General features: G+C 33.2%; 41 protein-coding genes and 1 tRNA gene. 26 read left to right on the plus strand and 16 right to left on the minus strand.

Going from position 1 to position 52,501, the window contains the following annotated elements:
• Positions 1-139 precede the first annotated feature (139 nt).
• Both ACGK9U_RS14355 and ACGK9U_RS14360 read left to right on the plus strand, forming a co-directional pair.
• Entirely contained in the window at positions 140-322 is a 183-nt protein-coding gene (locus ACGK9U_RS14355; protein WP_394467142.1) for a CPXCG motif-containing cysteine-rich protein, read from the plus strand.
• A gap of 119 nt (positions 323-441) precedes the next feature.
• Positions 442-514, plus strand: a tRNA-Met gene (locus tag ACGK9U_RS14360).
• Between the two features lie 158 nt (positions 515-672).
• Here the strand turns inward: ACGK9U_RS14360 and ACGK9U_RS14365 are convergent.
• Positions 673-1,125 carry a transposase gene (locus ACGK9U_RS14365; protein ID WP_394467143.1) on the minus strand — a complete coding sequence of 151 codons (453 nt, stop codon included), beginning with the start codon at positions 1,123-1,125 and terminating at the stop codon, positions 673-675.
• Between the two features lie 400 nt (positions 1,126-1,525).
• Here ACGK9U_RS14365 and ACGK9U_RS14370 point away from each other — a divergent pair, with 400 nt between their 5' ends.
• Together ACGK9U_RS14370 and ACGK9U_RS14375 are read left to right on the plus strand one after the other, a co-directional pair.
• Positions 1,526-1,633 carry a hypothetical protein gene (locus ACGK9U_RS14370; protein ID WP_394467144.1) on the plus strand — a complete coding sequence of 36 codons (108 nt, stop codon included), beginning with the start codon at positions 1,526-1,528 and terminating at the stop codon, positions 1,631-1,633.
• A 142-nt stretch (positions 1,634-1,775) separates the two neighbouring features.
• Positions 1,776-3,353, plus strand: a complete 1,578-nt coding sequence (locus tag ACGK9U_RS14375) for a glycerol-3-phosphate dehydrogenase/oxidase (RefSeq protein ID WP_394467146.1) — start codon at positions 1,776-1,778, stop codon at positions 3,351-3,353.
• 490 nt (positions 3,354-3,843) lie between these two features.
• Here the strand turns inward: ACGK9U_RS14375 and ACGK9U_RS14380 are convergent, their stop codons facing one another.
• Positions 3,844-4,638, minus strand: coding sequence for an adenylate/guanylate cyclase domain-containing protein (locus ACGK9U_RS14380; RefSeq protein WP_394467148.1), 795 nt, complete (start codon positions 4,636-4,638; stop codon positions 3,844-3,846).
• The gene (locus ACGK9U_RS14385) at positions 4,638-5,711 is read right to left on the minus strand and encodes a carboxymuconolactone decarboxylase family protein (RefSeq protein ID WP_394467149.1); all 1,074 of its coding nucleotides are present in this window, start codon (positions 5,709-5,711) and stop codon (positions 4,638-4,640) included. The genes ACGK9U_RS14380 and ACGK9U_RS14385 overlap by 1 nt, the downstream gene beginning before the upstream one ends.
• 220 nt (positions 5,712-5,931) lie before the next feature.
• Here ACGK9U_RS14385 and ACGK9U_RS14390 point away from each other — a divergent pair, with 220 nt between their 5' ends.
• Positions 5,932-8,307, plus strand: coding sequence for a GAF domain-containing protein (locus tag ACGK9U_RS14390; protein WP_394467151.1), 2,376 nt, complete (start codon positions 5,932-5,934; stop codon positions 8,305-8,307).
• Here ACGK9U_RS14390 and ACGK9U_RS14395 read toward each other — a convergent pair.
• Complete coding sequence (locus ACGK9U_RS14395) at positions 8,304-9,485, minus strand: Pycsar system effector family protein (RefSeq protein WP_394467152.1); 1,182 nt, start codon at positions 9,483-9,485, stop codon at positions 8,304-8,306. The genes ACGK9U_RS14390 and ACGK9U_RS14395 overlap by 4 nt on opposite strands.
• A 151-nt stretch (positions 9,486-9,636) precedes the next feature.
• On the opposite strand from ACGK9U_RS14395, the gene ACGK9U_RS14400 reads away from it, so the two are divergent.
• From ACGK9U_RS14400 to ACGK9U_RS14425, 6 genes are all read left to right on the plus strand, one after another.
• A complete protein-coding gene (locus tag ACGK9U_RS14400) occupies positions 9,637-13,194 on the plus strand; it encodes a metallophosphoesterase (RefSeq protein WP_394467153.1) in 3,558 nt (1,185 codons plus the stop codon).
• 242 nt (positions 13,195-13,436) lie between these two features.
• A complete protein-coding gene (locus ACGK9U_RS14405) occupies positions 13,437-15,290 on the plus strand; it encodes a sigma 54-interacting transcriptional regulator (protein WP_394467155.1) in 1,854 nt (617 codons plus the stop codon).
• An 11-nt stretch (positions 15,291-15,301) separates the two neighbouring features.
• The gene (locus tag ACGK9U_RS14410) at positions 15,302-16,171 is read left to right on the plus strand and encodes a helix-turn-helix domain-containing protein (RefSeq protein ID WP_394467156.1); all 870 of its coding nucleotides are present in this window, start codon (positions 15,302-15,304) and stop codon (positions 16,169-16,171) included.
• A gap of 116 nt (positions 16,172-16,287) precedes the next feature.
• Positions 16,288-16,833: a hypothetical protein gene (locus tag ACGK9U_RS14415; protein ID WP_394467157.1), complete on the plus strand. Its 546-nt coding sequence runs from the start codon at positions 16,288-16,290 to the stop codon at positions 16,831-16,833.
• Positions 16,834-17,033: 200 nt separating this feature from the next.
• A complete protein-coding gene (locus ACGK9U_RS14420; RefSeq protein ID WP_394467158.1) occupies positions 17,034-17,588 on the plus strand; it encodes an OsmC family protein in 555 nt (184 codons plus the stop codon).
• 90 nt (positions 17,589-17,678) lie between these two features.
• Positions 17,679-21,116, plus strand: a complete 3,438-nt coding sequence (locus ACGK9U_RS14425; protein WP_394467160.1) for a 4Fe-4S binding protein — start codon at positions 17,679-17,681, stop codon at positions 21,114-21,116.
• A gap of 51 nt (positions 21,117-21,167) precedes the next feature.
• On the opposite strand, the gene ACGK9U_RS14430 is transcribed toward ACGK9U_RS14425, so the two are convergent.
• Positions 21,168-24,539 (minus strand): tetratricopeptide repeat protein, encoded by a 3,372-nt coding sequence (locus tag ACGK9U_RS14430; protein ID WP_394467162.1) that lies wholly within the window; start codon positions 24,537-24,539, stop codon positions 21,168-21,170.
• A gap of 364 nt (positions 24,540-24,903) precedes the next feature.
• Between ACGK9U_RS14430 and ACGK9U_RS14435 the strand changes: the two genes are divergently transcribed.
• From ACGK9U_RS14435 to der, 4 genes are all read left to right on the plus strand, one after another.
• Positions 24,904-25,788 carry a carbohydrate kinase gene (locus ACGK9U_RS14435; protein WP_394467164.1) on the plus strand — a complete coding sequence of 295 codons (885 nt, stop codon included), beginning with the start codon at positions 24,904-24,906 and terminating at the stop codon, positions 25,786-25,788.
• Positions 25,789-25,901: 113 nt separating this feature from the next.
• Positions 25,902-26,603, plus strand: coding sequence for an FKBP-type peptidyl-prolyl cis-trans isomerase (locus tag ACGK9U_RS14440; protein ID WP_394467165.1), 702 nt, complete (start codon positions 25,902-25,904; stop codon positions 26,601-26,603).
• 154 nt (positions 26,604-26,757) lie between these two features.
• Positions 26,758-27,639: a GTPase Era gene (gene era / locus ACGK9U_RS14445; RefSeq protein WP_394467167.1), complete on the plus strand. Its 882-nt coding sequence runs from the start codon at positions 26,758-26,760 to the stop codon at positions 27,637-27,639.
• A 122-nt stretch (positions 27,640-27,761) separates the two neighbouring features.
• On the plus strand, positions 27,762-29,066 hold the full coding sequence (gene der, locus ACGK9U_RS14450) for a ribosome biogenesis GTPase Der (protein WP_394467168.1): 1,305 nt from the start codon (positions 27,762-27,764) through the stop codon (positions 29,064-29,066).
• 3 nt (positions 29,067-29,069) lie between these two features.
• Here der and ACGK9U_RS14455 read toward each other — a convergent pair whose 3' ends face one another.
• The 6 genes from ACGK9U_RS14455 to ACGK9U_RS14480 all read right to left on the minus strand — a co-directional run bounded on the left by ACGK9U_RS14455 (position 29,070) and on the right by ACGK9U_RS14480 (position 32,824).
• The gene (locus tag ACGK9U_RS14455; RefSeq protein ID WP_394467170.1) at positions 29,070-29,552 is read right to left on the minus strand and encodes a TPM domain-containing protein; all 483 of its coding nucleotides are present in this window, start codon (positions 29,550-29,552) and stop codon (positions 29,070-29,072) included.
• Positions 29,553-29,554: 2 nt separating this feature from the next.
• Positions 29,555-30,400 carry a TPM domain-containing protein gene (locus ACGK9U_RS14460; protein WP_394467171.1) on the minus strand — a complete coding sequence of 282 codons (846 nt, stop codon included), beginning with the start codon at positions 30,398-30,400 and terminating at the stop codon, positions 29,555-29,557.
• Positions 30,397-30,837 carry a TPM domain-containing protein gene (locus ACGK9U_RS14465; protein ID WP_394467173.1) on the minus strand — a complete coding sequence of 147 codons (441 nt, stop codon included), beginning with the start codon at positions 30,835-30,837 and terminating at the stop codon, positions 30,397-30,399. Before ACGK9U_RS14465 ends, ACGK9U_RS14460 begins: the two co-directional genes overlap by 4 nt.
• Positions 30,838-30,862: 25 nt before the next feature.
• Positions 30,863-31,459, minus strand: a complete 597-nt coding sequence (locus tag ACGK9U_RS14470; RefSeq protein WP_394467174.1) for a LemA family protein — start codon at positions 31,457-31,459, stop codon at positions 30,863-30,865.
• A gap of 64 nt (positions 31,460-31,523) precedes the next feature.
• Positions 31,524-31,853: a MerR family transcriptional regulator gene (locus ACGK9U_RS14475; RefSeq protein WP_394467176.1), complete on the minus strand. Its 330-nt coding sequence runs from the start codon at positions 31,851-31,853 to the stop codon at positions 31,524-31,526.
• Entirely contained in the window at positions 31,853-32,824 is a 972-nt protein-coding gene (locus ACGK9U_RS14480) for a M23 family metallopeptidase (RefSeq protein ID WP_394467178.1), read from the minus strand. The genes ACGK9U_RS14475 and ACGK9U_RS14480 overlap by 1 nt, the downstream gene beginning before the upstream one ends.
• A 214-nt stretch (positions 32,825-33,038) precedes the next feature.
• On the opposite strand from ACGK9U_RS14480, the gene alaS reads away from it, so the two are divergent.
• Together alaS and ACGK9U_RS14490 are read left to right on the plus strand one after the other, a co-directional pair.
• Positions 33,039-35,651: an alanine--tRNA ligase gene (alaS, locus tag ACGK9U_RS14485; RefSeq protein WP_394467179.1), complete on the plus strand. Its 2,613-nt coding sequence runs from the start codon at positions 33,039-33,041 to the stop codon at positions 35,649-35,651.
• A 95-nt stretch (positions 35,652-35,746) separates the two neighbouring features.
• Complete coding sequence (locus ACGK9U_RS14490) at positions 35,747-36,712, plus strand: GSCFA domain-containing protein (RefSeq protein WP_394467181.1); 966 nt, start codon at positions 35,747-35,749, stop codon at positions 36,710-36,712.
• A gap of 2 nt (positions 36,713-36,714) precedes the next feature.
• Here the strand turns inward: ACGK9U_RS14490 and ACGK9U_RS14495 are convergent, their stop codons facing one another.
• Positions 36,715-37,542, minus strand: coding sequence for a helix-turn-helix domain-containing protein (locus tag ACGK9U_RS14495; protein WP_394467183.1), 828 nt, complete (start codon positions 37,540-37,542; stop codon positions 36,715-36,717).
• A gap of 894 nt (positions 37,543-38,436) precedes the next feature.
• Here ACGK9U_RS14495 and ACGK9U_RS14500 point away from each other — a divergent pair.
• The 5 genes from ACGK9U_RS14500 (at position 38,437) to ACGK9U_RS14520 (ending at position 45,197) form a co-directional block, all read left to right on the plus strand.
• The gene (locus tag ACGK9U_RS14500) at positions 38,437-38,979 is read left to right on the plus strand and encodes a DUF6252 family protein (protein ID WP_394467185.1); all 543 of its coding nucleotides are present in this window, start codon (positions 38,437-38,439) and stop codon (positions 38,977-38,979) included.
• A gap of 77 nt (positions 38,980-39,056) precedes the next feature.
• Positions 39,057-40,967, plus strand: coding sequence for a PQQ-binding-like beta-propeller repeat protein (locus ACGK9U_RS14505; RefSeq protein ID WP_394467187.1), 1,911 nt, complete (start codon positions 39,057-39,059; stop codon positions 40,965-40,967).
• Positions 40,968-41,510: 543 nt separating this feature from the next.
• On the plus strand, positions 41,511-43,601 hold the full coding sequence (locus ACGK9U_RS14510) for a tetratricopeptide repeat protein (RefSeq protein WP_394467189.1): 2,091 nt from the start codon (positions 41,511-41,513) through the stop codon (positions 43,599-43,601).
• Between the two features lie 16 nt (positions 43,602-43,617).
• Entirely contained in the window at positions 43,618-44,268 is a 651-nt protein-coding gene (locus tag ACGK9U_RS14515) for a response regulator (RefSeq protein WP_394467191.1), read from the plus strand.
• A 176-nt stretch (positions 44,269-44,444) separates the two neighbouring features.
• On the plus strand, positions 44,445-45,197 hold the full coding sequence (locus tag ACGK9U_RS14520) for an enoyl-CoA hydratase/isomerase family protein (protein WP_394467193.1): 753 nt from the start codon (positions 44,445-44,447) through the stop codon (positions 45,195-45,197).
• A 1-nt stretch (position 45,198) separates the two neighbouring features.
• Here ACGK9U_RS14520 and ACGK9U_RS14525 read toward each other — a convergent pair whose 3' ends face one another.
• The 3 genes from ACGK9U_RS14525 to ACGK9U_RS14535 form a co-directional block, all read right to left on the minus strand.
• Positions 45,199-46,968, minus strand: a complete 1,770-nt coding sequence (locus tag ACGK9U_RS14525) for an aromatic amino acid hydroxylase (RefSeq protein ID WP_394467195.1) — start codon at positions 46,966-46,968, stop codon at positions 45,199-45,201.
• A gap of 170 nt (positions 46,969-47,138) precedes the next feature.
• Entirely contained in the window at positions 47,139-47,708 is a 570-nt protein-coding gene (locus ACGK9U_RS14530) for a DUF4136 domain-containing protein (RefSeq protein ID WP_394467196.1), read from the minus strand.
• A gap of 94 nt (positions 47,709-47,802) precedes the next feature.
• Positions 47,803-47,964, minus strand: coding sequence for a DUF5522 domain-containing protein (locus ACGK9U_RS14535; protein WP_394467198.1), 162 nt, complete (start codon positions 47,962-47,964; stop codon positions 47,803-47,805).
• A gap of 49 nt (positions 47,965-48,013) precedes the next feature.
• Between ACGK9U_RS14535 and ACGK9U_RS14540 the strand changes: the two genes are divergently transcribed.
• From ACGK9U_RS14540 to hemL, 4 genes are read left to right on the plus strand one after another with little or no spacing between them, the layout of a single operon-like run.
• Positions 48,014-48,352 (plus strand): hypothetical protein, encoded by a 339-nt coding sequence (locus ACGK9U_RS14540; RefSeq protein ID WP_394467200.1) that lies wholly within the window; start codon positions 48,014-48,016, stop codon positions 48,350-48,352.
• Positions 48,342-49,253 carry a 1-aminocyclopropane-1-carboxylate deaminase/D-cysteine desulfhydrase gene (locus tag ACGK9U_RS14545; RefSeq protein ID WP_394467201.1) on the plus strand — a complete coding sequence of 304 codons (912 nt, stop codon included), beginning with the start codon at positions 48,342-48,344 and terminating at the stop codon, positions 49,251-49,253. The genes ACGK9U_RS14540 and ACGK9U_RS14545 overlap by 11 nt, the downstream gene beginning before the upstream one ends.
• Positions 49,254-49,257: 4 nt before the next feature.
• Entirely contained in the window at positions 49,258-50,283 is a 1,026-nt protein-coding gene (locus ACGK9U_RS14550) for a glucosaminidase domain-containing protein (protein ID WP_394467203.1), read from the plus strand.
• Between the two features lie 7 nt (positions 50,284-50,290).
• A complete protein-coding gene (gene hemL, locus ACGK9U_RS14555; RefSeq protein ID WP_394467205.1) occupies positions 50,291-51,577 on the plus strand; it encodes a glutamate-1-semialdehyde 2,1-aminomutase in 1,287 nt (428 codons plus the stop codon).
• Between the two features lie 75 nt (positions 51,578-51,652).
• On the opposite strand, the gene ACGK9U_RS14560 is transcribed toward hemL, so the two are convergent.
• The gene (locus tag ACGK9U_RS14560) at positions 51,653-52,132 is read right to left on the minus strand and encodes a hypothetical protein (protein ID WP_394467207.1); all 480 of its coding nucleotides are present in this window, start codon (positions 52,130-52,132) and stop codon (positions 51,653-51,655) included.
• Positions 52,133-52,501: the final 369 nt, after the last annotated feature.

The raw sequence follows: 52,501 nt of genomic DNA on the forward strand, positions 1-52,501 counted from the left end.
ACGCTTTACATACCCACTGTTTTCTGGTGTTTTCATTACACTAAGGTTTTAGTGTATCGCTATTTCAGGACGGGACACTTTAAAACAAAAAAACAGCCAACTAAAATAGTTGGCTGTTTTTTTGTTATAATTTTATAGTATGATAGAGCATTATTTTACATGTCCGCATTGTTGGGAACCGATATCTATGATGTTAGATACTTCAGTTTCTAAGCAAGTATATATAGAAGATTGTGAGGTTTGTTGTAACCCAATACAGCTTAAGATTCAATTTATTAATTCGGAATTATTAGATTTTCAAGCAGATAGCATAGAACAATAATATTTTCTAATTTTATGCTTGCAGAAATTAAAAAGGGTTGTATATTTGCATTCCGAAACAATATGGTCGGCATTATGAACCGAAAGTTAAAAGCTAAGAAAATTGTTTTGATATTAAATCGCGGGATAGAGCAGTAGGTAGCTCGTCGGGCTCATAACCCGAAGGTCACTGGTTCGAGTCCAGTTCCCGCTACAAAGCTTTACGCTAATGAAATCAACGGATTGTGTTCTCACAATCCGTTTTTTTTTATGTCTTCAATTTTCTTGCTTTTACAAAAAGTACACAAAAAAGGATCAAGAGCAATTGTTGTGTTTAAGCAAAAATTGTTGTTAATCTAAAAAGGAAGAATTCTATGTTGCCCCCCTAAACTGAGCTCTAAAAGCTTTAATTTTTGTGTTAAAAGATTCTGCAGCTGCGTTTGTGCTTCTGTTAATGAAATAGTTTAGTATGGATCTATAATTGATTGCTATAGTATTTGCGATGGTAATAAAGGCTCTGAAGCCTGTATTTTCGACATCTTTGTACCAATGTGCTAATTTTGTATAGGTTACTTGTATTGTGTTAGCTGTATTAAATATGTTTCTGTGCCCTTGAGCTAAATCAAAAGCGGTTTTAATATCAGGGTATTGATTGAATAGTATCTTGCTTCTAATATGTTGGTTTTCTGTCCAATTTGAGGGTGCTTTGTATAATAAATACCTGCTTCTGGCTAGTAATTGTTTTCTAGTGTCCCCATTGCTAAATTCTTTTGGTGTGAAAGTTTTGTTCTCTAGTCTTGCTTTTTTTATCCGCTCATTTTCCAAATCTATAGCGTCCCATCTGTGTTTTATTCTAATGTCCTGAAGCGCTTCTAGAGCTAATTTCAGCTCAAATAATCTATTTACTTTTTTGGTTAGATATCTTTTTTATCAATGTCAATTTCAGTTTTGAATTTACTTCTTTTAATTGCTTGTTTCGCTTCGTAATGTTCTTAACGCATATTCTTGGATGAAAGCTTTAATTGTGCTTTAAATAGTTCTAGTGGTTGATTGTCTAATTTGTAAGAGGAAAGAAGTTCAATCTTTAAAGCTTTGAATAAAGCTTTGGCTACGTAATTATTTTTTATCAACAAAACTTGAAATTGAATAAAATCAAGTCGTAAAGAACGGAGAAATCGAATTATCTGTTGAAGTTTCAAATACATGAGCTAGGTATGGTGAAGAAGTGATTCAGTTATATATCAGGGATTTATTTGGAAGTTTAACACGTCTAATAAAAGAATTGAAAGACTTCAAAAAAAATGATTTAAGCTGGAGAAACAAAAAACGTTAACTTTATAATAAATGTTGAAAAGTTTCAGTTTTATACCACCAACAAAAAGTGGGAGTTTGAACCAGTCGATTCAAACACTAAATTAAAAGAAATATTTTCGGTTACCGAATAAAGAAAATAAAGTCACATCAAATTATAGCCATTGGATAAGAACAATATTTTTAAAAGAGAAACACTGATAAAGCAGTTGGAAGCAAATGCCAATTGGGATGTGATAATTATTGGAGGTGGCGCCACAGGTTTGGGCGTTGTATTAGATAGTGCCACCCGAGGGTTTAAAACACTGTTATTGGAACAGGTAGATTTTGCAAAAGGCACATCGAGTAGGAGTACTAAATTACTTCACGGTGGGGTGCGTTATTTGGCGCAGGGTAACATCGATTTGGTAAAAGAAGCTTTATATGAAAGAGGTTTGTTGTTAAAAAATGCTTCTCATCTGGCAAATAATCAATCTTTCATCATTCCAAATTACAATTGGTTTGATACGATTAAATATACGGTCGGACTTAAAATTTACGATGCTTTGGCAGGTAAATTGAGTTTTGGAACCTCCATTCGAATTAATAAAAAAGAAACGCTTTCAAGATTAAGTACCATTAAAAACGGAAAACTTAAAGGTGGTGTGGTATATCATGATGGTCAATTTGATGATGCCAGATTAGCCGTAAATATAGCGCAAACGGCTATAGAGCACGGAGCGACTGTTTTAAATCATTTTAAAGTAAATCAGCTAACAAAGAATATAAAAGGCCTAGTAAATGGCGTGGTGGCAGAAGATACTGAGACAAAAGTTTCTTACACTTTAAACGCTAAAGTGGTTATAAATGCCACAGGTGTTTTTACTGATGAAATTCTGAAAATGGATAATTCTGAAGCAAAAAACATGGTGCGCCCAAGTCAAGGTATTCATTTGGTTTTAGATAAATCATTTTTACCCGGAAACGATGCGATTATGATTCCAAAAACCAACGATGGCAGGGTATTGTTTTTAGTGCCGTGGCATAATAAAGTAGTGGTTGGAACTACCGATACCTTGCTTGATAGCCACAGTTTAGAACCCAAAGCTTTAGATGAAGAAATAGATTTCATCATCGATACAGTAAACAATTATCTAACAAAAAAGGTAAGTAGGGCAGATGTGTTGAGTATTTTTGCAGGTTTACGTCCATTAGCAGCACCAAAAGACAAATCTGAAAAAACCAAGGAAATTTCAAGAAGCCATAAAATTATTGTTTCTAATTCTGAATTGATTACCATAACGGGCGGTAAATGGACTACTTACAGACGCATGGCTCAAGACACCGTGAATAAAGCTATTTCCATTGGGAAATTAGAAAGTAAACCCTGTAAAACAAAAGATATAAAAATTCATGGGGCAATGGATGCTATTGATAAAACACAGCATCAATATATTTATGGAAGCGATAAGACTGCTATTCAAGCATTGATTAGGGAAACTCCAGAATTTGGAGAGACATTACATCCACGGCTTCCATATACCAAAGCAGAAATTATTTGGGCCATTCGATACGAAATGGCAAGAACTGTAGAGGATATTTTGGCAAGACGTGTCCGTACTTTGTTTTTAGATGCTAAAGCTACTTTAGAAATAATTCCTATGGTAGCAAAAATATTAGCAAATGAATTGGGTAAAGATGATATATGGGAATTACAGCAAATTAATGAATGTAACAAAATAGCAAATCAATATGTATTGTAAAGAAAGTTAAGACGTTTGTCGAGGAGGTGTTAATTTGATGTTTTCCATCAACTTAACAACAAACGATTAAACAACCAACAACTAAAAGAAAACTAATTACAATGGAAAAATATATACTTGCCCTAGACCAAAGAACAAACGGTTCCCGAGCTATTGTTTTCGACAAAAAATAAGGCATTGTATCTGTAGCTCAAAAAAGAACTTACCCTATATTTTACAAATGCAACTATTAATGATACACAAACCATAATTGGCTTAGGCGCTTTATGAGCATTGCCAGTTGCTTTTTTAGTTGGGCTATAGGATTATCGTTAGGTGGTACAACTTTTTGTTGCAAGTCATAGTCTTATTCCTAAAAAAAAAATGGAGATCATGATGAAAAAATGATAAGCCGGGATAGAAGCCATTCTGGAGTCGTTATTTGGAACCTGTCGAACGAATAATGATGGTAAATAGTCAACCAAAAGGTATGAGATTTACTCAGTAATCTTTAAAAAGAATTTATTTTTTTTGTTAAACCTTTTACAAAATAAGTCTCAATAGGCTCAGATTTTCCTTTTACCATAGTAGGAGGCATTTTTTCTAATATAAATCGGTTGTCTAATTCAGCCATAATTTTATCCGTAATTAATATATCTACATTGTGGTCGCGTGTAAGAGCTTCAACTCGTGCCGCTACATTAATTGGATCGCCTACAACCCCAAATTTACTCAGTTCATAGTTTCCTATAACACCTGCAAGTACGGGACCTTTATGTATTCCAATTCCGAAAGATAATTCAGGAAAAGATTTGGCTTTGAGCTTTTTATTGTATTCATCTAAGACCTTTCTCATTTCTAATGCAGCCATCACCGCATCCTGAACCTGCCAAGGATTGTTACTTAATGCTCCGAAAAGTGATAGAATACCATCTCCAATTAATTCTGTTACTTGTCCATGGTGTTTGGTTAAAACCTTGTTCATGCATCGAAAATAACCGTTTAGAATACCAAGTACCACAGAAGGCTCCATTTCGCCACACATTTTTGTAAACCCCTTAATATCTGCAAACAAAACAGTGACCGAACGCATTGATGGTTTAAAGGCACTATCCGAATCAGTTAGATGTTCAATAACTTCTTCAGGTGTAAATCTACCGAAACTAATTTGAAGCCTCTCTAATTTCTCATTAGTATGAACTAGTAATTTCTCTAACTCTCTATTTCGTTTTTTTTGTTTAATAATGACATACAAAAAAATAAATAAAATTAAAATTAAAATTAAAATGTAGTATAGTAATTCCATTATCCTAGTAGTACAGCAAGTCTAACGGTTGAATTAGCTAAAGAAGCTACTCCAATGGCATCCAGCATCATAGGTTCTCCAACTTCTTGAGCAAGCTTTCTCACCCGCGATTGTATGGGGACATTCCGATAGTGTATGGTTTCTCGTGTCCAAGCAAGTAATTTTTCCTCTTTCTCACTTAAATGTGTGGAAGACAAGGTGGCCAATGCTGTATTAAATTCTTCTTCAGTAAAACCACATTCTAAAGCCATGGCATGCGATTCTGCTTGACAAAATTCACATTCTAAGCTGTTGGCAACGACAGCAAACATTAAAACTTTTAATTTCCTTGATAAAACATCAGATTCAAAAGCCCCCTTTAATACATCGTTCATGGCAGTAGCAGCAGGCAATCCAATTAGTTTTTGGACGACTCTTGGAAATGAATTTGGATTACCTTCAATAGGTCTAGTTTCGGTCCATCCAATTTTTCTAAGCTTCCACCCAATAAATGGCCGCATGAGTTTCCCAAACGTGCTGTTAGGTAATCGCTCAAGTTCATCCATTGGGGGAGCAGCTATAAATGTCATCACTCTGTTTACAAAACAGTGGTTTGTAATTACAAAAGCCATTTCAGCAACAGCCAAAGGCGAAAAACCTAAGAGTAGTAACTCATCACGATCATTTTTTGGAGGTGTCGGATTTGATCTGGAAAGGTTTCTGCTAAAGCGTATAAATGCTCTTTCCTTCTCATCCATTTCAGCCATTTGTACATTTCGTTCAATGTTACTTATCATTCTTTCAGAATACCCCCAAAGCCGCATCGAAGATCTTGCCACCCCAAAGCAGTATCTGCAGGCATTTTCTTGTGCAGCAACTAGACAACAAATATCAGCTAACTTTCTTGGGAATTCCTTCGCTTCATAACGTGGCCATTTGAGAACCGTTCTGCGTAACCATGGACTTCTGGAAGTGCGGGTGTGTATATCAGGAACCATACCAATATCAGCTTTAACTTCTGCCTCCCAATTAGTATCATGAACTACAGATAAAGTAGGTTCACTCCATTCAATCTCGTTTAATAATTGTGCCATCTGTGTTACTAAATTTGTTTGATTTTGGTTTTCCTTCAAATGCTTTTAATCATATTGGCAAGATTTTAATGAAGAAATAGAAGTAAATTTAAGAAAATTAAGTAAAAATCATATAATTTAGATTTTGTATTTGAAATTTTATTAGATGGTGTAATAAAATATGTTATAACTCGTCTAAATAAAATTATTAATATTTTTGAATTAATTAACAGGTTTTTAAATGGATGATTATCAACACAATGAGCTCCCCATATATTTTAAAATAAGTTTTGATAAGTTATTGAATCATTATGATAACCTAGTTGACCATAGCGATCAATTAATTGCGGATAAAGCTAAAAGTATTTTAAATATAGCATCTGATAACCCAATTTTTAGACAGGGGTTTTCTGATATATCGTTGCTAGAAACTCACAAAGAAGAAATAGAGATTCTTTTGCAAGATACGTTTAATCGTGTTTTAACTAACAACGAAATAAAAGTAGCCTCAGTTCCATTTGAGAATGTTATTTTCAATTTATCGGAACGTTTTAAAAAGATTATTAAAGATGCTGGTGAAGGGTTTGAGTTAAAAATCAAGAATATGCCTAAGGATGATCTATACATTATTGCTTGCAATATCATTCTTAACAATTGCTATGGCTATAATATAAACTTTAAAAGACCTTTTTATTACGAAATCCCAGATGAAAAGGGTATTATGCGTTATTATAAGATTCTTTATAATGCTGATTTCGCTGAAATAATTCCTACAGAAAAAGCTATACCAATAACACAGGAAGACTTTGACGAACTTCTTGATAATTTTCATAATATAGATCTTTGGAAAGCAAAATTTCCTCCTGAAAGCTATATTTTTAAGGGTTTTGTGATATCAAATATTTTTGATGTTACCGATGACCGATCCATTTCAAACATTAAATCAGCTTTAATTTCAGAAGTTAACGGGAAATCTGATGAATGTTTTATGGAGGATTTTCATGAAATTTTCCAATCCCTTTTAGGTATTAAAGATTTAAAAGTTGGTTTTTCGGTTTATAATAAAGAAGAAGATTCATTTGGAAGAGTTTATGGAGATGGTATTACTAGTTTCCTTTTGAATGATATGGATAGTAATAATTGCTGTAATCTGTTTTGTGAGGGTTCTTATAAACGATTATTGGGGGATAAAAATTTTTATACGGTTTCTGATGTAGACAAGTTTTTTGAATTATCAAACGGACAAGCTCCTCAATTAAAAACGTTTAAAGAACAAGGAGTAAAAAGCGTTATCTTGGCTCCGATTACTGATAATGATGAACTTCTGGGTATTTTAGAGTTGGTTTCTGATAAACCAAAAGTATTAAATAGTATAAATGCTATTAAATTGATAGATGTTATGCCCTTTATTGTAGCTTCTGTTTTAAGAACTAAAAGAGAAGAAGAAAATTTAATTGAAGCTGTTATTCAGCAAGAATGTACATCCATACATCCAAGTGTATATTGGAAATTTGCATTAGAAGCTAAAAATTTTATTCAAGAACAATTTAAAGGAAATAAAGCATCTTTTAAAAAAATTGTCTTTAATGATATTTACCCATTATATGGTCAAATTGATATAAAGGGTTCTTCAGAGGCCAGAAATTGGGCAACAAAACAAGACTTGTCTATTCAATTAAATACAATTAAATCAATATTAGAAACAGCCAGTGAAGAAGTGAATTTGCCAATATATGGGCAATACAATTATCAAATTAATGACCATTTAAAAAATCTAGAACATCATTTTCAGGTTGATAGCGAACAGAAAATCAATGATTTTCTTCAAAAAGATATAAAGCTATTATTAGATCATTTAGGGACATTTGATAGCTTGAAGCCTTTAATTCTTGCATACTATAATTCTATTCATGAGGATTTGAATGTTGTTTATGATAACAGACAAAAGTGTGATGATACTATTTCGATGATTAATAAAGAAATGGCTTCACTTTTAGATAAAAAACAGGAAGAAGCCCAAATAATGTACCCACATTATTTTGAACGTTTTAAAACAGATGGTGTTGAGCATAATATGTATATTGGAGAGTCTATTACCAAAGAAACCAGTTTTACCCCAATTTATTTGTACAATCTGAGATTGTGGCAATTACAGGTAATGTGTGAAATGGAAAATGCCTACTATCAGATGCAATCAGATTTTCCAATTCACTTAGATGTTGCATCTATGATTCTAGTTTTTAGTCAACCATTGTCCATAAGTTTTAGAATGGATGAAAAACAATTTGATGTTGATGGTGCCTATAACGCGCGTTATGAAATTGTTAAAAAAAGGGTAGATAAAGCTTTTATAAAAGGAACTAATCAACGTGTAACTGATAAAGGAAAAATAACCATTGTTTATTCTCAAAAGCAAGATGAAATAGAGTATTTAAGATATATTAATTTCTTGCAATCTAAAAAATATTTAGATGCTGATGTTGAAATTGTTGAGTTACAGGATTTGCAAGCTGCTTCAGGTTTAAAGGCTATTCGCGTTAGTATTTTGTATAATAAAAACGATAACAACAAGGAATTTTATACTTATGAAGACTTAATGAAAGAATTGGATTCTTAATTCATATTTCCAGCATGTTGAAATGCTACGCCAAAAGCAACAACGCTTACAATAATACCAATCATAAAAACAGTATATGTAATGCGAAGTATTTTGTACTTTTTATTTAATACTAAGCCAAGGAAATATAAATCTTTTTTCATAGACGAATACAGATAATCTCTATCCTGCATCATTTCACCCATAGCCCATTCAAAATCATCAAGACCCATTTTGTGGAAGTTACCAAAAAAAAGTAAGTTTACTTTTTTGTTTTTGACATCTTCTTTGGTAAATTTTCCACCAGTTACATTAGGTCTTGTAGCCAGCACAGATAGAATCATGGCAGTAACCGTAAAAAGTGTAAAAATAATTGTTGGATAAATTAAATAATGATTTGAAGGATTATCAAGTTTAGGAATGAGATTTGACAAAACTAACGACACTATAATAGCATTTACCGATAGCAATATATTTGCTTTACTATCTGCAATCTCACTTAGAGCGATATGATTTCTAAGAGTTACTCTAAATAAAGTATCAATACCTCGTTCAGGGATTTTTGCCCTGTATTTTTTAGCACTATTGTTTTTCTCTTGTTGCTTTTGCTTTTTAATTGTTTTGAAAAGGATAGCTATGTTTTTATCTTTTTCTTCTTGCCAATTTTCTATGGCAAAATGAGTATAGAATTGGTGGTTTTTTGTTAAAAAAGAAATATTTTCTTGGGTCCATTCGCTATCACTATATGTTTTGTTATATAGTTGCTCCCATTCATAACGTAAAAGCTCGCTTATTTCAATAAAGTTTTTGTGTCCAAAATGAGCGCAATCTGCGTCTCGGATTATTTGTTCAAGTTTGTTTTTTGGATCATAACCCATTTTGGTTGCTAAAATGATATTAGAAATCACTTCTATTCTATCAACTAATACATTTTCTTTTTTTAAAAATTCTACAGCAATCTTAATGCTTTCCTCTTCGTGATTATCAGTGCCTTTTATGTATCCTGTGTCATGAAACCAAGACGATATAATTAAGTTTTCCGCATCACTTTCTGTAATATTTTCTCCATCAATAATTTCTTTAGTGTAATTAACAACACGTTGCGTATGACTTAAATTATGATAAATATAAACATGTGGTAATTCTCTTCTTAGTAAAGAAGAAACATAATTCTCAACTTTGGTAAGCAATTCATTCATTTAAAATAATTATTTTTACTAAAATAGTAATTAATCCATTAAAATGCGTTTTCGGAAAATTATCATTATCATTTTTTTAGCTTTTTTCGTTAGCTCATGTGCTACTTTTAAGCAACAATATTCAAACGAAAATAAAGTCGAAAATTTTCCATTGGATAAAACGATAGCACATTCATTTTATTTAATTGGTGATGGAGGGAACTCTCCTTTAGGAAGTAAATCCAAGGTTTTACAATATTTTAAATCTGAAATTAATAAAGCTTCAAAGTATAGTACCATTGTTTTTTTAGGAGACAATATATACCCGAATGGGTTACCAAAAAAGGATGATGATGGAAGGACATTGGCTGAATATCAATTAAATGTTCAAATGGATGTCGTAAAGGATTTTGAAGGAAAAGCAATTTTTATTCCAGGAAATCATGATTGGTACTCAAATGGTTTAAAAGGGTTAAAAAGGCAAGAAGATTTTATAGAAAGTAGGTTAGGGAAAAACACATTTTTACCTGAGAATGGTTGCCCAATCGAAAAAGTCGATATTTCGGATGACATCGTTTTAATTGTAGTGGATTCAGAATGGTATCTAACTAATTGGGATAAACATCCTACTATGAATGATGATTGTGAGATAAAAACTCGAACTAAGTTTTTTGATGAGCTTGAAAGCGAAATTAAAAAAGCAAGAGGCAAAACAACTTTAATTGCGATCCATCATCCTATTTTTACAAATGGATCACATGGTGGGCAATATTCATTTAAAAGCCATATGTTCCCTTTACCTGTTTTAGGAACAATCAAAAATATTTTAAGAAAAACGATAGGATTAACTACGGTAGATATTCAAAATAAGCGCTATAATGAATTTAGAAAACGAATCATAACTCTTTCTCAGGAGAACGATAAAACCATTTTTGTGTCTGGGCATGATCATAATTTACAGTATATAGTTCAAGATAATTTACCACAAATTCTTAGTGGTTCTGGTTCAAAATTATCAGCCACCAGAAATGTTGGAGGCGGTAAGTTTTCATATGCTACTCCAGGTTTTGCACGATTAGATGTGTTTGAAGATGGTTCCTCGTTTGTTCGGTTTTATTCAGCTGATGAGCAAAAAATTGTATTTCAAACTCAGGTACTTTCAGAGGACAGAAAATGGAATATTGATAATAAATACGATTCTGTTTTCCCTAAAGAAAAAATAGCTTCCGTTTATACGAGTGTTGAAACAACAAAGGGGAATGTCTATAAATGGCTTTGGGGTGAGCGCTACCGGAAGTATTATAGCACTGAAGTAAAAGTACCAACAGTTAGCCTTGATACTTTGTTTGGAGGTTTAGTACCAGTTAGAAAAGGGGGAGGGCATCAATCAAAATCTTTGCGCTTAATTGACGAAAAAGGGCGAGAATATGTGATGCGTGCTATTAAAAAAAGTGCTTTACAATATTTGCAAGCCGTTGCATTTAAAGATCAATATGTAGAAGGCCAGTTTAACAATACTTACACAGAAGGTTTGTTGTTAGATGTGTTTACAGGTTCACACCCTTATGCGCCTTTCGCCGTTGGAACTCTGTCTGATGCTGTTGGAATTTATCACACGAATCCTACCTTGTATTATGTTCCAAAGCAAAGAATTTTGGGTCAGTATAATGATGAATTTGGAGATGAATTGTATATGGTTGAAGAGAGAGCCGATTCAGGACATGGCGACAAAGCAAGCTTTGGTTTTTCAAACACATTAATTAGTACAGATGATTTATTAAGTAAGCTAAATAAAGATGAAGATTTTGTTTTAGATGAATCAGCTTATATTCGAGCTCGATTATTTGATATGCTTATTGGTGATTGGGATAGGCATGAAGACCAATGGCGTTGGGCAGAATTTAAAGAAAATGGAAAAACTATTTATCGTCCAGTTCCAAGAGATAGAGATCAAGCGTTTTCTATTATGGCAGATGGAAAGTTATTAAGTCTTGCCACTGCTTTAGTGCCTGACTTGCGTTTAATGAAAAGTTATGATGCCGAACTTAAAAGTCCGAAATGGTTTAATTTAGAGCCTTACCCACTAGACATGGCTTTAATTAATAAATCAGGAAGAGATGTTTGGAGCCAACAAGTTGACAAAATTGTAGCGAATCTTTCAGATGAGGTTATTGATAGGGCATTTTTAAATTTTCCTAAAGAAGTTTCTGATGAAACTATTGCAACGATAAGGCAAAAACTTATTGGAAGGAAAGGAAACCTTCAAAAAATTTCAGATGCTTATTATAATCATATTAATAAATACGCAGTGATTAAGGGAACTAATAAAGATGATTGGTTTGATGTTGAGCGTAAACAAAACGGGGAAACCAAAGTAACTGCATTCAGAATTAAAAAAGGGGAAAAGGCAGATGTAATCCATCAAAGAGTATACAGTTCAAAGGAGACCAAAGAAATTTGGATTTTTGGATTAGATGATGAGGATGTTTTTAAAATTTCGGGTTATAGTGATAATCCAATAAAAATTCGTTTAATAGGCGGACAGAATAAAGATATCTATGATGTTGATAACGGAAAACGCATTAAAATTTATGATTATAAATCTAAAAAAAGTGATTTTGTATCGCGTAAAGGAAACATAAAATTGACAGATGATTATGAAACCAATGTATATGACTATAAAAAATTAAAAAATAGTTCCAACCAATTCGTTCCAACTTTTGGTTCAAATCCAGATGACGGATTTAAAATTGGAATTTCAAACACTTACAAAAACTATGGGTTTGAAAGGAATCCATTTACCTCACAGCACGTTCTTAAAGCAGCGTATTATTTTGCTACAAATGGTTTTGAGTTGGGTTACAATGCCGAATTTGCAAAGATTATGGGGAATTTTAACCTGGGTTTTGATGCTATTTATACCAGTCCAAATTTTGCCATAAACTTTTTTGGATATGGAAATGAAACCATAAATCTAGATGATGATTTTGGTATGGATTATAATCGAGTGAAAATTCGCACGGTTAAATTATCTCCATCTTTAATTTGGAGAGGACAAATGGGTTCTGGTTTTAAATTAGCAATATCTTACGAAGCTATTGAGGTGGAAGAAACCCAAGGGCGCTTTATAAACCAGTTTATTGGTAATAATATAGAGGTAAGCAATGATTTTTTAGGTGCAGAAGTTAGTTACAGTTTTGAAAATCAAGATAATTTAGCTTTTCCAACATTAGGAATGAAAACTAATTTAGTTTTTGGGTATAAGTCTAATATTGATACTTCCAATAAAATTACATATTTAATACCTGAATTAGGATTTGATTATAAATTAATTCCAAATGGACAACTTGTGCTGTCAACCCATTTAAGAGGCCATTTTAATTTTAGCGATGGTTTTGAATTTTATCAAGCGGCAAATATTGGTGCAGATACAGGGTTGAGAGGTTATAGAAATCAGCGGTTTACAGGAAAGAATGCATTTGTACAAAGTACAGACTTGCGTTTAAATTTACATGAAATGAAAACAAGTTTGCTTCCACTTAATATTGGGCTTTATGGAGGATTTGATTATGGTCGTATTTGGTTGGATAGCGAGCGTTCTAGGAATTGGAATACATCTATTGGAGGAGGGGTTTTTGCTAATGCCGCAGATATTATGGTACTTAATGCTTCTGTATTTCATAGTGATGACGGTGTACGCTTAGCTTTTAAATTGGGCTTTGGGTTTTAATCTATTTAAATCAGTGTTTAAAATCTCTTCAATTTTAATATTAAAAGTTTCGGCATTTTTTATGTTCGCTGTAGTTTTGGAACCATCAGCTTTTCTTTAATAGCTAAGTCAAAAAACAAATATCGCTATGAAAATATTTTTTAATAATGTGGTTATAATTAGAACAACAAGTTATTTACAGACTTCAAGCCTCAAAACTGAAATAAATAATTAATATATTTAACACTATATTGAGTCATCCTATGTCTAAAACAGCATCTAAAAACCTAATTGATTTTTTGTCAGAAATCCCATTTTTTTCTGAATTATCAAAAGAATCCCTTAAGCTTTTATACGCCAATTCTAGTGAAGAAACTTTTATTAAAAGTGAAACCATTATTGAAAAAGGTGATATTGGAGACTCTATGTATGCCATATTGGATGGAGCTGTTATGGTACATGAAAAAGGGCATATTTATGATACTTTAAAAACTGGTGACTGTTTTGGGGAATATGCTTTAATAGATAAAGAAACTCGTTCTGCGTCCATAACAGCACTGGAAAAAACAACCGTTTTAAAATTAGACAGACCACATTTTTTAGAATTAATGACGACAGATAGCGGTTTTGCTCAAGGTGTTTTAGCGGTTCTGATCAAGCGGCACAGAGAGTTAGATTTAATTCAGGCAAATCTGGCTGCTTCCAAAAAAGAAATTGAAATAGCAAATAGTAAAATGAGCGGACTTATTAATGGTGCAATGGATGCCATTATTATGTTCAATAGTGATTTCAGAATTATTCTCACAAATCCTTCCGCCAATAAACTATTTGAAAATGATGATGTTTCGCAACGCAACGTTTTGTTCTTTTTTGATGAGGACAGTGCCGATTTAATTGAGTCCTTGGTGAAATCAGGATTAAAAGACGAAAAAAAATCAATCAACAAATATTTACCAAATGTTGTGAAAGTTATCGGATCAAATAATGGCGAAACTTTAAATGAAGGAACCTTAAGTAAATATGGAAGCGACGAGGAAACCTTTTACACTCTTATATTAAGAAATATTGAAGAACGCTTAATTGCAGAAGATAAAATTAAATTATTAACCAAGCAAACCAAGTATCTAGAGGAAGAAATTAAAGAACTTACCAGTAGTTATGGTATTATTGCAGAACATAAAACCATGAAAAAGGTTTTAAATTTAATTCAGCAAGTTGCAAAAACAGATGCAACAGTTTTAATACATGGTGAAACCGGTACAGGAAAAGAATTGGTAGCTAGGGCAATTCATCAAGAAAGCAATAGAAACGATAAACCATTAATTAGAATTAACTGCGGTGCCATTCCTGCTAACCTTATTGAAAGTGAGTTGTTTGGCCATGAAAAAGGAGCCTTTACAGGTGCTACCGCTAGCAGAAAAGGACGGTTTTTATTGGCAGATAAGGGCACTATTTTTCTAGATGAAATTGGAGAAATGCCTTTAGAACTTCAACCAAAATTATTACGCATAATACAAGAAGGCGAATTTGATCCCGTTGGTAGTTCTGAAACCATAAAGGTTGATGTACGCATTATTGCTGCCACTCACAGAAATCTTCTGGAATTTTCAAAAGAAGGAAAGTTTAGAGAAGATTTGTATTACCGCTTAAATGTGTTCCCCATTGGGGTTCCTGCTCTTAGAGATAGGGGTAATGACATTTGTTTAATTGCTCAAGAAATGGTTAAACACTTTTCAAAAAAGTTGAATAAACCGATTGTAGAATTATCAGGTGATGATAAAAATTTACTTTCTTCTTATAAATGGCCCGGAAATGTGCGTGAACTCCAAAACTTGATTGAGCGCGCTGTTATTGTATCCCAAAATGGAAAAATAAATTGGCAAGCTATCATTCCTAATGATTCTAATATTGAAATTGTTCCTGATAAAAATACTTCCGAAACAAAAATTTTAACTTCTAAAGAATTAATTGAATTAGAAAAAGAAAATATTCTAAAAGCTTTAAAACAAACCAAATGGAGAATATCCGGGAAATATGGAGCTGCAGAATTATTACAATTACCTTCCACGACACTAGCCTCTAGAATCAAGGCTCTAGGTATAGAACGTCCTATCTAAAATTTATTAAAATGGCTATTGACGTTTACAAACACTTTCTAAAACATCCACGCTATAACAAGCTAGTTGGTAGTGATTATTTGTTAGTTGAATATAAATGCCCGATAGAAGTTGAAAAATTTAAACTATGGACACAAACACCATTCATTACTTATGTTATTAGTGGACAAAAGGATTGGACTTCTTTAAACAAAACCTATACTATAAAGAAAGGTGAAGCGCTTTTTATTAATAAAGGTGTTTATAATACAAAGCAATATTTTGAGGTAGATTATTGTGTTATGTTGTTTTTTATCACTCAAGATTTCATTAAGCGCTTTGTTGAAAAACATAAAGATATTTTTCGTTCTAAAGGTTTGGGAATTTCAAATTGTCAAATTTTTAAGATAGATGTTGGTGATACTTTAAATTCATTATTTTTATCTGTATTTAACTATTTGAATCAAGGTAATAACATTCCTAAGGAATTGGTTGAAATGAAGTTTAACGAACTTTTGTTCAATATTACTTTGAACCCTGCCAATAAAGACTTGGTACAGTTTTTCAATTCATTACATAGCACTCAGCGAACATCCCTTAATGACATAATGATGAAAAACTTCCATTCAGATTTAAAATTAAAAGAATATGCGCGTTTATACGGAAAGAGCCTGTCTTCCTTTAAAAGAGATTTTCAAGAGTTCTACAACAACACTCCAAGAAAATGGTTAAATAATAAAAGGTTGGAATACGCCAAAACCCTATTGGAAAACCCCGAATTAAACATTAATGACATTTGTTTTGAAAGCGGTTTTAAAAATCCTTCCCATTTTAATAGCAGTTTTAAAAATATGTATAATCTTCCACCAAATCAGTATAGAAAATTGTATTATAACCTATAAGCTTTTTATCCGTATTTATTTTTTGAACTTTATAGAAAAAAAATTGGACTTTATAGAAAATTTCACCTTCTAAATGTGATATACCTTTGACTCATAATAATTAAAAAACAAGAATTATGAGAACTTTAATTTTATTAATGACAGGTGTTTTTTCTTTAATAGGAACTGCCCAACAAAATGAGCTTGCCTTTTTGAGTATTAGCACATTAGAAGCTGAAAATACTATTAGTGAAAGCATAGCTTCTGTTCCGCCAAACTTGCTTTATTTAAAAGAGTTGCTATCCAATCAATCTTCAGATATAATAAAAAAGTGTAGAGAACGATTGGCAAATTATAATCTGAAAAGCAATTCAGTATATGACGATTCTGAAAAAGCTATGTATTCCGTGGTTTTCAGAAACAAACAAGTAAACATTATTGCTAACTATGAAAGTGATGGGAGCATATTATACACACAAGAAACTTATAAAGGCATTAGAATCCCTAAGGAATTGATGGTGAAAATATCCAAAGTGTATCCTGGTTGGGCATTTTCAAAAACCACTTACCATCTAAGCTATAATCGTAAAGAAGGTATCGATAATCAATTTTATAAAATCCAAATCAGTAATGGAAAGAAGAAAAAGATTTTAAGGTTTAACGAAAATTTTAAAGCGATATAAAGTATCATTTACTGATAGGAAGATTTAACGATATCTCATAAATAACCAACGATATTTCGTAAATAATTGAAATTTCGTTAAAAATATTTATTGTTAAAATCATTTTAAATAACTGAAATTCAAATAGTTATATAGTTTGGCACGGCATTGGCTTTAATCCAACCAAACAATAATGTTTAACGATTTAAAAATTAGAAAAAATGATTACAACAGCAAATGTAAAAAACGGAGTAAACGTAGACCAATTAGTAGAAACTATCGGTCACATTCAACAACAACCTGAATTAGCAAAATTCGAATTCAGAGCAAAAAACAACTGGATTGATGGCGGGCATTGTGTGTCTAGCATCAAAAGCTTTTATGGCGCAGGTCAAGAAGATACAACACGTCAAGAAACTTTCACAATGGAATGTAGCCACCCACAAGTATTACTTGGACAAGATGAGGCAGCAACACCACCAGAAGTTGTATTGCACGCATTAAGTTCTTGTTTAACAGGGGCCATGGTTTATCATGCTGCAGCTAATGGCATCGATATCGAAGGTGCTGAATCTACCATCAAAGGTACTGCAGATTTACACGGTTTCTTAGGATTAGATCCAGAAGTAAGAACAGGTTTTGATGGTATAACCATTCAACTGAAAGTTAAATCGGATGCTTCTGCAGAGCAATTAGCAAACTTAGCTAAATTCTCTCCTGTATTCGATATGATAACTAATCCAACACCAGTTAAGTTAGAAATCATCAAACAGTAAAATCAAATGAGCAAAAAAATGGCTGCTTTCAAGGGTTTCAAGTAGCCATTTTTTTTCTTATTAATCAATTTTCATTCAACATTTATACTAATGAAAACTACAGGGTTCAAAATTGTCAATGCCAATCAAGCAGTAGCTCAAATAGCATATAAAACCAATGAGATTATGCCTATTTATCCTATTACGCCTGCTTCAGAAATGAGTGAATTGGTTGAACAATGGCGTGCTGAAAAGAATGAAAATTGCTTTGGAAATGTGCCAACGGTTTTTCAAATGCAAAGTGAAGCTGGTGTAGCAGGCGCTATGCATGGCGCATTACAAACAGGATCATTATCAACAACTTTCACAGCATCTCAAGGTTTATTATTGATGCTGCCTAATATGTATAAAATCGCTGGAGAACTTACTCCAAATGTGATTCATGTAGCTACAAGAAGTATAGCTACACATGCCTTATCTATTTATGGTGATCACAGTGATATTATGGCTGTAAGACAATCTGGATATGCCATGCTGAGCAGTGCTTCTGTTCAGGAAGCGCAAGATTTTGCATTGATTGCCCAAACAGCCACTTTAGAATCTAAAATACCTTTTGTTCATTTTTTTGATGGCTTTAGGACGTCTCATGAAATTTCAAAAATTGAAACCATCGAAGATAACATCATCAAATTTATGGTGAATAATAAGGACATAAAAATGCATAAAGAACGAGCTTTAAATCCTAACAACCCTATTTTAAGAGGAACCTCTCAAGGTTCTGATGTATTTTTTCAAAGTAGAGAAAAAATAAATCCATTTTATAATAATTGTCCAGATACCGTTCAACAAACTATGGATAGGTTTGAATCTTTAACAGGTAGACAATACCATTTGTTTGACTATTTAGGACATCCAAAAGCAGAACATATTATTATTTCAATGGCTTCATCAACTGAAACTATTGAAGAAACCATAAACTATTTAAACAAAAAAGGTGAAAAATATGGACTTATTAAAGTTCGATTATTCAGGCCTTTCAGTGCAAAGCACTTACTAAAATCCCTACCAGAAACATGTAAAAGCATGGCGGTTTTAGACCGCACAAAAGAACCTGGATCTTCGGGCGAACCTCTTTATTTAGATGTATTACAATCATTTACTGAGGCGTTTCAAAATAGAAGCATTCATTATCTTCCAAGAATTGTAGGAGGCCGTTATGGATTATCTTCAAAAGAATTTACGCCTAGTATGGTACAAGCCATTTTTGAAAACTTGAAGCAAGAAAAACCAAAAAACAATTTCACTATTGGAATAAAAGACGATGTTACAAATTTAAGCTTAGATGTAGAAAAATCAATTTCGATTTGTAATATGCAGCAAGCTGTTTTCTATGAAAACAAACATAAAAACAGTACCCAAAATTTGAATAACACCCTTCAATTAATTGGAAATCAAAATAACACCTTCGTTCAAGGTTACACAGAATGTGATTATAAAAAATCAAATTCCAGAAGTGTATCTCATATTCGTATAGATTCAAAACCAATTAAAGCACCGTATCTTATTGAAAACACTGATTTTATTGCGTGTGAAAATGTAAGCTTTTTAGAAAATGATAATGTATTAAGTACCATAAAAAAAGGCGGAACTATTTTAGTGAATACTGATGATTCATCTAAAAAATTCTGGAATAATTTATCAGCAAAAAGACAAAAAGAAATAGTAGAAAAGAATGTAGAATTATTAATTGTAAATGCTAATGAAATAAAGACTTTTGAATTATCAAACGATTACCATATTTCAATTCTACAAGCATGCTTTCTAGCAATACAAAATCAACAAATTCCATTAGATTTTTCAACAACAATAAAAGACTATATATATAAAGTTGATACTTCGGCTAAACAAAACAACGGCAATCTAATTAATGAAGATGAATACTTTTCAAATACACTTTTGGGAAGTTTATTAAAAAACAATGGTAACGATATTCCAATAAGCTTATTACCTGCCGATGGCACCTACCCAACAAATACATCACAATTTAATACGGTTGAGCCTACAGATTACTCGCCTAATTGGAATACAACTGCCTGCACGCAATGTGGTGCTTGTAGTATGGCGTGTCCGCAAGGTGCATTAAGAATTAAAGTTTATGATGACAATTACCTCATTGATGCTCCAAAACAATTTAAATCGGTAAAATCAAATGAGCTAGATTGGGAAGTTGATTTACTTAATTATACCATTCAAATAAACCCAGAAAAATGTAATGGTTGCAACAACTGTATCGATGCTTGTCCGGTTAAAGCTTTGAAAATGATTGATAAAGAAGCTGCTGAATTAGAAGAAAAAGAAAACTGGACTTATTTTGAAATGATTCCAGAGTTTGACAGAAACAAAATTAATGTGAATAAAGTCAGTCAGCAACAATTGCAAGAACCTTTATTTAAATATCCGATGGGTGTTAAAGGTTGTGGGGAAGCACCTTATTTAAAGCTTTTATCTCAGTTATTTGGTGATAGATTATTAATAGCTAATGCTACTGGGGCGAGCTCTATTTTTGGTGGAGCCTTACCGACAACGCCTTGGAGCCAAAATAAAATGGGGCAAGGTCCAGCATGGTCAAATTCTTTGTTTGAAGATAATGCCGAATTTGGTTTAGGCTTCAAATTATCATTGGAGCAACAAGAAAATCAAGCTAAAAATTTATTGCAAAAACTATTGCCAAAATTGAATTTTGATTTGGTTTACGATATTCTTAACGCAAACCAATCAACCGAAAAAGAAATTAACCAACAGCGAGTTAGAATTGAAGCATTGAAACAAGAATTAAAAATACTTAATTCTTTTGAAGCAAATCAGTTATTGACAGTTTGTGACGCATTGGTTAAAAAAAGTGTTTGGATTGTTGGGGGCGACGGTTGGGCGTATGATATTGGTTACGGCGGTATCGATCATGTTTTAGCTTCAGGAAAAAATGTAAATATTCTGGTTTTAGATAATGAAGTTTATGACAATACGGGAGCACAAGCATCCAAAGCAACTCCTTTTGGGGCTCAAGCTAAATTTGAATTTGCTGGCAAGCAAAAACAAAAGAAAGATTTAGGCTTATTGGCTATGACTTATGATAATGTTTATGTGGCTTCGGTTGCTATTGGTGCTAATCAAGAGCAAACCTTAAAAGCCTTTAATGAAGCTGAAAGTTTTGATGGCTCTTCTATTATTGTTGCTTATTGTCATAGTGAATCTCACGGCATTGATATGGAAAAGCCAAAGCAATATCATCAAGCAGCAGTTAGTTCAGGCCAATGGTTATTGTATAGAAATGACCCTAGAAAAGAAAAACATATTTTTCAATTAGATTCAGATATTCCGACGATAAAGATTGAAGCGTATTTGAAGTTAGAAAATCGGTTTTCGAAGGTATTGGAGAATGATGGAGAAATTTACCAAAATATCATAGAACAAATGCAAAATCAAGTTAACAAACGATTTGATAAATACTTGAATATGTCAAGAACAACTCAATTACATAAGAATGGATAGATTAAACAATAATTTAAATTAATAACTCAATAAAATAAATGAATGTCCTAATTATTTTTCATCAATGGTGTTTACCATATCCCAATATTGTGGCGTTCCAGAAATCGTATATTCTGCTGATTTAGAAATGAAATATCTAGCAACGTTATCTTTTTGGTTTTCTGTTAAAACACCATCAAAAGCAGCAGAAGCTTTAGGGAATTCTTTATTGAAAAAATACTTTAGACCCTTTTCAAATTTCTTTAATGTTTTTTGTTTTAATAAAATGATCTCATCTTCGTCTCCATCAAAACATTCATAAATATCTACGGCATTATTTTTCCCTTTCACTTTAACTTTACCGAGATACCTAAAATTAAAGTTTGCCTTATTGTTAATGGTACTTAAACTATCTTCACTTATAATGATGTTCGCTCCATAATACTTGGTAACTCCTTCCATACGAGAAGCCGTATTTACTGTATCGGCAATAATAGCTGTATCATTTCTAAATAAATCACCTATAATGCCCATTACCAAATTTCCAGTATGTAATCCCATTCCAACTGTTATTTTTTGATACCCTTCGTTAACTCGTATTGAATTATAAGCAATTAATTCTTTTTGCATATCTATGGCTGCTCGTAAAGCGTGATAAGAATTCTCTGGAAATAATGCCATAATACCGTCACCCAAATATTGATTAACAAACCCCTGGTTTTTTTGAATTATTGGCCCCATTCTGCCCACATAAGCATTAACAAATTTAAAATTTTGTTGAGGCGTCATACTTTCTGAGAGATTGGTATAATCTCTAATGTCAGTAAATAAAACGGTTACTTTTTTTTCTATATGATCGCCTAAAACAACATCAGTAATGGCTTCCCTACCAACAGATTTTAAAAACTCGGAAGGCACAAATCGGCTCGTTGCTTTATGAATACCGTTTAAATTCAAGTGGGTTTTAATTCTACTTAATAATTCGTTTTTAGAAAAAGGTTTAGTTAAATAATCATTAGCCCCAACATTAAACCCAGCAACTAAATCACTTACCCTATTTTTAGCGGTTAATAATACAATGGGAAGTTCACTTGGAGAATATGTTTTTCTAATGATTTCACAAACTTCATATCCAGACATATTAGGCATCATAATATCTAGAAGAATTAAATCGAAGTTGCTTTTTTGTAGAAGTTCAAGAGCTTCTTTGCCATTATTAGCCTCAACTACTTTATAGCCAGCTACGTTTAAATGATTTTGTAATACCCGCCTATTGATAGGTTCATCATCTACAACTAAAACCGTTATGTTGGAATTTTGAGATTCTGAATTTACACTTGCTTCATTATTTAATTCATTTTTAATGTTTTGAATGAATTCATCTGAATTGTTACCATTCAAACTTGCAATATCATGTCTTTTTGTTTTACTTAGTAGTAATGTAAAAGTAAATGTTGAGCCTTTACCAACTTCAGAATTAACATTAATAGTTCCTCCATGAAGTTCGACCAATTGTTTGGTGACGGATAAGCCAAGGCCTGTTCCACCATATTCTCTTTCAGTAGAACCATCTACTTGTTCAAAGGATTTAAATATGTCTGCAAATTTTTCCTCAGGAATACCAATACCAGTGTCTGATACCGAAATTGAAAGCATCTCCTTTGATTCTTCAGCATGTATTGTTACTTCTCCTTTTTCGGTAAACTTAATAGCATTTCCTATAAGATTATAAAGTATCTGTTGAAGTCTATTTTCATCGGCAGTAACCAATGGAATATCTTTAGGAATAGCGTTTATTAATTTAAGTGATTTATCTTTTGCTAAAGCACTTGAAACTTTTAAAACTAGATTGGTAATTGAATACATATCAATAGGTTGGAAAGACAACACCAAATCTTTATTCTTTAATTTAGAAAAATCAAGTATATCATTAACCAAATTAGACAAACGTTTGCCACTATTTACGATCATATCCAAATTATCAATGGCTTTTGGCGATAATTTTCCAGCAGCACCATCTTTAAGTGATTCAGATAAACCTATAATACCGTTAAGGGGTGTACGTAACTCGTGAGATGTATTGGCAAGAAATTGGTCTTTTAATTGGTCAACTTGTTTTAGTTTATTAATAACTTCACGTTCCTGTTTTAACTTGACACTTTTTTGTCTAGACCGCCAATAAACTCCACCAATAATCAATAAGCCAATGGTTCCAAAAATAACAAGATTAACTTTATTGCGCTGTTTACTTAAATTTTCTGCATATAACAATTCTTGTTGTGCTTTTTCCTTAGTAAAGGCAATACTATCAGCTAATTTTTGCCTTTCAAATTGGTATTCCATTTCCTGCCTCGTAATCTCTTGTGCTTTTTCGTTATTAAACAACGAGTCTTTTGCAATTTGTGATTGCTTTAAATACTGTAACGATTTATTATAATTACCTAAATTCTCCCAAGCAGTACTTAAACATTCACAGGATAGTTTTTGTACCAAGAGCGTACCTGTTTCATACGAAATATCTAAACTATTTTCACAATCTGCTTTAGCTTTTACATAATCTTTGAGATACAAATAAGTACCACCACGCTCTAAATAAGCACTTAAGAGTCCTTCTCTATCATTAATAGACAATTTAATGTTTACACTTTTATTTAAATAATTTAAAGCTTCTCGATGGTCTCCTTTCAAATTATAGAGTTCTCCCATATTGTTGTAAGTGCTGGTAAGAAACCTAATATCGTCTAATTCAGTAGCTAATTCAATGCACTTTTGAAAATTCTTCAGAGCTTTATCGTAGTCGCCTTTTTTATTATTTACCAATCCAATATTATTGTAGGTATGCATAACACCTTGCTTATCACCTAATTTTTCTTTTATCTTTAAACTATAGCTATAATATTCCAATGCCTTGTCCTGATTATTTTGTCTTAAGAAAACATTCCCCAAATTATTGGTAACCCTAGCTATGTTGGCAGAATCCTTAACTTTTTCAGATAGTTTTAACGCTGTTAATTCATCGCTAATGGCTTTTGGGAAATTACCTAGCTCGTAATAAGAAGTACCTATATTATTAAGCACAACCGCCATCCCCTTACTGTCATTCAAAACTTCCAAAATAGTATAGCTATCATTAAAAAACTTAATAGCTTTAACGAAATTTCCTTGATATGCATAAGTATTGCCTAAAAACCGAAGTATGGTTGCCTCCCATTGTTTTTTATTTCTTTCTTGTGAAAATTTCAGAACCTGATTTCCAAAACCCCGAGCCGAATCCAAATTTTGTCTAAATAAAACCATAAACGCATCTAGTCCAGATTCGAAACGTATGGAATCTGCTATTTTATTATTTTTAAAAGTATTTTTTAAACTGTCAAGCTGGGGTGTTTGACTATGAGTTAAATGACATAAAATGAATAGTGTAAATATGAATAGCTTACGTTTCATTAAAATTATAACTAGAGTTCTTAGATTATAAAGTTAATTAATTAACATGGAACTTGGAAGAGTACTAAAGTTAAGTTAAAGAATGAAGTCGGAATTTGAATCTTTAAAACGGTTTGATTTAAATATTTAAACTTATTTCTCTAAATTCAATATTAAAAGGGGCAACATTTTTATGTGTTGAGTAAAATACAGGTATATCTGAAAACATTCAATTTGCAGATGGACAAGCTTTAGATATCCAAATAAATATTTCCTTTAGAAAATGGTTTTTGGTGAAATAATAGAAGCATTTGCATAAAAATAATATCTTAGTTGACTGTAATTAGACTAAAAACTGTTCTAAATTCAATATATATTATAAGTTATGGCAAAAATTACTTGTTTCGGGGAAGTACTATGGGATGTTTTTCCATCACAAAAAAGAATAGGAGGCGCACCTTTAAATGTTGCTTTGCGCTTGCAGTCTTTAAACAATGAGGTTGCCATGATAAGTAGTGTTGGTAATGATGCGCTTGGAAATGCTCTTGTAAACTATATTGCCGAAAATAATGTAAATACAGCTTGTATTCAGGTAACAAATGATTTTAAAACAGGAGAAGTAGCAGTATTGCTTGATGAAAAAGGTTCGGCATCTTACGAAATTAATTTTCCAAGTGCGTGGGATTATATTTCAATTAATAAAGCGGTTATAGATTTGGTGAAATCTAATGATGCCTTTGTTTATGGCAGTTTGGTTGCTAGAAGTTCGGTGTCAAAACAAACTTTGTATGGGCTTTTGGAACATGCTAAGTATAAGGTTTTCGATTTAAATCTTCGTCCGCCACATTACACAAAAGAGGTGTTGATCTATTTAATGAATAAAGCCGATTTTATAAAATTTAATGATGATGAATTATATGAGGTTAGTGGGTATTTAGATTCCAAATTCCATTCCATGGAACAAAATATACGTTACATTTCCCAAAAAACTAATACCAAACATATTTGTGTTACAAAAGGCTCCCACGGTGCTGTTCTTCTGTATAATGATAGCTTTTATTACAACAGCGGTTATCAGATAAAAGTTAAAGATACTGTTGGTGCGGGCGATTCTTTTTTAGCGTCATTAATTAGTCAATTATTAAATAATATAAATCCTCAAGAAGCTATAGATTTTGCTTGTGCTGTTGGTGCTTTGGTGGCACAAAGTGAAGGTGCAAATCCTAAAATATCACTATCTGAAATAGATACGTTTATTAATCCAAAGTAAAAGGTTAGTATAATATGGTAATATTATGAATATCTGTTAAAAATCGTATAATACTGCTTTATTCTGAATTTAAATTTGCTATTTTTGGCATCAAATTAAATAAAAATAAGAAAATGAAAATAATTAAATTTTTCGGAGTTGTGTTAACAGCTTCAATTTTATCATCTTGTGGTGGCAAAAGTGTTTCTAATAGAGAATTAAAAACAGAAATTGACTCGGTTAGTTACGCCATTGGAATGGACGTTGCTAGAAATGTAAAAACTAGTGTTTCTGAAATAGATAGCGAGTTATTCATTCAGGGTTACATGAACGTTTTAGATTCTACCAATATTTTGTTAAAAGAAGGTGATAGTCAAGCTATTTTGTCAGCATATTTTCAAAAGAAACAAGCTGAAAACATGAAAAAACAACAAGAAGAAGCTGAAAAAGAAAAAGCTGTAGGTGAAAAATTCTTAGAAGAAAACAAATCTAAAGATGGTATTAAAGTAACAGAAAGCGGTCTACAATATAAAGTATTAAAAGAAGGAACAGGCGCTAAACCAACCGCTGAATCTAAAGTAAAAGTACATTACCACGGAACATTAATTGACGGTACTGTTTTTGATAGTTCTGTTGATAGAGGTGAGCCAACCGAGTTTGGAGTAGGACAGGTTATTAGAGGGTGGACAGAAGGTTTACAACTTATGTCTGTAGGTTCTAAATACAAATTCTTTATTCCTCAAGATTTAGGCTACGGTGCTAGACAAGCAGGAGAAAAAATTAAGCCTTATTCTACTTTAATTTTCGAAGTTGAATTATTGGAAATAGTTGAATAAGTAATAAAACTTACTCAAAACAGTAAAAACAGAAAGGAAACTTTCTGTTTTTTTTTTTTTTGTCCATAAATTTATTTAGATCGTAATTTAGAATTCATAATTCGTAATTGAATTTATGGTTGTAAATTTGCAGTATCTTAAAAAAACAACAATTATGAACCACAGAGCAGGTTTTGTAAATATAATAGGAAATCCTAATGTGGGTAAATCTACGTTAATGAATGCCTTTGTAGGTGAAAAATTGTCTATCATCACCTCGAAAGCACAAACCACCCGTCATCGTATTTTGGGTATTGTTAATGGCGACGATTTTCAAATGGTTTTATCTGATACCCCAGGTATTATAAAACCCGCTTACGAGCTGCAAGAAAGTATGATGGGCTTTGTAAAGTCTGCTTTTGAAGATGCCGATGTGTTGATATATATGGTTGAAATTGGTGAACAAGAGTTGAAAGATGAAGCCTTTTTTAATAAAATAACAAGTTCAAAAATACCGGTATTATTGCTTTTGAATAAGATTGATAAATCGAACCAAGAACAATTGGAAACCCAAGTACAGCTTTGGGCAGAAAAAGTACCGAATGCTGAAATATTTCCCATTTCTGCCTTGGAAGGTTTCAATGTAAAAGAAGTATTTAATAGAATTATCGATTTGTTGCCCGAATCGCCAGCATTTTACCCCAAAGACCAGCTAACCGACAAGCCAGAACGTTTTTTTATAAACGAAACCATTCGTGAAAAAATTCTGCTTCATTATAAAAAAGAAATTCCATACGCTGTTGAAATAGAAACTGAAGAGTTTTTTGAAGAAGAGGAAATTATCAGGATACGTGCCGTTATTATGGTGGAGCGTGAAACCCAAAAAGGCATTATTATTGGGCATAAAGGAAGTGCTTTAAAGCGTGTGGGTGTTGAAGCGAGAAAAGATTTAGAAGCCTTTTTTGGCAAGCAAATCCATTTAGAGACTTATGTAAAAGTGAATAAAAACTGGAGAAGCAACCAACAACAGTTACGCCGATTTGGTTATAATAACTAGTAAATACCCTGTATTTTAATCTTTTGTAAAAAAGCACTTTAGGTAGTGTATATTTCCTATTTTTGCAAAATATTTCAAGAAATAAATAATAAATCAGTCTAAGACTGTTTACAACAAACAAGATGAGTAATATCGTAGCTATAGTAGGTCGTCCAAATGTAGGGAAATCAACATTTTTTAATCGCTTAATTCAACGTAGAGAAGCTATTGTTGACGCTGTTAGTGGGGTTACAAGGGATCGCCATTATGGAAAGAGTGATTGGAATGGGAAAGAGTTTTCGTTAATAGATACAGGTGGTTATGTATTAGGAAGTGACGATATTTTTGAAGCCGAAATAGACAAACAAGTAGAGTTGGCAATTGATGAAGCCGATGCAATTATTTTTATGGTTGACGTAGAAAGTGGCGTAACAGGAATGGATGAAGATGTTGCCAAATTACTTCGTAAAGTTACTAAACCGGTATTTCTTGTAGTTAATAAAGTAGATAATGCCCAACGTGCCGAAGATGCTGTAGAGTTCTATTCTTTAGGTTTGGGTGAATATTTTACCGTTGCCAGTATAAACGGAAGCGGTACGGGCGATTTATTGGATGCTTTGGTGGAAGCGCTGCCAGAAAAAGAAACGGTGGTTAATGAAGACCTGCCTCGTTTTGCAGTGGTTGGTCGCCCAAATGCAGGAAAATCATCATTCATTAATGCTTTAATAGGAGAAGATAGATACATAGTAACTGATATAGCTGGAACTACTAGAGATGCAATTGATACGAAATACAACCGTTTCGGATTCGAATTTAACTTGGTAGATACGGCGGGAATCCGCAGGAAATCAAAAGTAAAAGAAGATTTAGAATTTTATTCTGTAATGCGTAGTGTGCGTGCTATAGAGCATAGCGATGTGTGTTTATTGGTTTTAGATGCTACCCGTGGGTTTGATGGTCAAGACCAGAACATATTTTGGTTGGCAGAGCGCAATAGAAAAGGAGTGGTTATTTTAGTAAACAAATGGGATTTGGTAGAAAAAGACCATAAAACAACCCTAGAATACGAAAAAGCCATTAGAAAAGAAATGGAACCTTTTACCGATGTGCCAATTATTTTTATTTCTACATTAACTAAACAACGTATTTACAAAGCCATAGAAACAGCCGTTGAGGTTTATAACAACCGTACCAAAAAGATTAAAACAAGTGTGCTTAACGAGGTAATGTTACCTATTATTGAAAGTTATCCACCGCCAGCAAATAAAGCAAAGTATGTAAAAATAAAATACGTTATGCAGTTGCCAACACCACAACCGCAATTTGCTTTTTTCTGTAATTTGCCCCAATATGTCAAAGAACCTTACAAACGTTTTTTAGAAAATAAACTTCGTGAAAAATTCGATTTCACGGGTGTCCCTGTGAGTGTTTATATGCGTAAGAAGTAGCGTTTACTTCCACTTGGTCATTATAGAATCCAAAGCATTATTAATGCCTTCATAATAGTTTCCATTTTTAAACTGTGGGACTATGGTGCTTTCTATAATTGTTTTGCACATGTAGTCTGTAAAAATCTTTTCAGTGCTATAACCTGTAGCAATTCCAATTTGTCTGTCGTATTTAGATATAAGTATTAAAAGTCCGTTGTCTTTTTCTTTTTTACCAACACCTAAATTATTGGCAATTTTTGTGGCATAATATAATGCAGTTTCATCATTTGGAATAGAATCGATAGTGTACACGCATATTTCATTTGTTGAAAATTGCTCAAAATCTATAATTTTTTTGGATAAAGAATCTGTTTCAGTTTTTGAAAATATTTGGGCATAATCTTGAACTACAGATTGGCTTATTCCTGAAAATTCTTCAGTTTTTGTTTTACAAGAAACAAAAACAGTAGCAACAAATAGTATGTAAATTATAATCTTTTTCATGCTTACCAACCCCCAGAAGCACCGCCGCCACCAAAACCGCCACCACCGAAGCCTCCACCAAAACCGCCGCCACCGCCGAAGCCGCCACCAGAGCTGCCGCTGCCAAAACCACGGCCAGATGAACGCCCCATGTTGCTTAAAATTATGGCCTCTAAAATATCTATGCCACCAGATCTGTTGCCACGGTTTCCGCCGTTGCCACCGTGTCTGTTTTTTGAAATGGAGATTAAGATGATAATGAATATAAAAACCAGAATGATAATGAACTCTGCAGGAAATCCGTTTTGATTTGATGTTTTACGTGTGCCTTTATATTCGCCAGTTAAAACTTCAAAAATAGCATCAGCACCTTTGTTTAAACCACCATAATAGTCGTTTTGTTTAAAATAAGGAATAATTTCAAGCTCTATAATGCGTTTAGACATCGCGTCGGTAAGCAAATGCTCAACACCATAGCCTGTTTTTATAGAAATTTTACGGTCGCCTTTTGCCAATAAAATAAACACCCCATTATCTTCTTTAGCCTGCCCAATGCCCCAAGCATGTGCCCACTTTGTGCCTAAATAATCTATGTTTTCACCTTCGGTGGAATTTATGGTAGCAATTACTATTTGAGTAGAAGTAGTATCTGAATACTTAATTAATTTTTCTTCTAAAGCAGTTTTTTCAGAAGGCGATAATAAATCAATATAATCGTAAACACTCGTTTGGAAATCTGGTTTTTTCGGAATTTTAAATTGCCCGTAGGAAAAACTAAAAGATAAAATAGTAATTAATAAGAATAAAATTAATTGGCTATTTTTCTTAAACTGAGACTGTGATTGCAAACTAGATACTGAATATTTCACCCTTTAGAAATTTCGTTAGAGAGTTCGTTGGTGTCAGAATCCATATAAGGAAAAAACTTTTTTAGTTGCTCTCCAGATTTTAAAATACCATCAACCAAACCCTGTTTAAAATTACCAGCTTTAAAGTGTGCTTGCATGACATCTTTGGTACTATCCCAAAAGTTTTTGGAAACCACATCGTTAATGCCTTTGTCGCCATAAATAACAAAGGTTTTTTCATCCACAGCCACATAGATTAATACGGCATTTTGTAGTTTGGTATTGTCCATTTTCAGCATATAAAAAACCTCTAATGCACGATTGGTAGCATCACCTTTAGAGGTTTTTTCTATATGAACCCGTATCTCGCCCGATGTGTTTAATTCGGCTAATCTTATAGCTTCAATAACCTCTTGTTCTTCACTTGCGGTTAAAAAATCTTCAACATGGTTCGACATAATAATAGGTGTTCGGTAGTTTTATTTAAAAATTAAAATCTACATCGGGTGCTTTTTCGCTTCCTGCATCGGCTTTGTAATAATTCATTTGATCAAAATTAAACATACCTGCTAATAATGAATTTGGAAATATTTTTATATGCTTGTTGTATGGTTCTACAGCTTCGTTAAAGCGATCTCTGGCTACGTTAATGCGGTTTTCAGTACCTTCTAATTGCGATTGTAATTCCAAAAAGTTCTGATTCGCTTTTAGGTCTGGATATCTTTCAACAACCAGTAGTAATCTTGATAGTGCTCCAGTTAAGCCTTGTTGCGCTTGTTGAAATTGCGCCATGTTTTCGGGTGTTAAATTGTTGGCATCAATAGTTGTTTTGGTAGCTTCACTTCTTGCTTTAATCACGGCTTCTAAAGTGCTTTTTTCAAAATCGGCAGCTCCTTGTACTGTTTTTACTAAATTGCCAATAAGGTCATTTCTGCGTTGGTAGCTGCTTTCTACATCACCCCATGTTTTAGTAGCGGTTTCTTTTAAATTTACAGCAGTGTTATTAAAGTTTTTTGCCCAAGAGTAAAGTCCGAAAACAATAACGGCAATAATAATAACTGGAATAAGCCATTTTTTCATTGTAATTAAATTTTTTGGTTTATAGTTTGTTTATGTTCTGTAAGTAGTCAATTCTTGAAAAATGTTACAAATGCTGCTTTATTTTTATGAGCTGATTTTTTACATCTTCTAATTTGCTGATAATTTCAAAGTTTGAAAGTGTTTCTTGCTTTTCTTCTTTTAGATGAATTTTAGCACCTTCAAGCGTGAAACCGCGTTCTTTTACTAAATGGTAAATGAATTTAAGATTTTTAATATCTTCTGGTGTGAATTTTCTATTGCCTTTAGCATTTTTTTTAGGCTTAAGGGCATCAAATTCTTTTTCCCAAAAGCGAATTAAAGAAGTGTTTACACCAAATGCTTTGGCAACTTCGCCAATATTGTAGTATCGTTTTTCGGGTAGTTCTATATGCATTAATCTAAAGATTGGTTTTCTAATGAGGCATGCTCCAACATTTCGTTAAATTCTTCGGCTGTTAAACTTCCGTAGTAGAAGTTAATGGGGTTGATACGTTCGCCATCTTTAAAAACTTCATAGTGTAAGTGTGGCGCTTCCGAACGTCCTGTGCTACCAACAAATCCTATAAGGTCGCCACGTCTTACCTTTTGGTTTTTTCTAACATTGTATTTGTATAAATGGGCATACAAGCTTTCGTAACCGTAACCGTGGTTGATTCTTATATGGTTTCCATACCCTGTAGCGGTATTGTCTGCACGTTCAACGACGCCATCACCACTTGCATAAATGGGCGTCCCTCTTGGCGCGGAGAAATCCATGCCATAATGCATTTTTCTAACCTTGGTAAAAGGGTCTGAACGCATACCATAACCTGAAGCCATTCTTTTAAGGTCCTCATTTCTTACGGGTTGAATAGCTGGTATGGCGGCTAATAGTTTTTCTTTTTCTTCGGCAAGTACGGCAATTTCGTCAAGCGATTTCGATTGTACCACTATTTGTTTTTGAAGAATGTCTAAACGTTTATTGCTTTCTATAATTAATTTGGAATTATCAAAACCTTCTAAGTTTTTATATCTATTTACACCACCAAATCCGGCTTTGCGTTGTTCGTCCGGTATGGGGTTTGCTTCAAAATAAACGCGGTATATATTGTTGTCTCTTTCTGCAATACTAGCCAAAACAGTTTCGGCTTCTTTCATTTTTTTATTCAACAACTCAAACTGTAATTCAGCATTTTGTAATTCACGTTTAAGGCTACGTTCTTTAGGCGATTCCACAAATTGACTTGCCAAAAAAACAAATAAGAATCCAAATAAAGCAGACCCTAAAAGAAACACTGCGGCGTACTTAAGTGTATTCCTTTTTTTGCGCTGTATTTTCTTGTAAGACAACGATTCTGCATCGTAATAATATTTTACCTTACTCATTTCCTAATTTATTCTATTTTTGCACTTTATTAAATGCCGTATATATTTAATTTTAATAGCTAACGTACAAATTTTTTAAATAGTATCTTTTTAATTGTTTGATACTAAGATTAAAGTCGTTTTTTATTAAAGTTTGAAATATTATGAAAAGAGTAAAGATAAAAATTGTTTTTCAATTAATATCATTTTAACAATCCAGTAACTAATTAAATTGATGAAATCACAAGATATTCGTTCTAAATTTTTAAGTTTTTTTGAAGATAAAAAGCACAGCATCGTGCCATCTGCACCTATGGTTTTAAAAGATGACCCTACCTTAATGTTTGTAAATTCGGGTATGGCACCTTTTAAAGAATACTTTTTAGGAAACGCACAACCAAAAAACAGCCGTATTACCGATACCCAAAAATGTTTGCGTGTGTCTGGTAAGCATAATGATTTAGAAGAAGTTGGTTACGATACCTATCACCATACTTTGTTTGAAATGTTGGGTAACTGGAGTTTTGGCGATTATTTTAAAGAAGAAGCCATTGCCTGGGCATGGGAATTACTTACTGAAGTTTATGGTATTGATAAAGATATTTTATACGTAACGGTTTTTGAAGGTAGTAATGAGGATAACCTTCCCATGGATACCGACGCTTACGATTTATGGAAGCAATTTATTTCTGAAGATCGTATTTTAAAAGGAAACAAAAAAGATAATTTCTGGGAAATGGGCGACCAAGGTCCTTGTGGGCCATGTAGTGAAATACATGTTGATATTCGCTCTGCGGAGGAAAAAGCTAAAATTTCTGGTAAAGATTTGGTAAATCAAGACCATCCCCAAGTGGTGGAAATTTGGAATTTAGTATTCATGCAGTACAACCGAAAAGCCAATGGTAGTTTGGAAAGTTTACCAGATAAGCACATCGATACCGGTATGGGCTTTGAGCGTTTGTGTATGGTGTTGCAAGGGGTTCAATCTAATTACGATACCGATGTGTTTACACCAATAATTAGAGAAATTGAAACCATTACCGATAAAAAATATGGTAAAGAGGAGAAAGTAGATGTTGCCATTCGTGTTATTGCAGACCACGTGCGTGCTGTTGCCTTTTCAATTGCCGATGGGCAGTTGCCTAGTAACACAGGTGCGGGTTATGTAATTCGCCGTATTTTACGTCGTGCGGTGCGATACGGCTTCACGTTTTTAGATAAAAAAGAACCTTTTATATACAGACTGGTTGATGTGTTAAGCGAAAAAATGGGATCGGCCTTTCCAGAAATGAAAGCACAAAAACAATTGGTTGAAAACGTTATTAAAGAAGAAGAACAATCGTTTTTAAGAACTTTAGATCAAGGTTTGGTATTGTTGAACCGTATTGTTGAGGAAACAAAAGGGGATACCGTTTCAGGTGAAAAAGCCTTTGAACTATATGACACTTACGGGTTTCCAATCGATTTAACGGCACTGATTCTAAATGAAAAAAGCTTAAAACTAGACGAAAAAGGCTTTAATGAAGAACTTCAAAAGCAAAAAAATCGATCACGTGCAGCAAGCGAAATGAGTACCGATGATTGGACTGTTTTAGAGGAAGATGCCGATGAGGAATTTGTTGGATACGATAGCTTAGAGGCTAATGTGAAAATAACACGATACAGAAAAGTTGTCTCTAAGAAAGATGGCGAAATGTATCAATTGGTGTTTAATTTAACGCCGTTTTATCCTGAAGGTGGTGGGCAAGTAGGCGATAAAGGCTATTTGGAAGATACACATGGCGATGTGGTTTATATTTTAGATACTAAAAAGGAGAATAACGTTATTATTCATTTTTCTAAAAATTTACCAAATCATTTAAATGAATCATTTAAAGCGGTTGTAGATGAAAAGCAGCGTTACAGAACCGAATGTAACCATACAGCAACTCACTTATTGCACCAAGCTTTACGCGAAATTTTAGGCACGCATGTAGAACAAAAAGGCAGTGCGGTGCATTCAAAAGGGTTGCGTTTTGACTTTTCGCATTTTTCAAAGCTTACAAACGAAGAATTGCAAGATGTTGAAAATTTTGTAAACGCAAGAATATCGGGTAAATTACCCTTGGTTGAAAAGCGAAATATTCCTAAAGAAGAAGCTATTGCCGAAGGTGCTATGAGTCTGTTCGGTGAAAAATATGGCGATACGGTTCGTGCCATTCGATTTGGAAAATCTATTGAGCTTTGTGGTGGTACGCACGTTAAGAATACAGGAGATATTTGGCATTTCAAAATCATATCTGAAGGTGCGGTAGCGGCAGGAATTCGTCGTATTGAAGCCATAACCAATGATGCTGTAAAAGACTTTTATTCTGAAAACAACAAAGTATATTTTGAAATGAAAGAGTTGCTTAACAATGCCCAAGAGCCTGTTAAAGCACTACAAAATTTACAGGATGAAAATGCCAATTTAAAAAAGCAGATTGAAGTTTTATTAAAAGAAAAAGCTAAAAACATTAAAGGCGAACTTAAAAACGAATTGCAGGACATAAACGGCATTCAGTTTTTGGCTAAGAAATTAGATTTAGATGCTTCGGGCATTAAAGATGTGTCTTTTGAATTAGGACAAAACAGCGATAATTTATTTTTGTTATTCGCAACTGAAAATGATGGTAAGGCGTTGTTATCTTGCTACATTTCAAAAGAGTTGGTGGCAAGTAAAGGCTTAAATGCCGGACAAGTAGTTCGTGAACTAGGAAAGTATATTCAAGGCGGCGGCGGCGGACAACCGTTTTTTGCAACAGCAGGTGGTAAAAATCCAGCAGGGATTGATGAGGCTTTGGAAAAGGCGAAAAATTATATAGGATAGTTTAAATGAGTTTCAAACAAGCAAAGTTACAAAGCTTCAAAGCTAATAATAGTTCTCTGTAACTTAGCATCTTTGTAACTTAGCAACTTTGAAAAATGAAACTACAAACGCAAATACCATTACAAAAACAGTCTGACAACCTAATAGACTATAACTCTAATATACTACTGTTAGGGTCTTGTTTTGTTGAAAACATTGGGGAGAAGTTATCGTATTTCAAGTTTCAAAATCTTCAAAACTCGTTTGGTATTTTGTTTCAGCCTAAGGCTATTGAGACTTTAATTTCAAGCGCTATTAATCATAGGGAATATTCAGAAAAAGACATCTTTTTTTGTAATGAACAGTGGCATTGTTTTGAGGCGCATTCAAAACTAAGCAACCCTTCAAAAGATGTGTTATTAAGTAATTTGAATCATGCAGTTGAAGCAACAAATCAACAAATCAACACATCAACCCACATCATCATTACTTTAGGAACAGCATGGGTATATCGTTTTTTAGAATCGAATCAGTTAGTAGCGAATTGTCATAAGGTACCACAAAGGCAGTTTGATAAAGAACTACTTTCGGTTGAAACAATTACGCAATCTTTAGAAGCCATTGTAGATTCCATTAAAAGTGTTAATCCTAAAGTTTCTATCATTTTCACCGTTTCCCCTGTACGCCACATTAAAGATGGTTTTGTTGAAAATACGCAGAGTAAGGCGCATTTAATTAGTGCAATCTATCAGTTCTTAAATCGTCAATCGTCAATCGACAATCGTCAATTATCATATTTCCCTTCCTTTGAAATCATGATGGACGAACTTCGCGATTATCGTTTTTATGCTGAAGATATGTTGCATCCCAATCAAACAGCAATCCATTACATTTGGGAAAAATTCCAAGAAGTTTGGATGTCACATGATGCAATAAAAACTATGAAAGTTGTAGATGAAGTTCAAAAAGGGCTTCAGCATAAACCTTTCAATCCAAATTCTGAAGCACATCAAAAATTTATTTTAGGTCTTAAAGAAAGGCAAATCCAACTTCAAAAAGAATACTTACACATGAAATTTTAAAACTAAACCGCACTTCTGTAGGTTTTTAAATAGTCTTGTGGAGAATAATTAGTTACTTTCTTAAAAGCACTAAAAAACGGATTGTAAGAAGCAAATCCTGTTTTGTATGCTAACGATTCTAAAGTGTTAGTTTTTAAATAACCTTGCTCTATTAAATTGATGCTATCCATTATTCTTGAATGCATGCGGTATTCGGAAAAAGAGATCTTGGAATGGTATTTAAACAAGTACACGATATGGCTTGTGGGAACGCCCAATTTATTGGCAATATCGGTAGGTGATGCTTTTGGGTTTCTAAAAATATGTTCTTCTATACAGATTTTTTCAACTTCTTGAATATAGCTATCAATGTTAGATATTATTTTTTCTTGTAATTTTAAATCTTGATCGTTTTTTTGATCACTTACTTCTAAAACCCAGTTATTACTTTTTAAGGTTGAAACCTCTTCGGTTTCTTGTTCAGTGATGCCAAATTTTAAAATCTTCTTGTTCAGAATAGGAAGTCCGTATAGTATTTCTGGAGTCGTTAAAATTTTAAAATAAATAAATAACCAAAAAAGTAAGGAAAAAGTAGCTAGCGATTTTCCTGAAAGAAGAAGGTCTTTATTTGCTTCAGTATAAACAGAAATTAGTATAATTAAAACCGCTAAAACATTTATAGAGAACAAATAAACAGTCCAATTTCTAACCAATTTAAAATGTGTATCGCTAATTAAAAGGTCTTTTTTAAACCAAATATTTTTTCTTAAAATGTTGAATATAACTGCTATGTAAGTAACTAGGAATAAAAATACTAAGATGAAGTTAGTTATTTTTCCATAGTCAGACATGTAGTTTTCCTTTATAAAGTTGTTTACGTTAATAAAGTATAGACACACAATAAAAATAAGATGCTTTAAATCTTTTGGGTTGTAAGATTTGCTTTGAAGAGCAAGGTTTTTATGGTACAAGTAAAAACACGGTACAATTATTAAATAAAAAACGGAATGTGGCCCTTTGTCTGGTTTAAAAAAATCCTGTATGCTCAACGCATAAGTTCCATGAGTTAAAAACCTAAAGGAAATTGTGCAAATAATGAGTAATAAATAAGCGTTGTAAAATGGGTTAGATCTATATGACGTAATCATTATAGTTATGGTAACTAAGCCAATAATGCCAGTAAATAAAAATAAGAATGATTCTATCACTTAGTTTGAGAGATTTATTTGCAATAATAGCAAAATACCCTGTGCTTTTCTTATTAAAAATGATGAAATAAATTAGTTTGTTTGATTTTTTTAGATGAAGAAAGTTTATGAATACCCTTTACTTTACAATTAGTTGTCCACTTTTTTTCTTACTGATTTGCTTAAATTCTTATTGATTTATAACAAATCGCTTTGGTAATAAATCGCTTTGCCAAATTGCATGCTTTTTATCTATATGTTTACATTGCTATTATCATAAAAACTCTTGAAAAATTTACTCTATTTAATACTGTAGAAAAGATCCGTTTATTGTGTATTAGAATTAAATTATTGAGGGTTATAATTTTTTAAAGAAGTAATTCTAGTACGGTATTGATAAGGTTGTCTTAATTAACGGTTGTCTTAATTAAGTACAACCTTTTCTTTTTTTAATAATCTCATTTTTTTTTTTTTTGAAAAATACGCAATTCGTCGTATTGATTCCATTTTGATAAAGTTGCAATTTTGAATTGCTATTAACAATAAAACTTTATCAAAATGAAAACATTAAAACAGTTAGTATTATGCTTAACAATAATTTCTGTAGCTACCTTTTCTTCATGCTCAACGAGTGATGATGGGGGAGATGGGGGCAATGCGCCTTCAGGATTACTTGTATCTAAAGTTGACGGTAAATCCTTTAAATCATTCGAGCTTTCTTCTTCAGCAACCGTTTCAACAGCAGGGCCAGGGAAAAACTTAATCATTATTGCAACCAATAGTTATGGAAATGCTTTTTCAATGACAATATTTGGGTACACAGGCGCAGGAACCTACGAATTTACAGGAGCAAATGTGGCAATAACTAATATAGCCTCATATTCTGAAACCAAAGTAAACCTAAGCAATCCCCAAGCATCTACAACCGAACTTTGGCAAGCACCTTACAGTGATGCTTTAGCAGGATCTGTATCAATTATTGAAGAAACAGATACTAAGGTAATTGGTACGTTTAGTTTTAAAGCTAAAAATGTAGGAGGAGATAACTCTATAAAAACCATTACAGAAGGTTCGTTCAACCTGAAAAAGCAAACTTCATAAATTTTAATTACAGAACATCAGGTTTGATAAAACTACACTTGATGCTCTAAATTGTATAACCAAAAACAAAATCAACAATGAGAAAATTAAACCAATTTGTATTACTGTTAGTAGGGATTCTAATGGTAAACGTAACAACCGCCCAAAAAGCAGAAACTCCAGAAAACACCTATGATTTAGGAGCCAATATTAATGAAATGACGCTAACCGTAGGAGGGATATTAGTGGCAGCAACCAACGACGGATTAGTAGGTATAGACCCTAAACAAAGTACCCCAATATTCACTTTTAATAACTTTGGAAAATTAAAACCAGAAGAAACAGATTTTATTCCTGCTTCACCATACATTGTGGTATCTCAAGGTGCCGATTCTAAATTTGCAGGACTTGCAAAAACAAAAAGAGCGGTTATAAACTACATTACTGGAAAGGTTATTTTTAATTCTGAAACCGATAATTGGAATCAAATTTATACTTGTAATGTGGTGCTTCCACAAAATAAATTAATTGTTAGTGGCATTCAAAAAGAGGGTGATAAGTTTGAAAAAATGACGCCTAAAGTTGCTGTTTACGATTTAAGTACACAAAAACTAGATTATAGTTTCTTTTTAGATAAACCAGGTAGAGTAGGTATCGCAAAAGATTTTAGTGTAACCGGCGTGCCATTATTATTGAAAGATTTTTTAATCATTCCAACAGCACAAGGGTTAATTGCCAAAAAACATAATGGTGATGATTTATGGGAATGCAAAATTAAGGGCATCAATTGGATGGTTTCTGATATAACTGAAAAAGAAATATATGGTTTTGAAACTACAACAAATGGAAAAAACACTCGTATCCATAAAATAGGAAGTAACGGAGCAGAACTTTGGAAAGATGATAGAAAAGTACAAGGAAACGTTTCTAATTTTCAAATATTGCCACAAGGTATAGCAGTCGTGAGCGATAAAAGTTCAGGAGGAAGTACTAGTGTGTTTGCTACAAGCGATGAGTCTGAAATTGCTTTCTTAAGTGCTTCAACAGGTGAAGATTTATGGGAGAAAGCTCCAAAAACAAAAGGCTATGTGCAGCATTTTTATGTTCAAGATGATGGTATTTTGTTCGGTATTCAACAAGGAGGTATCAACAAAATTTCATTTGACGGAAAAACGTTGTTTAAAAAACCATTAAAAACCGGCGAGAATATTATGGTTATGGCAGAATCGCCACAAGGTTTAATCTATATCACTAGTGAAGATGCCAACATTGTAGATTTAAAAACCGGTGATCAAGTATGGAATAAGCCGTTAAAGTATAAAAATTCAGCAGCAGTTGCTTCAACTTTTGATAGCGCGAAAAATAGGTATTTAATTGCTGCAGACGGAGAGATCTTTGCCATTGATGCTAATTCTGGAGATGTAACCGATTTTGCAAAAGTTAAGTTTGATGAAAAAGAAGTTGCAAATACCATGCAAATGCGAAATGGCAACATCTTTTTAAGTTCTTCACAAAACCTAGCGTTATTGGGAAGTGACGGAAATGAAATCTACCAAGGGTATTTCAAATCGCCATCACAAAGTGGTTTTGTAAAAGTGCTTTCAGGAGCCTTGGCAGTAGCGTCAACAGGTTTGGCTATGGCACATGCAGCTAAAGCAGGTATGAACAGAACCAATAGCTATGGAAGCGCTAACGATTTAAGTAATTATAATGATTACGGTAAAGAAAATAAACGTGCTGCCGATATGTTTGCATCTATTGGAGACGCTGCTTTTGATGTCATGTCAAAACGCTTTAAAGCGACCGCAGCAACTGAAAATGCTCAATTTATTTTAACAAAATTAGATGCCGGTGTGGGATTGGTTAAAGTGAATAAAGATACAGGTAAAGTTGATAAAGAAATTGTGCTTAAAGATAAAAAACCAGAATACCAAGTAGATGAGATTGCAGGTGTGTTATATTACAAAGCTAGTGATAAAACAATATACGCTTACAATCTTCAAAAATAAATCTTGTTGTTGAGATTTGTTCGATTAGGCGTAATAAATAACATTATTGCGCTTAATCTTTTTTAATAACGTTTTATCGAAAAATTAGTTGAGGTTCAAGTTATTAGGTTAAATTTAATATGCTATTAATCAGTTCATACCAAAAAACATCAACTGGGGCAATCTTTAACAAAATTGTCCCAGCAGGTGTTTTTTTTATGGGCTTACTTAAAGCTTCTTTTTTAAGGTTGGAATCATCGTTATTCTTCAATTATGGATTTTAATTATTTGTTTATATTGGGTATATTCATGCCTGTTTTTGTTTTGTTGGTATTTGTTGTTAAAACAATATACGATATAGAGCATTTAAAAAAAGCAAAGAATAGGGACTATTTAATTCTATATGAAAGGTTACTTCAGGAAAAGGGCAAACTAGAAAAAAATAGAGAAAAGTTGTTGTTGGTTGAGGGTTTACACAAAACACTTTTTAATCGTCTTTTTAAAATAACAAGAGATATTATTTTAATGCAAAAGTTTATATTTGAAACACACATCAAGTAGTTTATGAAGAAATTAATACTCTCAATATTTCTTATAATTAATAGTTTTTATAGTTTTTGCCAAAGTTCGCAAAACAAAATAGACAGCTTAAAAACAATTTATACAACAAGCAAAAATTCTAAGAAAAAAGCCGAAGCTTTAAATAATTTAATAGATCAGTATTTTGATAGAAACAAAGATTCTGCTGAGGTTTATATTTTAAAAACTTTGAAATTTACCGAAAACAAGAAAGATTTAGAGCAAATACATATTCACAGTTTACTAAAATATGCCCAATTATTTATAGTTAAAGGCGATTATGAAACTTCCACTTCATATTACAAAAAATCTTGGGAAAAGCTTAAAAACAAATACGACTATTTTCTATACAATAAGTATTATGGTGATTTAGGGGTTTTGAATTTTTATAAAGGCGATTTTAAAGCAGCCTTAACCAATTTTGATAAAGCACTTCAATTGGCTAAAAAGGAAAAAAATGAAGAAGACCAATTACGCTATTTAAACAACAAAGCATTGGCAATGTCTTACTTAGGTGAAGCAGAGTCCTCTTTGGATGTTCATGAAGAAGCCATAAAACTTGCCGAAAAATTAAACGATTCTACCGCCTTGGGTAAATCGTTCAATAACATAGGTTTGATTTACGAGGGCATGAAAGAATACGAAAAAGCCTTGGAGTTTTATTTGCAGTCCTTAAAAATTAAGCAAAATAGTACCAGTAAAATAGATATAGCCAATAGTTTGTACAACGTTGCGGGTATGTACAAAGAAATAGGTGAAAAGAATAATGATACGCTGTATTATGCTAAGGCAGAAAAGCATTATCGATTGGCCGAAGAAAAAGCCAAAGAGGTTAATTACGGAAAAGTAATCCTATTTTCAAAAGCAGGTATGGCACAATTGGCAACTGTTAGAAATCAACCTCAAAAAGCTATTGAAATTTATAAATCGGTCTTGGATGAAGCCGAAAAAGCAAACGATAGCCAAACACTTAGGGGGACCTACCTTAATTTGGGTGTGAATTATTCAAAAATAAATAAACTTGTTGATGCTGAAAATTATTTCTTAAAAGCATTGCCGTTAATAATTAAAGCTGAAAACCCATCGGATATTGCTAGTATATACAAAAACCTTGCGGCTCTTTACAGTAAAAAACACGATTATGAGAAGGCTTACAGTTATTTAAACAAACAATATGAGGTAGAACAGGAACTCTCAAAAAACTCATTGAAAGATAAAATATCGGAGTTTGAGATTAAATACGAAACCGAAAAAAAGGAAAAAGAAATCTTGTCGCAACGGGCAAACATTGCAGAAAAGGAGCTTCATCTCAATCAAAAAAATACACAAATTATTGGCTTAGGAATTTTGGCTTGCGTTGTTGCAGTTTTGGGCTATTTGCTTTACAATCAGCAAAAATTAAAAAATCAGCAACTTAAAAAAGAAAGTGAGTTGAAAGAGGCTTTGATTAAAATTGAAAGTCAAAATAAATTGCAAGAACAGCGTCTTACAATTTCTAGGGATTTACACGATAATATTGGGGCTCAACTCACCTTCATTATTTCGTCTATCGATAATTTGCAATACGGATTTAAAATTACCAACGAGAAGCTAACTAATAAACTTTCAAGCATAAGCACTTTCACAAAAGAAACTATTTATGAGTTGCGCGATACTATTTGGGCCATGAATAAAAGCGAAATTTCTTTTGAAGACTTACAGATTAGAATTTCCAATTTTGTAGATAAAGCCAATAGCGTTTCAAAAGACACCACGTTTGAATTTGATTTGGACCCACAAATAACAAAAGAAACCGTTTTCACGTCCATTCAAGGTATGAATATATACCGCATTATTCAAGAAGCTGTGAATAATGCGTTAAAATATTCCGAAGCTAAAAATATTAAAGTAACGTTTCAAAAACGGGAAAGCAATTTTCAAATTAGTGTAACCGATGATGGAAAAGGTTTTGATTTGAAAACAGTTGAATTGGGTAACGGACTTAACAATATAAAAAAACGAGCCACCGAGATAGGGGCAACTTTAAACATTTCGAGTCAATTAGGAGAAGGCACAACCATTCAGTTAGAAGTATAATTTAATAACACAACCCATGAATATTAAAATAGCCATTGCAGACGATAACACCTTTTTAATAAGCACTGTAAAGGAAAAATTATCTTTTTTTGAAGACTTGAACGTGAAGTTTTCGGCTATAAATGGCTCCGATTTGTTGTGCAAACTTGAAGAAAGCCACAACCTCGATTTAATTTTAATGGATATTGAAATGCCCGTTTTAAACGGTATTGAAACCACCGAAATAGTCAAGCAAAAATACCCTCACATTAAAATAATTATGCTCACGGTTTTTGATAACGACGAAAACATATTTAATGCCATAAAAGCAGGAGCCGATGGTTATTTGTTGAAAGAAATAAATGCTAAAGATTTACATGATGGCATCACAGAAACCTTAAACGGTGGTGCTGCCATGTATCCTTCAATAGCATTAAAAACACTGAAACTATTAAGGAATCCTATAGATTTTAACTTTAAAGACGTTCAAGAAGATATTAAACTTTCGGAAAGAGAAATACAGGTTTTAGAGCAGTTAAGCAAAGGTTTGAGCTATAATGTTATTGCTGAAAATCTTATTTTGTCACCTGGCACTATTAGAAAACATATAGAAAACATCTACAAAAAACTACAGGTACACAACAAACTGGAAGCGGTAGAGAAAGCAAAAAAGAATAATTTAATATAACCTATTGGTAACTTTCCGGTAATGCACAAAACACATTTCTGTACTATTTTTGACCTGATTAGAATTAGTTAAATTTACATTAGTTAGGGCTTCTCTGTCGAAGCAAACTAATGTTTTTTTTTGTCTTAGATTTATGTATATTCAACTTTTAAAAAGATGAGTAAAATTGCTGAATAATGACTGAGCCTTACGTAACACTAATCATAAAAAACAATGTTGGATTTATAGAGTTTTTCCATCCAAACAGAAACTCGATGCCTAGTGACGTTTTAATAAAATTAAAGGACACTATTGAAGAAGCTGGCAACAATAAATCCATATTTGTTATCGTATTGCAAAGCGGCGGTGATAGAACTTTTTGCGCAGGTGCAAGTTTTAATGAAGTGATGGCGGTTAGTAATGCCGAAGAAGGTAAAACATTCTTTTCTGGGTTTGCCAATGTTATTAATGCCATGCGTACCTGCCCAAAACTTATTATTGGGCGTGTGCAAGGTAAAACAGTAGGTGGAGGTGTGGGTTTAGCGGCTGCAACCGATTATTGTTTAGCAACCAAATATGCATCAATAAGGTTAAGCGAACTAAGTATTGGTATTGGCCCTTTTGTTATAGAACCTGCAGTAACTAGAAAAATGGGGTTGGCAGCCATGTCTCAAATGGCGATTGATGCTGAAACGTTTTTTTCTTCGGAATGGGCAAAAGAAAAAGGATTGTATGCCGATGTTTTTGAAACTGTAGAACTTTTAGACGGAGCCGTAAAAGAATTGGCAGAAAAACTAAGCACTTACAACCCTGAGGCTTTAAAACAAATGAAAACCGTATTTTGGGAAGGTACCCAACATTGGGATGCACTTTTAACCGAACGTGCCGAAATTAGTGGTGCTTTGGTATTAAGTAAATTCACCAAAAACACGTTGAAACGGTTTAGATAGTTTATAAATTGTCTATTGCCTTTGACGTGTCGGTAATAATCCCCAACCCATCATCAATCAATCGTCCTACTTCGGGTTTGCTTTGTTTTATGGTTTCTAAATGATTTAGAATGGCATCGCAAAGTTTTGTTTCATTGCCAATAAACGCCAATTCATACAACTCTACAGGTAATAGCCAATCGTTAGGAAATTCATCCATTAATTGTTCCAAGACTTTAGTTCTTGAAATGGTTTTATTCTTGCCTTCACGGTAATCACGAACTTGTCCGTAAAGCATTTCTAATTTTAGTTGCTCACTTGTTTTTTTAATGTGAATGGTTTTAGATGAAGGGACATGGGTAATTAAATCGAAACTATTCAAATCGGCAGGTCCTGAAAATGCCGAAACAATATGTTTTCCAACCGCCATATCAAAAATTCCCCATTCTGGTTTAAATAAAACAGTGTTATCACGTTTAACGGTGCAATTTTTAAAACTGATAAGAATTATTTTTCCTTGAAGATTGCGTTTCCCGGTAATGATCTCGCCAGAAACCGTAATGCCACCTTCAAACTCTAGTGTTACGGTTTTTTCTTCGTAAATATGGTAAGCGCTTAAATCGCGCGGACTCATATCTTCAATAGCTAAATTGATGCCTTTTAATTTTCCAACGGGCGATCCAAACCCTTTTCCATGTGTGTTTGTGCCATGTCCAACCAGTTCTTTTTCTCGGTAGGCCAAAGCGGTTTTTCCAGTGGTTTGAAAATAAATAGGGTTTCCGTGGTCTTCAATAACTTTTGTAAAAACACCCGAAATTTGCAAGCCCGTACTCAATTCAATAGTTCCTAAAGCTTTAGATTGTATGAGCTTGTTGATACCTATAAGTCCGCCTTTACGCAACGCCATTGTGTTCGCAAATGCTTCCAGTACCAAACTTAAATGCGCAAAGTCCGGCGTAACAAACAGCTGAGGTTGTGGTTTTGTTATGTCGAAGTTTTTAAAGGTAGCTTCAATATGATACGGTAGTTTTTTTACGGCATCAGTCATGCACCAAGCGCTTTCACCAATAGAGGATAACAAACCGGCGCCATAAATTTTCGGGTTTTCTAAAGTGCCAATCAAACCATATTCCACCGTCCACCAATGTAAATTTCTAATAAGCGCCATTTCACTGGGTTCGCCCATATTGTTTTGAAGGTCTTCTACTTTTTTTTCTACGGAAACGATATCGGCTTCGTTGGAACTGGGGGCTTCTTTGATGATGGATAGATGCCTTACAGCTTCATAAAGTTCATAATCTTTTGCCGATGATATGGCTTTACAGCCTATTTCTCCAAAACGTCGTAAATATTCAGCATATTCGGGGTTGGCAATAATGGGCGCATGACCCGCGCCTTCGTGAATAATATCGGGGGCTGGTGTGTATTCAATATGTTCCAATTGCCTAATATCACTTGCTATTACCAGTACATTATAGGCTTGAAACTCCATGAAAGCATTGGGCGGGATAAATCCATCAACCGCTACGGCTGCCCAACCTATATCTTGCAAAATGCGGTTCATGCCATACATATTCGGGATGCTGTCAATAGAAATACCTGTTTGTTTTAAACCTTCTATGTATGATTCGTGTGCAACGGTTTTTAAAAAATCAACATTTTTTCGCATCACATACCGCCAAACAGCTTGGTCAATTGCCGAATAATCCTCGTAGTTTTGAGGTTTTATAAATTGCAATAAATGTTTTGGTAAACGATTTAAAATAGTATTTGACTCTATAGAACTGTGCATAAAATGTGTTTTAGTAAAAATACAAATTCTATAAGTAAGCCTTTTATAAAGTGATGTTAAATAAAAAAAGCAACTAAATAAATTTTAGTTGCTTTGTTTGGTCGAGCGAAGTCGAAACCTCGTATTTGGTTGCTACTTTTAAGTTCTCGACTGCGCTCGAACGGACAAAATTATTTTTCCATCCCAGGAGGGTATTTTGCCATAATTTCGGCAACAAACTCCTTAATGCGTTCTTCTTTTTTCTCCATGTTTTGGGTTAAGTAGCCTGTACCCATACCTTGCCATACCAATTCTTTTTTGTTGGCATCAATTAAATCAATAAACAAAACGCCTTCTGTTCTAGTGCTTACACTTGGTTGGTTCCAGCCCCAGCCCCAACCAGGTCCGAAGCCACCGCCCCATGGACCCCATCCGCCCCAACCCCAGGCACCGTAGCCCCAAGAGTTGTTGTAAACGTCTACACGTTGGTTGGCTTTAGTGAAAAGGCTAATCAGTAAATCAGGGTCTTCAGATTTTGTGAACCCTTTTGCTAAAAGTTCTGCTTCAATGGCTCGAAGGATTCTGCGTTTATCTAAATCGTTAATTTCAGCTTTATCTATGCCTGTTTTAAAAAAGGCAAAGGTTTTGTATGTTGAAAAATTAGCATTTTTATCATAATCGGTTGCAACCCTAACCGAGCTGCAAGAGGTTACCACAATTAGCAGTGCTAAAAATGGTAAGGTTTTTAGTAGTTTTTTCATAGCTGTTTTGAGATTTATTAGTTTAAAAAATATATTTTTTATGTAATAAAATGTATCAATAATCGTACCAACTAACTTCAGAAATAAAGCTTTGTTATTTTCTGCTATGTGCTTTTTTATCAAAACCATATGGGCAATGTCTACAACCACTTTCACAACAATACCCACGTTTTAATAAGTATTGTTCGGTAAAACAACGGTAGCCTTCGGGGGTTAGGTAGTAGTCGCCTTCTTCAATGGGGGTTATTTTTTTCATGTATAACAAAGATAATGTATTTTGGATTGATTTTTGAAAGCGATATATCATGATTTTTATTTCAAAGTTTCTAGTGCCCAAAGGATATTTAGGTTTGACAATTTTTCCTTTTATGTTTTTAAAAAGGAAGGAATTAAAGCAGGATGTTGTTTTAATTAACCATGAAAATATTCATTTAAAACAGCAGTTGGAGTTGTTGGTCGTTCCCTTTTTTGTAGTTTATATTTTGGAGTTTTTAGTAAGATTGCTTCAATATAAAAAATGGCATTTAGCTTATAGAAATATTTCTTTTGAACGCGAAGCTTATGCCAACGAAAACCAATTGGATTACTTAAAACAACGAAAATTTTGGAGTTTTTTAAAGTATCTTCGCATTCATGAATTTTAACTTAGAAAATAGCGTTAATCAACACATTCATATCATCAATAATAAAGATGTTAAGTTGTATATAAAACGTGAAGATGCCATTCATCCGTTTGTTTCGGGTAACAAATACCGAAAACTAAAATATAATCTTCTTGAAGCTGAAGAATTAGGCTTCAATACCTTGCTTACTTTTGGTGGTGCTTTTTCAAACCATATTGCTGCGGTAGCTTCTGCAGGACAACTTATGGGTTTTAAAACGGTTGGTATTATTCGGGGCGATGAGTTAGAAGATGCTGTAAATGAGAATGCAACCTTGCATTTTGCACAACAATGCGGCATGCAGTTTAAGTTTGTTTCTAGAGAAGTTTACAGAGAAAAAGCATCTGAATCTTTTATTGAAAATTTAAAAGCGGAATTTGGTGAATTTTATTTAATTCCCGAAGGAGGAACAAATGACCTAGCAATTAAAGGCTGTGAAGAAATTTTAACACCTGAAGATCATGAGTTCGACTATATATGTTGTGCTGTTGGAACCGGTGGAACCATATCCGGACTTATAAATTGTTCAAAACCTAGTCAACAAGTTTTAGGATTTCCTGCCTTAAAAGGAAGCTTTTTACAACAAGATATTAGTAAATTTGCACTGAAAACCAATTGGGAGCTTAAAACCGATTACCATTTTGGAGGTTATGCAAAAATAAACACAGAATTGGTAGCGTTTATAAATCAGTTTAAAAGGCAACACCATATTCCATTAGATCCGGTTTATACGGGGAAAATGATGTTTGGAATTTTTGATTTAATTGAAAAAGGCTATTTCCCAAAAGGAACAAAAATATTAGCTATTCATACAGGCGGTTTGCAGGGGATAGAAGGAATGAATGCGGTTTTGCAAAAGAAAAATTTACCATTAATTATGTAATTTAATGAAGAAAATAGTAGTTTTTTGCTTGTTGGCAAGTTTTATGTTTAGTTGCGGTTCTAAAAAAGCCGTTACAAAAAAGAAATCTTCAAGTAGAACAAAAACAGAACAAGTAGTTATTAGGAAAGAACCTAGAGTTAATTCTGGTTCAAAAGAAAATCAAGAAGAAGTTGTAAATGGTGTTGAGGTTAAAATCACATCAACGGATGAATATATTGCCCTTTTTAGAGGTATTGCTCAAGAAGAAATGCGTTTGTATGGCATACCAGCCAGTATTACTTTGGCTCAAGGGATTTTGGAATCGAATTCTGGAAAAGGAAGACTTGCAGTTGAAGCCAATAACCATTTTGGTATTAAGTGCCATGATTGGACAGGAGATAAAATTTACCATGATGATGATGCATCCCAAGAATGTTTCAGAAAATATAATGATTCCAAATATTCATACAGAGACCATTCGTTGTTTTTAACTCAGCGTTCCCGTTACGCGGCTCTTTTCAAACTTAAAAAAGAAGATTACAAAGGTTGGGCAAGAGAACTTAGAAATGCAGGGTATGCTACCGATAGAAAATATCCTGAGAAATTAATAAGTTTGATAGAAAGGTACCGTTTGAATAAATATGATGAAGAGGTTTTAGGAGATGTTTATGTGAAGTATGAAGATGAAATAGGCGATTTCTCTATATATTATGTTGAAAGGGGCGATACGATGTACTCCATTTCTAAAAAATTCAATATTTCAGTAGAAGAACTCAAAGCTGTGAATAATTTATCAACAACATCACTTAGTGTTGGCCAAAAATTAAAGATAGATAAGAATTTAAAAGAAACGGTTGCAGTTACATCAAAACCAAAAGCTTCAGTACAGACAGTAACACCCAATCGGTATCACATCGTTGGAAAAGGAGAAACTTTGTATTCCATATCAAAACGATATGATATGACTGTTTCCGAACTTCAAAAAATGAATGGTTTAAAGGATAATGCCTTAAATATAGGGCAACAACTTCAAGTAAGACCAGCAAATTAAAATACAAATGAATTATACAAGAAGTAGTGCTTTATTTGCACAAGCCGAAAAGGTGATTCCTGGAGGTGTAAATTCACCAGTTAGAGCATTTAAAGGTGTTGGCGGTACACCCATTTTTGTAAAAGAAGCCAAAGGTGCTTATTTATATGATGAAGACGGTAACCGTTTGATTGATTATATAAATTCCTGGGGGCCTATGATTTTGGGTCACGCCTACCAACCTGTGGTAGATGCGGTTGTTGAGAAAGCAAAAAAAGGAACATCATTTGGAATGCCTACCGAAATTGAAACACAAATTGCTGAATTAGCGGTTTCCATGGTGCCAAATATTGATAAAATCCGTTTTGTGAATTCGGGTACCGAAGCATGTATGAGCGCGGTACGTTTGGCAAGAGGTTTTACAAAAAAAGATAAAATTATAAAGTTTGCCGGTTGCTATCATGGGCATAGCGACTCGTTTTTAATACAAGCGGGTAGTGGTGCCAGTACATTTGGAACGCCTAACAGCCCTGGGGTAACGCAAGGTACCGCCAAAGATACTTTGTTGGCAGCTTACAACGATATTGAAAATGTAAAGCAATTAGTAGAAGCGAACAAAAACGAAATTGCTTGTATTATTATCGAGCCTGTTGCTGGAAATATGGGTTGTGTGCCTCCGCAAAACGATTTTTTAAATAAATTAAGAACACTTTGTACAGCGGAAAATATCTTGTTGATTTTTGATGAGGTGATGACGGGTTTCCGATTGGCTAAAGGTGGCGCTCAAGAATTGTTCAATATAAATGCAGATATTGTTTGCTTTGGAAAAGTAATTGGTGGCGGTTTACCCGTGGGTGCTTTTGCGGCTAGGAATGACATCATGAATGAGTTGGCTCCTTTAGGACCGGTGTATCAAGCAGGAACTTTAAGTGGGAATCCGTTGGCTATGGCAGCAGGTTTAGCTATGTTAACGGAATTGAATAATGATGCTGAGGTGTTTAATCGTTTAGCTGAAAAAACCGAATATTTACATAAAGGAATTTCTAAAGTTTTAAACGATAACCATATTGTACATACTATAAACAGAGTTGGTTCTATGATTTCGGTGCATTTTGATGCATCACCCGTTGTAGATTTTGCAACTGCAGCAAAAGGAAACAATGACACTTTTAAAAAGTTTTTCCATGGGTTGCTTATCGAAGGTGTTTATATTGCGCCAAGTGCTTTTGAAACGTGGTTTATTACCGATGCTTTGTCTTATGAAGATTTGGATTTTACCATTAATGCTGTAAACAAGGTTGCAAAAACATTATAAAAAAGAAAGCGCATTTCTTAAATTAAAGAAATGCGCTTAACCAACTAAACTAACTAAATTAATCAAACTAAACCATTATTGTTTTTTTAAATCATCACCTCTTTTTTTGCCATCATGTTTTTTCATGCCCATAGCCCTATGGTGCATTTTTCCTTGAACTTTTTCCCATTTTTCAAATTGCTCTTTGTTTAAAACGGATTTCATTTTAGCTTTTGTTGCAATTTGATGGTCTAACTTAGCATTTTCCATGGCTAAACGTTGTTCTTTAGATGGTTTATCCATGTTGCCGCTTTCTTTTTTCGCTTTAAAAGTTGCCATCATTTCTTTGCGTTTTTTGGCATTTTCAAGATTCATGGCATAAATTTCTTTTTGTTGTGATGCATTCAAATCTAAATTCAAGGTCATTTTTTTTGTTTGAAGATTTGCAGCTTCCTCAGGAGTAAGGTCGCTCATTCTATGTGTTCTATCTCCGCGGTTTGGACGTTCTTTTCTTTCTTGTTGAGCAAAACCTTGAACAGATATTAAGGCTAATGCAATGATTATAAGTCTTTTCATTTTTATAATTTTTTAATGTTATTCGCTATTAGGACTTTTAGAACTTAAAAAGGTTTAAAGTGCTTGCCTGTTTTAACAAGAAGTTAACTTTAGAAGGATATCCCTCGTGGGCATTGGAAACGCCTTACCGAGCAGGAATTTGATAAATTGAAGAATGCTTTAGTTTTTTAGAGTTGTAAACTTGAAAAGAAACTTTTTGCTTTAAAAGTGGATTCCTGCATTCGCAGGAATGACAAAACTATTTATGCCATTCGTAAAAAATGAGTGGTACCGTGACTTAGACTAGTTGGATTTTTTTATTTCAGTCTAAAAAACCACCGTCTTTGACGGTGGTCATGTTTTAAAGGCTTCGCCATTTTTTAGGTTTAC

The organism is Mariniflexile sp. HNIBRBA6329 (genome assembly GCF_043558645.1).
Taxonomy (GTDB): Bacteria; Bacteroidota; Bacteroidia; order Flavobacteriales; family Flavobacteriaceae; genus Mariniflexile.

Excerpts from the sequence above, each read along its gene's own strand:
- ACGK9U_RS14355 (WP_394467142.1), top strand. The coding sequence starts at position 140 with ATGATAGAGCATTATTTTACATGTCCGCATTGTTGGGAACCGATATCT.
- ACGK9U_RS14380 (WP_394467148.1), bottom strand. The coding sequence starts at position 4,638 with ATGGAATTACTATACTACATTTTAATTTTAATTTTAATTTTATTTATT.
- ACGK9U_RS14385 (WP_394467149.1), bottom strand. The coding sequence starts at position 5,711 with ATGGCACAATTATTAAACGAGATTGAATGGAGTGAACCTACTTTATCT.
- ACGK9U_RS14390 (WP_394467151.1), top strand. The coding sequence starts at position 5,932 with ATGGATGATTATCAACACAATGAGCTCCCCATATATTTTAAAATAAGT.
- ACGK9U_RS14395 (WP_394467152.1), bottom strand. The coding sequence starts at position 9,485 with ATGAATGAATTGCTTACCAAAGTTGAGAATTATGTTTCTTCTTTACTA.
- ACGK9U_RS14405 (WP_394467155.1), top strand. The coding sequence starts at position 13,437 with ATGTCTAAAACAGCATCTAAAAACCTAATTGATTTTTTGTCAGAAATC.
- ACGK9U_RS14410 (WP_394467156.1), top strand. The coding sequence starts at position 15,302 with ATGGCTATTGACGTTTACAAACACTTTCTAAAACATCCACGCTATAAC.
- ACGK9U_RS14415 (WP_394467157.1), top strand. The coding sequence starts at position 16,288 with ATGAGAACTTTAATTTTATTAATGACAGGTGTTTTTTCTTTAATAGGA.
- ACGK9U_RS14420 (WP_394467158.1), top strand. The coding sequence starts at position 17,034 with ATGATTACAACAGCAAATGTAAAAAACGGAGTAAACGTAGACCAATTA.
- ACGK9U_RS14425 (WP_394467160.1), top strand. The coding sequence starts at position 17,679 with ATGAAAACTACAGGGTTCAAAATTGTCAATGCCAATCAAGCAGTAGCT.
- ACGK9U_RS14430 (WP_394467162.1), bottom strand. The coding sequence starts at position 24,539 with ATGAAACGTAAGCTATTCATATTTACACTATTCATTTTATGTCATTTA.
- ACGK9U_RS14435 (WP_394467164.1), top strand. The coding sequence starts at position 24,904 with ATGGCAAAAATTACTTGTTTCGGGGAAGTACTATGGGATGTTTTTCCA.
- ACGK9U_RS14440 (WP_394467165.1), top strand. The coding sequence starts at position 25,902 with ATGAAAATAATTAAATTTTTCGGAGTTGTGTTAACAGCTTCAATTTTA.
- era (WP_394467167.1), top strand. The coding sequence starts at position 26,758 with ATGAACCACAGAGCAGGTTTTGTAAATATAATAGGAAATCCTAATGTG.
- der (WP_394467168.1), top strand. The coding sequence starts at position 27,762 with ATGAGTAATATCGTAGCTATAGTAGGTCGTCCAAATGTAGGGAAATCA.
- ACGK9U_RS14455 (WP_394467170.1), bottom strand. The coding sequence starts at position 29,552 with ATGAAAAAGATTATAATTTACATACTATTTGTTGCTACTGTTTTTGTT.
- ACGK9U_RS14465 (WP_394467173.1), bottom strand. The coding sequence starts at position 30,837 with ATGTCGAACCATGTTGAAGATTTTTTAACCGCAAGTGAAGAACAAGAG.
- ACGK9U_RS14470 (WP_394467174.1), bottom strand. The coding sequence starts at position 31,459 with ATGAAAAAATGGCTTATTCCAGTTATTATTATTGCCGTTATTGTTTTC.
- ACGK9U_RS14475 (WP_394467176.1), bottom strand. The coding sequence starts at position 31,853 with ATGCATATAGAACTACCCGAAAAACGATACTACAATATTGGCGAAGTT.
- ACGK9U_RS14480 (WP_394467178.1), bottom strand. The coding sequence starts at position 32,824 with ATGAGTAAGGTAAAATATTATTACGATGCAGAATCGTTGTCTTACAAG.
- alaS (WP_394467179.1), top strand. The coding sequence starts at position 33,039 with ATGAAATCACAAGATATTCGTTCTAAATTTTTAAGTTTTTTTGAAGAT.
- ACGK9U_RS14490 (WP_394467181.1), top strand. The coding sequence starts at position 35,747 with ATGAAACTACAAACGCAAATACCATTACAAAAACAGTCTGACAACCTA.
- ACGK9U_RS14495 (WP_394467183.1), bottom strand. The coding sequence starts at position 37,542 with ATGTCTGACTATGGAAAAATAACTAACTTCATCTTAGTATTTTTATTC.
- ACGK9U_RS14500 (WP_394467185.1), top strand. The coding sequence starts at position 38,437 with ATGAAAACATTAAAACAGTTAGTATTATGCTTAACAATAATTTCTGTA.
- ACGK9U_RS14505 (WP_394467187.1), top strand. The coding sequence starts at position 39,057 with ATGAGAAAATTAAACCAATTTGTATTACTGTTAGTAGGGATTCTAATG.
- ACGK9U_RS14510 (WP_394467189.1), top strand. The coding sequence starts at position 41,511 with ATGAAGAAATTAATACTCTCAATATTTCTTATAATTAATAGTTTTTAT.
- ACGK9U_RS14515 (WP_394467191.1), top strand. The coding sequence starts at position 43,618 with ATGAATATTAAAATAGCCATTGCAGACGATAACACCTTTTTAATAAGC.
- ACGK9U_RS14520 (WP_394467193.1), top strand. The coding sequence starts at position 44,445 with ATGACTGAGCCTTACGTAACACTAATCATAAAAAACAATGTTGGATTT.
- ACGK9U_RS14525 (WP_394467195.1), bottom strand. The coding sequence starts at position 46,968 with ATGCACAGTTCTATAGAGTCAAATACTATTTTAAATCGTTTACCAAAA.
- ACGK9U_RS14530 (WP_394467196.1), bottom strand. The coding sequence starts at position 47,708 with ATGAAAAAACTACTAAAAACCTTACCATTTTTAGCACTGCTAATTGTG.
- ACGK9U_RS14535 (WP_394467198.1), bottom strand. The coding sequence starts at position 47,964 with ATGAAAAAAATAACCCCCATTGAAGAAGGCGACTACTACCTAACCCCC.
- ACGK9U_RS14540 (WP_394467200.1), top strand. The coding sequence starts at position 48,014 with ATGATTTTTATTTCAAAGTTTCTAGTGCCCAAAGGATATTTAGGTTTG.
- ACGK9U_RS14545 (WP_394467201.1), top strand. The coding sequence starts at position 48,342 with ATGAATTTTAACTTAGAAAATAGCGTTAATCAACACATTCATATCATC.
- ACGK9U_RS14550 (WP_394467203.1), top strand. The coding sequence starts at position 49,258 with ATGAAGAAAATAGTAGTTTTTTGCTTGTTGGCAAGTTTTATGTTTAGT.
- hemL (WP_394467205.1), top strand. The coding sequence starts at position 50,291 with ATGAATTATACAAGAAGTAGTGCTTTATTTGCACAAGCCGAAAAGGTG.
- ACGK9U_RS14560 (WP_394467207.1), bottom strand. The coding sequence starts at position 52,132 with ATGAAAAGACTTATAATCATTGCATTAGCCTTAATATCTGTTCAAGGT.